General features: G+C 60.6%; 51 protein-coding genes and 5 pseudogenes (2 of these 56 running past the window's edge). 34 read left to right on the top strand and 22 right to left on the bottom strand.

What is annotated here, in order from left to right; all coding sequences use genetic code 11:
- On the bottom strand, positions 1 to 1,321 hold the 5' portion of the coding sequence (locus G8E10_RS18810; RefSeq protein WP_167130278.1) for a FlgO family outer membrane protein. It extends 455 nt beyond the left edge of the window; the window shows 1,321 of its 1,776 coding nt (coding positions 1–1,321); its start codon is at positions 1,319 to 1,321; its stop codon lies off the left edge, out of view.
- A gap of 152 nt (positions 1,322 to 1,473) precedes the next feature.
- Between G8E10_RS18810 and G8E10_RS18805 the strand changes: the two genes are divergently transcribed.
- The 5 genes from G8E10_RS18805 to G8E10_RS18785 are packed head-to-tail and all read left to right on the top strand — an operon-like array spanning position 1,474 to position 4,940.
- Positions 1,474 to 1,737 carry a hypothetical protein gene (locus G8E10_RS18805; RefSeq protein ID WP_167130277.1) on the top strand — a complete coding sequence of 88 codons (264 nt, stop codon included), beginning with the start codon at positions 1,474 to 1,476 and terminating at the stop codon, positions 1,735 to 1,737.
- A 58-nt stretch (positions 1,738 to 1,795) separates the two neighbouring features.
- Positions 1,796 to 2,317: a transporter suffix domain-containing protein gene (locus G8E10_RS18800; RefSeq protein WP_167130276.1), complete on the top strand. Its 522-nt coding sequence runs from the start codon at positions 1,796 to 1,798 to the stop codon at positions 2,315 to 2,317.
- Between the two features lie 10 nt (positions 2,318 to 2,327).
- Positions 2,328 to 3,434, top strand: coding sequence for an HlyD family secretion protein (locus G8E10_RS18795; RefSeq protein ID WP_167130275.1), 1,107 nt, complete (start codon positions 2,328 to 2,330; stop codon positions 3,432 to 3,434).
- Positions 3,424 to 4,443 (top strand): DUF2955 domain-containing protein, encoded by a 1,020-nt coding sequence (locus G8E10_RS18790; protein ID WP_167130274.1) that lies wholly within the window; start codon positions 3,424 to 3,426, stop codon positions 4,441 to 4,443. Before G8E10_RS18795 ends, G8E10_RS18790 begins: the two co-directional genes overlap by 11 nt.
- Positions 4,444 to 4,463: 20 nt before the next feature.
- Positions 4,464 to 4,940, top strand: coding sequence for a hypothetical protein (locus tag G8E10_RS18785; RefSeq protein ID WP_167130273.1), 477 nt, complete (start codon positions 4,464 to 4,466; stop codon positions 4,938 to 4,940).
- Positions 4,941 to 5,298: 358 nt separating this feature from the next.
- On the opposite strand, the gene G8E10_RS18780 is transcribed toward G8E10_RS18785, so the two are convergent.
- Positions 5,299 to 6,207, bottom strand: a complete 909-nt coding sequence (locus tag G8E10_RS18780) for a LysR family transcriptional regulator (protein WP_281517663.1) — start codon at positions 6,205 to 6,207, stop codon at positions 5,299 to 5,301.
- A gap of 124 nt (positions 6,208 to 6,331) precedes the next feature.
- Here G8E10_RS18780 and G8E10_RS18775 point away from each other — a divergent pair, with 124 nt between their 5' ends.
- Positions 6,332 to 6,946 (top strand): pyridoxamine 5'-phosphate oxidase family protein, encoded by a 615-nt coding sequence (locus G8E10_RS18775; protein WP_167130333.1) that lies wholly within the window; start codon positions 6,332 to 6,334, stop codon positions 6,944 to 6,946.
- Between the two features lie 167 nt (positions 6,947 to 7,113).
- Positions 7,114 to 7,398 (top strand): annotated as a pseudogene (locus tag G8E10_RS18770) (helix-turn-helix transcriptional regulator); the annotation flags it as partial.
- A gap of 43 nt (positions 7,399 to 7,441) precedes the next feature.
- Here the strand turns inward: G8E10_RS18770 and G8E10_RS18765 are convergent.
- A complete protein-coding gene (locus G8E10_RS18765; RefSeq protein ID WP_167130270.1) occupies positions 7,442 to 8,332 on the bottom strand; it encodes a LysR family transcriptional regulator in 891 nt (296 codons plus the stop codon).
- A 106-nt stretch (positions 8,333 to 8,438) separates the two neighbouring features.
- On the opposite strand from G8E10_RS18765, the gene G8E10_RS18760 reads away from it, so the two are divergent.
- From G8E10_RS18760 to G8E10_RS18730, 6 genes and pseudogenes are all read left to right on the top strand, one after another.
- Complete coding sequence (locus tag G8E10_RS18760) at positions 8,439 to 9,308, top strand: SDR family oxidoreductase (protein WP_167130269.1); 870 nt, start codon at positions 8,439 to 8,441, stop codon at positions 9,306 to 9,308.
- A 36-nt stretch (positions 9,309 to 9,344) separates the two neighbouring features.
- Positions 9,345 to 9,434 (top strand): annotated as a pseudogene (locus G8E10_RS18755) (AtaL-like protein); the annotation flags it as partial.
- A gap of 150 nt (positions 9,435 to 9,584) precedes the next feature.
- Positions 9,585 to 9,968 (top strand): annotated as a pseudogene (locus tag G8E10_RS18750) (AtaL-like protein); the annotation flags it as partial.
- Between the two features lie 69 nt (positions 9,969 to 10,037).
- Positions 10,038 to 10,617, top strand: a pseudogene (locus tag G8E10_RS18745) (NAD(P)-dependent oxidoreductase).
- A 1,450-nt stretch (positions 10,618 to 12,067) separates the two neighbouring features.
- Positions 12,068 to 12,586, top strand: coding sequence for a hypothetical protein (locus G8E10_RS18735; RefSeq protein WP_167130267.1), 519 nt, complete (start codon positions 12,068 to 12,070; stop codon positions 12,584 to 12,586).
- Entirely contained in the window at positions 12,580 to 13,176 is a 597-nt protein-coding gene (locus G8E10_RS18730; RefSeq protein ID WP_281517662.1) for an Nmad2 family putative nucleotide modification protein, read from the top strand. The genes G8E10_RS18735 and G8E10_RS18730 overlap by 7 nt, the downstream gene beginning before the upstream one ends.
- 15 nt (positions 13,177 to 13,191) lie before the next feature.
- Here G8E10_RS18730 and G8E10_RS18725 read toward each other — a convergent pair whose 3' ends face one another.
- The gene (locus G8E10_RS18725) at positions 13,192 to 15,381 is read right to left on the bottom strand and encodes a metallophosphoesterase (RefSeq protein ID WP_167130266.1); all 2,190 of its coding nucleotides are present in this window, start codon (positions 15,379 to 15,381) and stop codon (positions 13,192 to 13,194) included.
- 131 nt (positions 15,382 to 15,512) lie between these two features.
- Here G8E10_RS18725 and G8E10_RS18720 point away from each other — a divergent pair, with 131 nt between their 5' ends.
- Both G8E10_RS18720 and G8E10_RS18715 read left to right on the top strand, forming a co-directional pair.
- Positions 15,513 to 16,736, top strand: coding sequence for a nucleoside triphosphate pyrophosphohydrolase family protein (locus G8E10_RS18720; RefSeq protein WP_167130265.1), 1,224 nt, complete (start codon positions 15,513 to 15,515; stop codon positions 16,734 to 16,736).
- Complete coding sequence (locus G8E10_RS18715) at positions 16,733 to 17,413, top strand: uracil-DNA glycosylase (protein ID WP_167130264.1); 681 nt, start codon at positions 16,733 to 16,735, stop codon at positions 17,411 to 17,413. Before G8E10_RS18720 ends, G8E10_RS18715 begins: the two co-directional genes overlap by 4 nt.
- Positions 17,414 to 17,558: 145 nt before the next feature.
- On the opposite strand, the gene G8E10_RS18710 is transcribed toward G8E10_RS18715, so the two are convergent.
- From G8E10_RS18710 to G8E10_RS18685, 6 genes are all read right to left on the bottom strand, one after another.
- Complete coding sequence (locus G8E10_RS18710; protein ID WP_167130263.1) at positions 17,559 to 18,440, bottom strand: hypothetical protein; 882 nt, start codon at positions 18,438 to 18,440, stop codon at positions 17,559 to 17,561.
- A gap of 13 nt (positions 18,441 to 18,453) precedes the next feature.
- Positions 18,454 to 20,868, bottom strand: a complete 2,415-nt coding sequence (locus tag G8E10_RS18705) for a S8 family peptidase (protein WP_167130262.1) — start codon at positions 20,866 to 20,868, stop codon at positions 18,454 to 18,456.
- 28 nt (positions 20,869 to 20,896) lie between these two features.
- Positions 20,897 to 21,937 (bottom strand): AAA family ATPase, encoded by a 1,041-nt coding sequence (locus tag G8E10_RS18700; RefSeq protein ID WP_167130261.1) that lies wholly within the window; start codon positions 21,935 to 21,937, stop codon positions 20,897 to 20,899.
- 417 nt (positions 21,938 to 22,354) lie between these two features.
- Positions 22,355 to 22,843, bottom strand: coding sequence for a hypothetical protein (locus G8E10_RS18695; protein ID WP_167130260.1), 489 nt, complete (start codon positions 22,841 to 22,843; stop codon positions 22,355 to 22,357).
- A gap of 107 nt (positions 22,844 to 22,950) precedes the next feature.
- Positions 22,951 to 24,081, bottom strand: a complete 1,131-nt coding sequence (locus G8E10_RS18690) for an RHE_PE00001 family protein (protein WP_167130259.1) — start codon at positions 24,079 to 24,081, stop codon at positions 22,951 to 22,953.
- Positions 24,082 to 24,213: 132 nt separating this feature from the next.
- The gene (locus G8E10_RS18685; protein WP_167130258.1) at positions 24,214 to 25,179 is read right to left on the bottom strand and encodes an NAD-dependent epimerase/dehydratase family protein; all 966 of its coding nucleotides are present in this window, start codon (positions 25,177 to 25,179) and stop codon (positions 24,214 to 24,216) included.
- Between the two features lie 254 nt (positions 25,180 to 25,433).
- On the opposite strand from G8E10_RS18685, the gene G8E10_RS18680 reads away from it, so the two are divergent.
- Positions 25,434 to 27,830 (top strand): hypothetical protein, encoded by a 2,397-nt coding sequence (locus G8E10_RS18680; protein WP_167130257.1) that lies wholly within the window; start codon positions 25,434 to 25,436, stop codon positions 27,828 to 27,830.
- 143 nt (positions 27,831 to 27,973) lie between these two features.
- Here the strand turns inward: G8E10_RS18680 and G8E10_RS18675 are convergent, their stop codons facing one another.
- Positions 27,974 to 28,918, bottom strand: coding sequence for an alpha/beta hydrolase family protein (locus G8E10_RS18675; RefSeq protein WP_167130256.1), 945 nt, complete (start codon positions 28,916 to 28,918; stop codon positions 27,974 to 27,976).
- Positions 28,919 to 29,009: 91 nt separating this feature from the next.
- On the opposite strand from G8E10_RS18675, the gene G8E10_RS18670 reads away from it, so the two are divergent.
- Positions 29,010 to 29,903 carry a helix-turn-helix transcriptional regulator gene (locus G8E10_RS18670; protein ID WP_167130255.1) on the top strand — a complete coding sequence of 298 codons (894 nt, stop codon included), beginning with the start codon at positions 29,010 to 29,012 and terminating at the stop codon, positions 29,901 to 29,903.
- Between the two features lie 181 nt (positions 29,904 to 30,084).
- Here the strand turns inward: G8E10_RS18670 and G8E10_RS18665 are convergent.
- Together G8E10_RS18665 and G8E10_RS18660 are read right to left on the bottom strand one after the other, a co-directional pair.
- Positions 30,085 to 30,321 (bottom strand): annotated as a pseudogene (locus G8E10_RS18665) (SDR family oxidoreductase); the annotation flags it as partial.
- A gap of 80 nt (positions 30,322 to 30,401) precedes the next feature.
- Positions 30,402 to 31,289, bottom strand: coding sequence for a LysR family transcriptional regulator (locus G8E10_RS18660; protein WP_110808388.1), 888 nt, complete (start codon positions 31,287 to 31,289; stop codon positions 30,402 to 30,404).
- 98 nt (positions 31,290 to 31,387) lie between these two features.
- Between G8E10_RS18660 and G8E10_RS18655 the strand changes: the two genes are divergently transcribed.
- From G8E10_RS18655 to G8E10_RS18630, 6 genes are all read left to right on the top strand, one after another.
- Positions 31,388 to 32,632 (top strand): MFS transporter, encoded by a 1,245-nt coding sequence (locus G8E10_RS18655; protein ID WP_281517660.1) that lies wholly within the window; start codon positions 31,388 to 31,390, stop codon positions 32,630 to 32,632.
- Positions 32,633 to 32,687: 55 nt separating this feature from the next.
- Positions 32,688 to 33,797, top strand: a complete 1,110-nt coding sequence (locus tag G8E10_RS18650) for an alpha/beta hydrolase (protein WP_167130254.1) — start codon at positions 32,688 to 32,690, stop codon at positions 33,795 to 33,797.
- Between the two features lie 172 nt (positions 33,798 to 33,969).
- Positions 33,970 to 34,443 (top strand): hypothetical protein, encoded by a 474-nt coding sequence (locus G8E10_RS18645; RefSeq protein ID WP_167130253.1) that lies wholly within the window; start codon positions 33,970 to 33,972, stop codon positions 34,441 to 34,443.
- Positions 34,444 to 34,461: 18 nt separating this feature from the next.
- Positions 34,462 to 35,160, top strand: coding sequence for a hypothetical protein (locus G8E10_RS18640; RefSeq protein WP_110808366.1), 699 nt, complete (start codon positions 34,462 to 34,464; stop codon positions 35,158 to 35,160).
- A gap of 62 nt (positions 35,161 to 35,222) precedes the next feature.
- The gene (locus G8E10_RS18635; protein WP_281517659.1) at positions 35,223 to 35,576 is read left to right on the top strand and encodes a cyclophilin-like fold protein; all 354 of its coding nucleotides are present in this window, start codon (positions 35,223 to 35,225) and stop codon (positions 35,574 to 35,576) included.
- Between the two features lie 161 nt (positions 35,577 to 35,737).
- Positions 35,738 to 36,523, top strand: coding sequence for a carboxymuconolactone decarboxylase family protein (locus G8E10_RS18630; protein WP_110808367.1), 786 nt, complete (start codon positions 35,738 to 35,740; stop codon positions 36,521 to 36,523).
- Between the two features lie 57 nt (positions 36,524 to 36,580).
- On the opposite strand, the gene G8E10_RS18625 is transcribed toward G8E10_RS18630, so the two are convergent.
- Positions 36,581 to 37,474: a LysR family transcriptional regulator gene (locus tag G8E10_RS18625; protein WP_167130251.1), complete on the bottom strand. Its 894-nt coding sequence runs from the start codon at positions 37,472 to 37,474 to the stop codon at positions 36,581 to 36,583.
- Between the two features lie 226 nt (positions 37,475 to 37,700).
- Between G8E10_RS18625 and G8E10_RS18620 the strand changes: the two genes are divergently transcribed.
- On the top strand, positions 37,701 to 38,174 hold the full coding sequence (locus G8E10_RS18620) for a (R)-mandelonitrile lyase (protein ID WP_425530853.1): 474 nt from the start codon (positions 37,701 to 37,703) through the stop codon (positions 38,172 to 38,174).
- Positions 38,175 to 38,247: 73 nt separating this feature from the next.
- On the opposite strand, the gene G8E10_RS18615 is transcribed toward G8E10_RS18620, so the two are convergent.
- From G8E10_RS18615 to paoA, 4 genes are all read right to left on the bottom strand, one after another.
- Entirely contained in the window at positions 38,248 to 38,628 is a 381-nt protein-coding gene (locus tag G8E10_RS18615; protein ID WP_167130249.1) for a (R)-mandelonitrile lyase, read from the bottom strand.
- A 144-nt stretch (positions 38,629 to 38,772) separates the two neighbouring features.
- The gene (gene paoC / locus G8E10_RS18610) at positions 38,773 to 40,971 is read right to left on the bottom strand and encodes an aldehyde oxidoreductase molybdenum-binding subunit PaoC (protein WP_167130248.1); all 2,199 of its coding nucleotides are present in this window, start codon (positions 40,969 to 40,971) and stop codon (positions 38,773 to 38,775) included.
- Positions 40,972 to 40,974: 3 nt separating this feature from the next.
- On the bottom strand, positions 40,975 to 41,925 hold the full coding sequence (locus G8E10_RS18605; protein WP_167130247.1) for an FAD binding domain-containing protein: 951 nt from the start codon (positions 41,923 to 41,925) through the stop codon (positions 40,975 to 40,977).
- Entirely contained in the window at positions 41,922 to 42,560 is a 639-nt protein-coding gene (paoA, locus tag G8E10_RS18600; protein WP_167130246.1) for an aldehyde dehydrogenase iron-sulfur subunit PaoA, read from the bottom strand. The genes G8E10_RS18605 and paoA overlap by 4 nt, the downstream gene beginning before the upstream one ends.
- Before the next feature lie 439 nt (positions 42,561 to 42,999).
- Between paoA and G8E10_RS18595 the strand changes: the two genes are divergently transcribed.
- The 8 genes from G8E10_RS18595 (at position 43,000) to G8E10_RS18560 (ending at position 51,799) form a co-directional block, all read left to right on the top strand.
- Positions 43,000 to 43,434 carry a hypothetical protein gene (locus G8E10_RS18595; RefSeq protein ID WP_167130245.1) on the top strand — a complete coding sequence of 145 codons (435 nt, stop codon included), beginning with the start codon at positions 43,000 to 43,002 and terminating at the stop codon, positions 43,432 to 43,434.
- 433 nt (positions 43,435 to 43,867) lie between these two features.
- On the top strand, positions 43,868 to 44,611 hold the full coding sequence (locus G8E10_RS18590) for a FadR/GntR family transcriptional regulator (RefSeq protein ID WP_167130244.1): 744 nt from the start codon (positions 43,868 to 43,870) through the stop codon (positions 44,609 to 44,611).
- Positions 44,612 to 44,663: 52 nt separating this feature from the next.
- On the top strand, positions 44,664 to 45,569 hold the full coding sequence (gene kdgD / locus G8E10_RS18585; RefSeq protein ID WP_167130243.1) for a 5-dehydro-4-deoxyglucarate dehydratase: 906 nt from the start codon (positions 44,664 to 44,666) through the stop codon (positions 45,567 to 45,569).
- A 124-nt stretch (positions 45,570 to 45,693) separates the two neighbouring features.
- Positions 45,694 to 47,202, top strand: a complete 1,509-nt coding sequence (locus tag G8E10_RS18580) for an ABC transporter substrate-binding protein (RefSeq protein WP_167130242.1) — start codon at positions 45,694 to 45,696, stop codon at positions 47,200 to 47,202.
- Positions 47,203 to 47,289: 87 nt separating this feature from the next.
- Entirely contained in the window at positions 47,290 to 48,204 is a 915-nt protein-coding gene (locus tag G8E10_RS18575) for an ABC transporter permease (protein ID WP_110808377.1), read from the top strand.
- Between the two features lie 12 nt (positions 48,205 to 48,216).
- Complete coding sequence (locus tag G8E10_RS18570; protein WP_167130241.1) at positions 48,217 to 49,131, top strand: ABC transporter permease; 915 nt, start codon at positions 48,217 to 48,219, stop codon at positions 49,129 to 49,131.
- The gene (locus G8E10_RS18565; RefSeq protein WP_425530852.1) at positions 49,128 to 50,792 is read left to right on the top strand and encodes an ABC transporter ATP-binding protein; all 1,665 of its coding nucleotides are present in this window, start codon (positions 49,128 to 49,130) and stop codon (positions 50,790 to 50,792) included. The genes G8E10_RS18570 and G8E10_RS18565 overlap by 4 nt, the downstream gene beginning before the upstream one ends.
- Positions 50,793 to 51,217: 425 nt before the next feature.
- On the top strand, positions 51,218 to 51,799 hold the full coding sequence (locus G8E10_RS18560; RefSeq protein WP_281517657.1) for a DUF1349 domain-containing protein: 582 nt from the start codon (positions 51,218 to 51,220) through the stop codon (positions 51,797 to 51,799).
- 150 nt (positions 51,800 to 51,949) lie between these two features.
- Here the strand turns inward: G8E10_RS18560 and G8E10_RS18555 are convergent, their stop codons facing one another.
- On the bottom strand, positions 51,950 to 52,273 hold the full coding sequence (locus G8E10_RS18555; protein ID WP_167130240.1) for a DUF1294 domain-containing protein: 324 nt from the start codon (positions 52,271 to 52,273) through the stop codon (positions 51,950 to 51,952).
- A 290-nt stretch (positions 52,274 to 52,563) separates the two neighbouring features.
- Here G8E10_RS18555 and G8E10_RS18550 point away from each other — a divergent pair, with 290 nt between their 5' ends.
- Complete coding sequence (locus G8E10_RS18550) at positions 52,564 to 53,592, top strand: hypothetical protein (protein WP_167130239.1); 1,029 nt, start codon at positions 52,564 to 52,566, stop codon at positions 53,590 to 53,592.
- 72 nt (positions 53,593 to 53,664) lie between these two features.
- The gene (locus G8E10_RS18545) at positions 53,665 to 54,546 is read left to right on the top strand and encodes a hypothetical protein (protein ID WP_167130238.1); all 882 of its coding nucleotides are present in this window, start codon (positions 53,665 to 53,667) and stop codon (positions 54,544 to 54,546) included.
- Here the strand turns inward: G8E10_RS18545 and G8E10_RS18540 are convergent.
- The 3 genes from G8E10_RS18540 to scpB all read right to left on the bottom strand — a co-directional run.
- Positions 54,528 to 55,142, bottom strand: coding sequence for a hypothetical protein (locus G8E10_RS18540; RefSeq protein ID WP_167130237.1), 615 nt, complete (start codon positions 55,140 to 55,142; stop codon positions 54,528 to 54,530). The two genes, G8E10_RS18545 and G8E10_RS18540, sit on opposite strands and share 19 nt — an antisense overlap.
- Positions 55,139 to 55,651 (bottom strand): hypothetical protein, encoded by a 513-nt coding sequence (locus G8E10_RS18535; protein WP_167130236.1) that lies wholly within the window; start codon positions 55,649 to 55,651, stop codon positions 55,139 to 55,141. The genes G8E10_RS18540 and G8E10_RS18535 overlap by 4 nt, the downstream gene beginning before the upstream one ends.
- A 746-nt stretch (positions 55,652 to 56,397) precedes the next feature.
- Positions 56,398 to 56,463, bottom strand: partial view of an SMC-Scp complex subunit ScpB gene (gene scpB / locus G8E10_RS18530; protein ID WP_167130235.1) — the 3' portion only. Its footprint extends 624 nt past the window's final position; only the last 66 of its 690 coding nucleotides appear in the window; its start codon lies off the right edge, out of view; its stop codon occupies positions 56,398 to 56,400.

The raw sequence follows: 56,463 nt of genomic DNA, 5'->3' as shown, positions 1-56,463 counted from the left end.
CAAGGGCATTTTCGCCGACGCGCACAGCCTCCGCGACGTCACGGCTGAAGAACAGCGCCGTCATCAGCGCCTGCTGCCCACGCGTGTTGGCGCGTTCGAGCTGCGTCGCCCGTCTTGCCGCCTCCAGCGCACGCTCGACGGGAGGCTGTGCGCCAGCAAGCAGGTTGTACCGGTACCGCTCCTCGTCAAGATAGATCATCGATAGCATCGCCCAGGCCGTTGCAAAGGCCGGGTAACGCTCCACGGCTGCTTCCAGGCAGGTTCGCACCCCGGCATGGCCCCCGGGGCTGAGTTCGGTGCGGTAGGCGTAGAAGGACAGGGTGCACTCGTAGGCATCGATATCCTCCGGCGGCGCTCGCGTCCTGTCCGCCTGGGCGATGATGCCGTAGGGTTGAGCGATCGCCGCGGCCACCTGACTGGCGACGTCGGACTGGATGGTGAAAAGGTCGCCGGCCTTCATGTCATTGTCGTAGGTCTGCGACCAGAGGATAGCTCCGTCGCGTGTGTCGATCAGGCGGGCACTGATGCGCATGTGCTCGCCCGACGTCCGGACGCCACCTGTCAGGAGATAGCGTGCATCCAGCTGTTCGCGGACCTGCCGCACATCGACCTCGGACGTCAGAGCCCTGGACGTCTCCCGGCCGAAAACTCGGATCTCTTTGAAGCGCGGCAACGCGGTCAGCAGTTCCTCGGTGATCCCAGTCGCGTAAAGGCCCGCCCGTGCGCCGTCCCCAAGATTGGCGAAGGGGGCGATGACCAGCGAGGGCTCCGATGCCGCCGGCGTTTTTGCGATCGGTACCCCGGTAAGATGGAACACCAGCGCCGCACCCGCGACCAAGAGGATAATGACGCCGAGCGCCATCTTTGCTGGATGGAAGCGGGACCTAGCCTGCGCTGGTACGCCTTTGATCGGCTGGGACAGCAGCGGCTCCTCACCCGCGGACGGCTCAGGTTCCGCCTGCACGACGCTTTGGAACACGGGGATATAGCCGCCCTTGGGCACCGCGATGCGGACAGGATCGTCCTGGCCCGCGACGAGATAATAGCGTTCGAGTCCCCGACGAAGGCGCCCTGCCTCGATCCGAACGACGGGATCGTCCTGGCTGAAGTGCTCGTCCCGTTTGAAGACTTCGAGCGCGATGGAATAACCCTTGATGCGGTTTGCTCTGCCGGCCAGCACCTCTTCGACGATATAGGTCAGGAATGCGGCACCCCGGCCTGCGGCGGGAAATTCCGGGCTTGCGACAATTTTCGCAACCTGCGCGCGGATCGCCTCGGGACAGACGGTGCCCAGGCCTTCGATGGTGATAGAGTCACGCATGGCCTTGGTCTCCCCCCGGAGCAAGCGAGCGAGGGCCCGTATGTTACAGTAACATACTCCACAACGGGCCGTCGATCCGTCACCGTCAGGTTGCAGATAAAGATGTCTGCGTCGAAGCCTCAGGGAACACCGGTGACGGAAGCGGCAGACACATGAGCGAGAACGAGACTGCTGCCTGCCGCCGGTTTCCCGACCGTAGCACCGCGATCCGGGGGCTGTCGGCGCGCGACGACGGGTTCCGGGACATGTGCGCCGATCTCGCCACCGCCGAGGCCGAGCTGCAGCGATGGCAGGCGTCCGACGATCCGGGACGGAGCGGCCGCGTCCATGAATACCGCGTCCTCGTGGATGAGCTCACGCTCGAAATCGCGGCCGCGCTGGATGCATCCGCCATCGTGCCGTTCCATAGACGCTGACCTTGACGCCCCTTAAAGCCGCCACATCGACCGTGCCGGCCAACGAACCGGAGTGACCATGACCCTCAATGCCGAGACCACCATCGATCCTCCCGCCGCGACCTGGCGTTTCAAGGTCGGCATCGGCCTCGTCGCCCTCGCCATCGCGATGTGGCTCTGCGTCCCGATCGCGGCCTGGTCCGGGGTGCCGAGCACCCGCATTGCCGCCATCACGGGCGTGATCTTCATCGTCAACAAGGTGCTGCTCATTCTCGTGATCGCCATCATGGGCAAAGCCGGTTTCCAGCAGCTGAAAAGCAGGATCTTCGGTATCTTCCGTCTCTCGCCGGCCACCCATATCGGAGAAACACGCTACCGCATCGGGCTGGTGATGTTCTGCCTGCCGCTGATCTCGGCCCTGCTCGAACCCTATGTCGATGCCGTGGCACCGGGCCTGCGTCCGAACCTTTGGCAGCTCCAGCTGCTCGGCGACGTCATGTTCGTCGCCAGCTTCTTCGTCCTCGGCGGCAATTTCTGGGACAAGATCCGATCGCTGTTCATCCGCGACAGCCGCGCGGTCGCCGCCCTGTCGGCAGAATAGGGCCGCGCCGGTGATAAGCGACGATCCCATCATCAGCGAACCGGTTCCGCCACCGCCTCCTGCCAATCCCCTGCGCCGGGTCGCCTTCGTGATCCTGCTGCTTGCCCTCGTTCTCTTCGTTCTCTCGATCTTCATGGAACGACGCACGCCCTCCTCCTCGCAGGCGCAGGTTCAGGCCTATGTCGTCGGGATCGCGCCAGAGGTCGCCGGACGCGTCATCGAGGTGAACGTCACGGACAATACGGCGGTCGAGCCGGGACAGGTGCTCTTCCGCATCGACCCGGCGCGCTACGAAATTGCCGTGGCCGAGGCGGAAGCAGCGCTCGCCCGCGTGGGCCAGACGCTCGGGGCATCGACCGCGCAGGTGGACGCGGTGCAGGCAAGGCTCGTCCAGGCACAGGCCGGCCGGGACAGCGCCTCCGAACAGCTTGGCCGTGCGTCCGAACTGACCCGGAGAGGCGTCTACGCGAAAGCCAAGCTCGACGATGCGCAATTGGCCTTTGACCAGGCCGATGCTGCGGTGACGGCGGCGGAGGCGGACCTTGCTAGTGCCCAGGCGGACCTTGGGCCGGCAGGCAGCGACAATCCGGAGTTCAGGATCGCCCTTGCGGCATTGGAGCGCGCAAGGCTCGATCTGCTGAAAACTTCGGTGCTCGCACCGGCCGCAGGCGTCGTCACGAACCTTCAGCTCTCGATCGGCCAGGTGGTGGGTGTCGGACAGGCTTCCATGACGTTCATCGACGTCGGAACGGTGTGGATCAACGCGGCCTTCAAGGAGAACAGCCTGGAGAGGACGGCACCCGGTAACCGGGCCGAGGTTCTGTTCGATGCGCTTCCGGGCACGCTGTTTCCGGCACGGGTCGAGAGCGTCGGCCTCGGCGTCTCGCAGACCGATACGGATCCGGCCACGGGTCTTCCGAAAATGCGGAGCGATACGGGCTGGGTCCATGAGGCGCAGCGCTTTCCGGTGCGCCTGGTGCTAGAAGAGGAGCGACCGAAAGGCGTGCGGTACGGGTCGCAGGTCACCGTCGTGATCTACACCGGCGATCATCCGGTCACGAACGCATGGGGCGCCTTCTGGATCAGGATGATGTCGGTGCTGACCTATGTCAGCTAGGGATCCGGGCCGCGAACAGACGAGGAAGGGGTTGCGGGTCGCACTCGCAGCCGCCGTGCTGTTCACGATCTCCGTCGCATCGGGCGCGATCGTGCCGTTTCTCGGCCCACTGTTCGCCACGCAGTTCCTGCTGGCGAGCTCGCAGCCGATGTCCTTGGGCAAGGTCGCCGGGATGGCGGTGCTCATCCTTGTCGTCGGCGCCATTATGATGATGCTCACCACCTGGCTCGGCGCCCATCCGGGGCCGTTTCTCCTGCTGCTCGGCCTGCTATATCTCCTCTGCTTCATCGCACAGACCGCCGGCATCGGTGGCCCGGCCGTCTCTTTGATCTTGGTCGTCGCCGTGATCGTGCCCCTGCTTGGCATCCTCAACAGGGAACTGGCCGCCTCGATCCTGACGATCCTGGTCGGAGGCGTTCTAGGCGGCGCGATCATGATGTGGCTGGCGCACGCCTTGATCCCCGAGCCGGCGCCGGAGCCTGAGACCTCATCGGCACAGGAGCGGCGCACGCCCGATTATCCCCGCGCGCTGGCGAACACCGCCATCCTGCTCGCGTCCGTCGTCATCTGCCTGACGAGCGACAACCTGACGGCCGCCGCCGTCATTCCGATTACGGTCGCCTCGCTGCTCGGACAGATCGACATGGCCGCGGGTTCGAAGGCGTCCGTCGGCCTAATGGCGGTCAACCTGTCCGGGGGTCTCCTCGCCTCGGTCGGCTATGCCGTCCTCAGCCTGCAGCCGAGTCTCTCGACGATCTTCGTCATCGTGCTCGTCGTCGGCCTCTTTCTCGGCGGACGTGCGGCAGCGCTTACACCGGACGCCGCGATGTTCGCGGGAGCCCTGACGATCTTTCTGATCCTCTTCGGACTGGGCGTTTCGCCGCTGCCGGGCAGCGCGGCAGAGTCCTTTTCGACGCGCATCGCTTTCGTGGCGCTAGCGATCGGCTACACCCTTCTGGCGACAGCCGTCCTCTGGCGGCGGCCGCAGCCCGTCCTGCCGGCACTTTGACCGCCGAAAGGACCGTCCGTATGGTAGAAGGCAGGAGGTTTTCCGCGTCAGCCTATGGCGCGTTACTTTTTGGGCAGACCCTTTCGGCGGCGGCGATGTTCCAGATTGTCTTCCCGGTGTTCCATCAGATCATCACGCATCTGGGAGAGCGCCAAACCCTGGTCTACACCCAGCACATCGCGACCATCGGCTGCACCCTCCTGCTGCTCGCCTGCTACTGGTCACGGCTCAGATGGGTCCGGGTCGTGGTACCGTTCCAGAACATTCTGGTGTCGCACCTTTGTGCTTTTTTCAGCCGCGTCAGCTTTTTCTTCGGCGGCGCCCTCTTCTCGGCACTGTTCTTCCGGCACCTGCCCGAGCTCGAAGACGCCCCATCCATAATGCAAATCGTATCAGGTGCGGGCGAAGTTTTCATGATCCTGTTCGCGCTGTTCTGCTATTCCCTAGAGCTTGACAGACTTGCAAGAGCTCTGGAACCAAAGGGTTCAGAAGGATAGCAGGCATGAGCAGTGGCCGTACGCACTCCTTAAAACGTGTAGTCTGCATGTTTGCGTATCTAAGTTTTAGAAACCTACTCTGACCGCGCTCACAAACATGAGAACCGGGCTGGTAGCAAGCAGCTCTATGGATTTACAATCCTTGCGGGGTCCGTGCAGGATCTACATGCGTATACATATCTCGCCTTGATAGATTCGAACTCAGGCCAGCACGCTTTAAAAGCAGTATCAAAAAAATCCGAACATTCTCTCGCACAGTTTCAACGCGCAGATCTGTATAAAAAGAATAGATCGGCGCGAAATCGTTCAATAGAGCAGCGCTGCTCCATATAAAAACAATCAAGCGGCGCTGCAATGTTCACCTTTCAGTTTTCGCATCTAGGAATTCGAGCAGACCCTGTCTCAGCTTTGGTATAGAAAAATCCATGAAACGGCGCATTTTCAACGGCATCTGTCCCTGTGCCGCATGCACGACGCTCACGGGCGCAGGCACTGGCTCGAACGGTTCAAGGACAATCTTCAAGGCTCCCGCCTTTACAGCACCGGCAACCTGGTAATGCAGGAGCCGCGTTATACCGACATGCAGCAGTGCACCTCGAACGGCGGCCTCGACGGTCGTAACCGAAAGACGCGTGGTGACCGGCACGATAACCGGCGTCTTCGTTCTTGGATCTGTCAGGTTCCATCCGGATAAGGGGCCTGGGCCTTCAAACGTGACACACGGCATCCTCTGTAAATCTGCTATCGTCGTCGGCACACCGTGAACTGCGAGCAATCGCGGACTGGCGCAGATGACCGTGCGCATCGCGCCGATCGATGTCGAGATCAGTGCGCTATCGGCAAGCTTGCCGATCCGAACGGCCATGTCGACGTGGTCGTTCACCAGTTGAACGTTTTGATCCAGCAGCAACAAACGAATGTTGATTTCGGGAAAAAGGGCCAGAAAGTCGGTCACGATCGGCAGAACATGCAGCTGACCGAACTGTATCGGTGCGGTTATGACGAGATCGCCCCTGGGAACGGTAAACTCGCCGGCGACCTCGCGCTCGGCTTCGTTGACCTGATCGATGATCCGGCGCGCTGTCGCGACATACGTTATTCCTGCGTCGGTCAGGCTAAGCTTGCGCGTCGTGCGTATCATCAGCTTTGCGCCCAGGGCGGACTCGAGGTCGGAGATTTTCCGAGCTACCGTCGTCAGCGGAATGCGCAGCCGTCTTGCCGCCGCTGAAAAGCTACCGCTTTCCACAACCTCAATCAGCATCGACATTGCCCCAAGACGGTCCATCGGCTCTGCCATTTTTCGGTGAGGTTATATCCAAAATTACCCGATTATCCCGCCATAGGAAAGAACTAGATTGGCGGCATCGACAATCGGCGACCGGAGAACGGCCGTGGGCTATGGGTTTATGGACATTGCGACGACACCAAGCGTTCGCGCCGTACAGGCAGAAATGGGAGCCGATGGAATGTGGGCCGATTTCCGAGGGCATCGGGAATTCGACCGGTTCACGGATAACGAGAAGGCGTTCATCGGCGAGCGCGACAGCTTTTACATCGCCTCCGTATCGGAAACCGGCTGGCCCTATGTGCAGCATCGCGGCGGCGCACGCGGTTTCCTCAAGGTGATCGATGACCGGACGCTGGCTTTTGCTGACTATCGCGGAAATCGGCAATATATCAGCACCGGCAACTTTGCGGCCAACAGCCGCGCTTGTTTGTTCCTGATGGATTATCCCCGGCGGGCCCGCCTGAAGATTTACGCGCATGTCGAGAAGTTGACATTGGACGACGAACCCTCACTGACAGAAATGGTCACGGATGGTGCCTACGGGGCAAAGCTGGAGCGGATCTTCCGCCTGCGGCTCGAAGCCTTCGACTGGAACTGCCCACAGCACATCACTCCGCGCTATACGGAAGATGAGATCGCTGTGGCCGTCAGTCCATTGCGCGAGCGTCTTGCTCAATTGGAAGCGGAAAACGCCGATCTCCGCGCACGGCTCCGCTGACTCGCGCAAGGCTCGCCTACAACATTCGAAGGAAAGAATTAGGCAGGCTTGCGAATGGGTGAGGTCGGCGGCGGCAAAGCTCCCGCCGGAACAGAAGATCTGCGTATTGCTTGTGGCGTACGCACGGCCGCCGTTCTCCTCATGGTGCCTTTTACCGCTGTTGGGCAGCAGATCCAGGTCGCAGCGTGACGGTGGAAACACTCGCGCGGGATGCTGCCATGTCCCGTTCGACCTTCTTCGATCGTTTCCGGAGGGAGGCTGGCGTGGCCCCGATGGAATGCGCGACCGGCTGGCGCATGGCGCTGGCAAAGGAATTTCTTCGCAAGGATGCTGCCACGGCAGAGATTGCGCAGCGCGTCGGCTATGGCTCGGCAAGCGCCTTCAGCGTCGCGTTCAGTCGGCATGTGGAAATGCCGCCCGGCGCATACTCCCGGGAAAATACTGCGGTGTAATGATACCGCAATTGTAAAATGTGGGAGCTGGCGACGTGGTCCCTTACCTGCCGATGTAGGCCGCCAGTTCATCGGACGTTCCGTTGGGAAAAGCCTGTTTCAGAAAATCCAAGAAGGCAGATACACGCGCGCTGAGCAGTCGCCGCGACGGATAAAGCGCCCACAGCGCGATCTCGGAGCCATCGATATCGCCCCAGTGCAGCAAAGTGCCATCGGCCAGATCGTGGCTCACCAGCGAAATCGGCATACGAGCAGCGCCGACGCCCGTTCGCACGGCATCCCGGACCATGATAAGCGAGGATAGGGCGAGGACGGGCTCGATCCCGATCGTCGTAGGTCCATCTGACGTCACGACGTTCCACGTCTGCCGATCGCCGGCCCCGCGCACGACACCTGGCGCCGAGTGATCTGCCACTGGGCGGGGAAGATCGGGGCTTGCCACGACGACGAGGCGATCATGCAGAAAGGCTCGACCGACGAGACTCTCGTCCGGGTCCGGATTGACCCGGATGACCAGGTCATAGCCTTCCTCGATCATGTCTACGGCCCGGTCCTCTGTGGTGACTTCCAACCGCACGTCGGGATATTTCATTGCAAAGCCCGCCGCGATCCGACCCATGGCGGTCTGCGAAAATAGGAGCGGCGCGCTGATCCGTAACCTGCCGCGCGGCTTTTCCCCGCCCGCCGCGATGGTGGCCGCCGTTTCGTCGAGCTCCGTCAGCAAAGCGGCTGTACGCTCATGAAGGGCGCGACCTTCCTCGGTGAGTTTCAGGTTGCGCGCGCCACGTTCAAACAGCCGAAGCTCAAGGGATGCCTCCAATTCTGTCACCCGTCGGGACAAGGTCGCCTTTGGCCGGCCGGAGGCCCGCGCCGCTTTGCCGAAGCCTCCGTGACGCGCGACAAGGTTGAAATCGGCAAGGGCGACGAGATCCATAGTCGTTCCACCTGTGAGACGAACTGTCTAATTTAACAGTCTATTGGTTTAATATTGAACCAGCCATATTCCGGGTGTCAAGCAAACACAACACGGAGTAAAACTCATGACCATTCTCGTTACCGGCGCCACCGGCAATATCGGCGGCCAAGTCATCCAGCACCTTGTCGGCCGCGGCGCTGATGTCCGCGCTCTCGTCCGCGATCCCTCCAAGGCCAACTTCCCGGCAGGCGTAACCGTCGCAAAAGGTGACTTCCTCGACGTCGACGCCCTACGCACCGCCTTCGACGGTGTGTCGACGCTCTTCCTGCTGAACGCTGTCGCACCAGACGAGTTCACCCAGGCTCTGGTCGCCCTCAACGTCGCCCGCTCGGCTGGCATTGAACGGATCGTCTACCTGTCGGTCATTCACCCGGACATCTACGTGAACGTGCCGCACTTTGCCGGCAAGTTTGGCGTCGAACGGATGATCGAGCAGATGGGCATGAACGCCACGATCCTGCGCCCGGCCTATTTCATCCAGAACGATCTGACGATCAAAGACGTCATCACTGGCTATGGTGTCTATCCGATGCCAGTCGGGACCAAGGGCCTTGCCATGATCGACGTCCGCGATATCGCGGAGATCGCCGCCCTCGAGCTTCTGCGCCGTGAACAGGCCGCACAGCCGCTCCCGCTCACGCGCATCAACCTGGTCGGTCCCGACACCCTTACCGGTACTGACATTGCTGCCATCTGGACGGACGTTCTCGGTCGCCAGATCAACTATGGCGGCGGCGATACGGCAGCTTTCGAACAGAACCTCAAGCAGTTCATGCCGCCGTGGATGGCCTATGACATGCGCATGATGGGCGAGCGCTTTCTGACTGATGGCATGCTGCCCGAGGGCGGCGATGTCGAGCGCCTGACGACGCTTCTCGGCCGTCCGCTCCGCTCCTATCGAGACTTTGCCTCGCAAACCGCTGCTTCTGCCTGACGCAGGCGCCCACAATTTCAAACAAGGACGATCGTCATGATCTATTCGACCGCAACAGTCCCGGTGAATCCGGAAGGCGAAACAAAACTCACCCGGGAGCAGGTCTGGAACGGCCTGGAGCTGAAGGCGCGCGATGCGCGCCTCAGCTTGATGACAAACCCCCACTCCACCTTCTCAAGGCCCAAGATTCACCGAACGTCTCTGAATCAAAAAGAGAACGGATCGGAATCAAAGTGGCTTCAGCAAAGGCAAGAAGGACTTTGTCAGCAGTCTGAGGCGCGCGATGCGCGCCTCTTTCTCCCGCCCGGCCTCTGCACCCGCTGCGATGTCGTGGAAGAGAGCGCGACCCATTTCGTTCGCGAAGCCACCATCGCCGGTTCTGACATCAGGGAGATCATCACCCTTGAGCCACAGAGCAAAGTCACCTTCTTCCAGGGAACCGGGCCACGCGAAGGCGCCATAATCAACGAACTGTTCGAGGATGAAGCCGGAGCGCTGCAGCTGAAATTCTACTGCTACATCGGCCTGCGCGGCAAGGAGCATGGCGGCCCCGAGGAACAGGCCGAGCAGGCACAGTTCGACAGTGACAAGGGCTATAAATCGGCACTGCTGTCGACGCTGAAGCGGACCCGCGAACTGCTGGCAGCGGGCCGGCTCTGATCACCCATCGCAATAAACAAAACTGGGCTGCCTCTGGAGAGGCGCCATGCCTTTCAAGAGGACCAAATCATGACCACACCCGTCACCGACACATATTTCTCCGCCGCACCAAAGATTCTGGTTCTCGGCGCCACTGGGCCAACCGGCCGCCACATCGTCAGCCAGGCCGTCATCCGAGGTTATGATGTCACTGTCCTGGTGCGCTCGCCGGAAAAGGCCGCGGACATGAAGGGAGCGAAGATCGCCGTCGGAGATGCTCGCGATGAGACGGTGTTGCGCCAGGCCGTCAAGGGTCGGGATGCTGTGATCAGCGCGCTCGGCACGCCCGCGAGCCCCTTTCGTGACGTCACGCTTCTTTCGACCGCGACCCGAGCGCTTTTCAGCGCCATGAAGGCAGAGCGCGTCTCGCGTCTGGTCGCTATCACCGGTATGGGCGCAGGAAGCCATCATCAAAGACAGCGGCTTCGATTGGACCATCGTCAGGCCATCGATCCTCAACAATAAGGCCGGCCGCGGCGCGATCCAGACGCTGACGGACCTCAGCCGGTTTCAAGGCGGCGACATCTCGCGTGAGGACGTTGCCACGTTCATTCTGGATCAAGTCACGACCGACCAGTGGGTGCACAAATCACCATTAATTACGTGGTAAGTGGTTGATCCAACCTTCCGGGATCAAGAACACGATCATCAACGATATCGAGCGCTCGAGCGATTTCGAACCCCGCGTCCAAAGCGATCGTACAAATATACGATTTTAGACGCGATCGGCCGGCTGCTGCGGGCAACCCGCGTGCGGATGTCGAATTCACATAATTCCGAGTTATGTGAATTTCAATTCTTGCGATAGTTACGAGCTTCAGAGAAATTTGCAACCGAAAAGATGGTGATCCGGCTGCCGTCGCAGCAGCTGTTCCTTGCCAGACGGGACAGTCCTTTCCAGCCTGACCACTATTCGGGCGTGTTCAGATTCATGACCGCATTGCGCCGTCAAATCGGTCGTTCATGTGGTTCCCGAACCGTCCAGAAAGCTGTCGTTCGCACGCGCCGACGCGAAGGACCAAGAAGGGCGGGGAACTGTCGTTCGCGGCATCCCAGACAAACGGCAGCAATGCGCAGAGAGCTGCCGGTCGGTGTTCCGCCCTGATAGTGAAGGACAGCGCAGGGAGCAGGCTTTGCTCCTGAAACAGGCGGTAGCACCTCAATCAACTTGACCCGCCGAGGCTGACGCCAATCCTGGCCGACAGCAGGCGCTCAGAAACTTCGTCCATACGGAATAACCCGTACGCCCTCTCCCCGCCGCTGACAGCGGACAGTGAGGCAAAGTGCCTCCGGTCTAGCCTGTCGATTTTCGTGGGGTGTTGCTACTGTATGAATATCCACTGGGCCTTGACTTCAGCCAGAACTAGTGTGGACTGTTACATAGTATTGCTATGTACTAAGCCCCCGTCAGAAGGTACGCGCAGGCTTATTTTCTTAGATCAAAAAAGGAGAGCATTCATGGCACTTAAACCAGGACCTAAGCCGATAGCGAAATCCACAGGGAAACCGGATCAGCGCCGCCGTGATAACAAAAGCACACCAGGGAATACACCGTCCCTCAAACCTAGCAAGTCACCAAGTAAGGCACATAAAAGAGGGCTCTCACTGATTTGCACTTCTACCCCGGCATTCGATTGAACCTGCGCGAAATGCCAAGCGGACTGCGTGCCTGTCGGATGTTGGATGTCAGCTTTCTCGAATTCCACGCCGATACCGGTCAGTCCGATAACGGCCCCCAAACGGTCATTCATCGATGCCGCAGCAAGCAGCCGTTTCCCGCCGATATTTGCCGTCCCAGGTCTTGATGCGAATCGAACCATTGATCCCGCAGTTTACCGCGGTCGCACACGCATATTATTGAAATCAAGTTATTATTTGGCAATATCCGACACGGGCTATTTCCGAATTATGCATTCCGCTCGCTCCCTACCCTTTCCCGATTTACTTCGAGCTATTTCTTTCCGTGTGAAAGATCCTCTGTCGAAGTAAAACGAAATACTATGAACCGGCTGCGACTCGGCGTATAGATTGACATGAACATAAAAAGAACAGGAGTGGCCATGTTGAAAATTCGCGTGTTTCGGAAGGATGCAGTAGGCGTGGATGCGCTAGACCTTGCACGGCTTCTAGCTGATGCGGGCTGCGTGGAAGTCGACGAGAACGGATATCCGCTCGATAAGGACAATGAAGACCTGGACAAACCGGCAGACGAGCTCGACATGGCTGAGCTAGGCGATGACGAAAGTGTCGAGGGGGACGGCGACAAAGATGGCGAGCCACAGGATGTTGAAGAGGACGACGTCACTCTTATCGTAATTCTGACCCCCGAGTGCGTCGAAGACCCGACACTAGAGGAAGAAGTCGGGCGAGCGGTCGGAAGCGGCGGCCGCGCCGTGGGCATTTGGCCCCCGGAGTGCGAGGCAGGAGCACTACCGCCAATTCTAGGGAAGATCGGTTCCGGCGTAGTGACCTGGGATCCCGAAGCACTTGCTGACGTGCTGGCGGATGTCGAGACCGTGTGGGAGACGCCGGCCGGCGAACCGCGAACCGCGCCGAAGACGAAACGGAACAAATGCTGATGACGCTGCACTCCTATGTGATTGAGCATGACATGGGGTTTGCACCAAATCCATTCCATCGCCGCTGCTCGCTAGCGGCATGTAAGCCGCTGATCCGGGCTAGCGCGACCCTGGGCGACTATGTCATGGGAACGGGAACTGCACACAACGATATGAGGCAGCATCTGATCTATTGGATGCACATCGACGAGATCGTCGATTTCGATGCCTACTGGAACGACCCACGCTTCCGACGCAAGCGCCCCGTGATGCACGGCAGCATGGCGCAGCGCCATGGCGATAACATTTACCACTCCTTGCCGGGCGGCGGATTTTTCCAGGCCGACTCTTTCCACAGCCAAGATGACGGTCAGCCCGATCCGGCCAATCGCGACCGCGATACTGGCAGGACACAACGTGTCCTACTGGCGCGGAATTTCGCCTATTACGGTAAGCATGCCAGGTCGATCCCCGACGAATTCAGGGGCTTTATCAAAAAGGGTCCGGGTCACCGCAACAAATTTACGGCTGCCAATCTCGCATATTTCATGGAGTGGCTTCTCGCCGATCCGGCCCGCGGCTATATTGCGGAGCCTACCGACTGGCTATGACTGCGGTGGGCCGCCTCAGTCATAGGTACCCTTAGTAGACAGCTGACGCAGAGATTGAAGATTGGCTTTAGTGCCCGGTGCCCAGTTTTCGAAATCCGGCTCTTGTCTCTTTGATCTCGTCCAGTTCCTGTTCAGTGCGATCTGCCGCTCAAGCACGTCGCTCAGCGCCTTGCCCTTCTGAGTTTCGGGTTCGGAAGCGACGAGATAGCTGCGTAACGTCTCCAAACCCTCCAGCGCCACAGGCATTCCGTCCTCGTTCCATGCCTGCGTTGCGAGAAGCTGATTTTCCAAAGAAAGCAGCCATTCTTCGACGACCTCCTGCTGCCGGGCGGTAAATGGTAAGTCACTGACCAGAGCGTTGGCCAGGACGTGTAGAGTCTCTGGCGAATGGTCAGACCAACGATCAACGATCGGAACAATTGCTTGCATCGGAGCAGTGGTAATGTAGCGCGCATCGGCGGCAACCGTGGTAATGCGTCCAGGCAGGGCGCCAATTCCGGAACTAATCTGACGCTGGACTAGCCGCAACTCGGCCATATTAATGGGCCACCACTGCCGAAATTCCTGGGCGCGGTAGTAGGCGATGCAATCTAACCGGGGCTTGGCGGCATTTCCTTCGAGCCGCGGCCCTGTATCCGCCGGCTCGCGTCGGGTGAACTGCACCAGACAAAAAGAAGCGAACTCTTCCTTGCTATCACCAGATTCGAAGTCAACGAACGGGTCAAGGAGGACGGCGATGGCTCGCGTGGTGGTTTTCGTCTTCAAAAGGCGTTTGATTCGCTCGACCTGATCGAGCTTTCCGCCGAATCGGCGCATGCGGGCCCCGTGAGCCTGAGGCAGGCGTACTGCCAGTTTTGAATGCGGCTCCTGCCACCACCGCACCAACTCTCCGAGCCATTTCTGGCGGCCTGCGTCGTCTTTGATCCCTGGAACTTCGTAGGCACGCGGCAGAGGTAGGTCGTCCCCAGCCGTATCATCCGCGTCTAGGTGGACCACGAGCGCACCTCCCCCAAGTCCGTCACCCACGACCTTGATGGCGCGATCATAGAGTACGTCCATATCGGAGCCCTGGAGCACGACAGGACCACCTGGCAAAGCCTCCTCGGCCTGCCACAACCGGCGGACCTTCTGCGGCCTGATTTCCGTCAACGTGCCCCCTCGCGGGACTCCAAACTCTTCGACCGTTACCTCGGGCGTCGACGGCATGCCTTTAAAGGTCAGCAAGCGGACCGGATGGCCACCACCATCGCCGATGAGGCTTCCACCCGAGATAACCAACGTGCGATGGACGTCGCCGCCCGCATCATCGTCAATATAGTCGTAGCCGACCGTAGATTCGTGCTTGTGCCCGTGGATGACGACGTCGATTTTCTGCTGGCGGATGAATGTCCTAACCAACGAAAGATTGGTGAGGTCAGCGAAAGCCTTAACCTCTTCACGCAGCCCGGGCGAGTGCAGATGGTGGTGAAGGACGGCTATTTTCAACTGGCGGCGGCCATCCGGCGGCTGTGTCGCCGCCAGGAGCTTACGGGCATACTCCAGTTGCTCCTCAGATACACGGGCCATGTCTGCGTGCAGTAAATCGTCCAAACTCTCGCGCAGTGCGGCCCTTTCGGCCATCTTCAATCCAGGGACTTCGTGCAGCTTCTCCCAAACTGGGGCAATTGTGTCGTTCAGTCCGAGCTTGATCTGAGACCAGTTGCTGCTGTTGATCGGCAAAACCAACCAGTCGCGTTCGGGCGCGGCGAGCATGTGCCCTTCGACCGGCTCGGATGCTTTGTCGATCTCATCCAGCCAAGGCGTGACACAGCCAGGGACGCGCCATACGCTCTGGAAGTCTTGGTATCGCGCCGCCGATCCTGGGGCAGATCCGCGCAGGACGTCATGGTTTCCTGGCACGGCGACAATATTGGCGGCTTCGATACCGAAGTCGGAGAAGTGGTCGAGTATCAACTCGTAGAGATGTTTGTGACCGGCGAGCTTGGATTTATCGGTCGCGTCGCCGGAGAATATAACACCAGCCAACTGCATGTGTCGGGATGAAAGAACTTCTGCTACTCGCTGGAATGTTGACGCCAAGAGCCGGTTCCTGGTCGGATGGTCAATACCCGAAATCTTCTCCTTGTGGTCGTCGCGCTTAACCACCTGGATACCACCATCAAGATGAGCATCGGTCACATGTAGAAAGGCCGCTTCTTTTGTCATTTCCCCTCCCCGGAAGGATAATCCTGTTCTTATCCGCTAAAGTAGATCATGGCATCTGTATATATTATTTAATTCCTGATTATCATGCATCGGTCGTTCGACTAGAACGAATATGTTCGTAAGGATTCTCGATGTTCAGCGCGGTTGAAACGACTTTCTTGCGCAAGCAACACGCGCTGTTTGCGGATCTGGACGCCCCTCTTAGCCTTGACGAGTATCAGGCGTTCACGCGCGAAACCGACAAGAACGAGAAGTCGGACCTCGAAGGTCTCGGCTTCGTGCTGCTGGGTCTCTACGGTGAGGTCGGCAGCTTACTGAGCGAACTCAAAAAGAAGCAGCGGGACAAGGATGCCTACCACGCCTACCACGAGTCCACCGTCGAGGAACTGGGTGACACTCTTTGGTACTTCGCCAACGCCGCCATGCGAGCCGGTTTGCGGTTGAGCGAGCTCGCCCACCGTGCGGGTGCGGGTTATTCCAACTGGGATGACTCCGACGCCAACATCACCTTCGAGCAGTTGCAGAAGGCACTGTCGCCGGCCCAGTCACCACAGTCGGCCGCCGCTGTTGAGCGAGGATTTTTGGCCTTAGCCGGCAAAGTTGGGCTTCTGCTCGAGGACTATAACCAAGGGCGTGTCCAGCGAAACCGCGACGTGTTGTCTTCGCATTTGGTTGAGATATTCCGTCTGCTTCTGACGGCGGCGCGTGATGCAAACGTCAATCTTGATGAGGCCGCACGAAAGAATATCACGAAGGCGCTCAGCCGCTGGCCACTCGAGAAATTATGGGCACCGCTTTTCGACGAAGGCTTTCCTGCGGACGAGCGCCTGCCGAGGGTAATACCGATGCGGTTTCGGGAAAAGACTTCAGGATCGAAGGTTCAAGTCATACAGGAAATGAACGGTGTCCGGATCGGCGATCCAGTCACCGACAACCGGCATCCGCCTGACGACTACCGGTTCCACGACGTATTCCACTTGTCCTATGCAGCTTTGCTTGGCTGGTCGCCCACCCTGCGTGGTTTGCTGAAGGTGAAGCGCAAGAGCGATCCCATCGTCGATGATAACGAGGACGGCGCGCGCGCTTCCCTGATCGAAGAGGGTGTTTCGACGTGGATCTTCAACCACGGCCAGCGCCATCAGTTTTTTCGGAACGTAACGTCGGTCGACTACGGCCTATTGAAGGCGGTACAAGAACTGGTTAGCGGATACGAAGTGGAAAAGTTGCCGCTGTGGCAATGGGAGATGGCAATCTTGGAAGGTTTCAGGGTATTTCGCGAACTCAAGCATCATAGAGGCGGTACAGTGACGGCTGATCTCAACGAACATACCCTGACGTTCCGGGCTCCGGAATGATCGGCCTATCTGCGTCGTCGTTCGTCGACCGCATGACGGCGTTGACTTTCGACAACGCCTTCAATCCTTACAGCGATGAAGATGCTGACCACGACCTGCCCGGAGCAGCCGCCACCCGATGCGACAACCTGCGGAAAGTGATCGACGCGTCGCTGGACACCGGTGTCGACTCAATGTGGATAGCGCGCGACCTTGGCTATCGGGGTGGCCGTCGGACCGGTCTGGCACTGACCGACGAGGTGCATCTCAACGCCCATGCCGCCATGATGGGCATTGACGAGCTAGTGCGTTCGACCGGCGGACCAGCGGTTTCGGAGCGAACTGCAGGCGTGGTGTGGGATATGCTCGCTGCAGTGGACCGCAAGGTCTTCCTGTGGAACGTGTTTCCCCTGCATCCGCACGATGCCGGGGCTCCAATGTCAAACCGGAACCACAAGCGGTCGGAGCGGCATGCGACGCGGTTCCTTATGGAGTGGCTGGTCGATGCATTGCGCCCGCGCCAGCTGGTTGCCATTGGTCGCGACGCCCAGACGGCACTCGCGGATCTTGGATTCGACGCGGCGTGCGTGCGGCATCCCAGCTACGGCGGGCAGCCGGAATTTATCCAAGGCGTTTCCAGTCTATATTCTCTCCCGACGAGGTCGGCTGGAACTGCCCACCAGCTCCAGCTGATCTGATTTCGGCGGCAGTTACCAAGCCTCGCATGTGCCAGAGTTTGCGTGAGGCCTGCCTCGCGCAGCCGTACGAGCTCCCTTTGCGGGCGTCTTCGATCGTCTGCGGTCCTGCCCCAGCCAAGACCGCAGCCCTGAAAAGACGGTTTACCTACGCTCCTGCCCGTCCGACGCCGAAGACCATGTAGTTAAGCTTGAGCGGCTTCGCGCCGTCTGCTTTCGGAAGAACCAGTCCAGAGCCGGTGCTCCAAACGAAGCTACTCCAGTCCCAATCATGCTCGTCCGTCTGCACGACCACATAGGATCCAAGACGAAGCTTTGCCGACGTAGCACTCTTGGAAAAGTCCAAACCGAGGGCGAACTTGAACACCTCTCTGTTTTCGCTTCGCTTGGCGACCGAGGCTACGAGTCCTTCCGCGAGCTTCACGAACGGTTTCAGGACCGGCTGTGCCGTCGTCAGAAGTGAAAGCCCATCCTTGAAGGTCGAGTTTCCCAAGGCCTCGAGCATGAGGTCGTCATCCTCGCTCTTTACGTTAACCGTCCGGCCCTCGAATGACAGACCCTCCCGACCCACGTTGACACCGACAAATATGGGTTGGCCTATGTGGGCGGCGGCGCTTTGATCGTTAGCAGCGAGATCAACTGCGAAACGCATGGCCTCCGACTCTTTGTCCGTTTGGTTTTTTCCGCTGAACTCACAGAGGATTCGATGCTTACCCATGCCCGGATAGTTGTGGGCGTAAAAGGCGTCCAGGCTGATCTTAAGGGCGGCCTCTCGCAAGGATTCGTCCGGTTCCATTCCGATGGCGTCGACGATATAGCAGCTACCTGACTTCGTTCCCTCCGGAATGAAGCCGATCTTCGCTCCCGTCTGTCCCCACACGTACTTAACGAATGGGAGGACCATGCTCTGGCCGCCGCCGCCGGAGCGGTGAAATTCCGCAGCTGCCTCGGTGTCCCCGATCAGTTCCAAATATTCGGCAATCGCCTTTGGGCTGGCCGATCCTATCATTGTGCTCTTGTCGATTGTCATCGTGTATACTCCGTCAAACGCGGGCGCGGGGCCTGACAGCCTGAGCGATGGTTGCGTAGATATCTTCTTCGACTGTCGCGGCGATCTCTAGGGTGATCGCAAGTGCATAGGATATGTCGGCATCGCGAAAGCTGGCGTTAAGAGCCCTTGCCTGCACGCCCACAAAGAGCCCCTGGGCGTCAGTAAAGGCGCTACTGGTCTCGCCCTCAAGTACGAGATGCATGATAGTGCCCCGCCGCATGTCGTCGGGATGCGGCTGAAGGACGCTCTTTACTCCACGCCAGAATTTGCGCTTGCCCTGCTGGTCTACGATATCCAGCGTGGCGCCGCGATAGGCTATGGAAGTCGGATGGAACGGTGGCGACCATGCAAGCGTCATTACGATCCTGCGCAGCTCTCGGCTTTTGATCATGCTTGCCGGGATCGGGACGCGGTATTCGTGAAGCTGCTCATTGCTAATGACGTCATCGGCAAGCAGCGTGATGCGGTTCGATTCGCCGCTGATGACGCGCTCGAAATCAGGCCTTCCGAACCCAAGGAACTTGGTGATGCTCCCGCGCCGCTTCCGCCACTGGGCAGATCCGGGAGGCGGATAGATGCTTTCCAAGACGGCTCCGTGAGTACGCCACGCGGAGCTGTGTACGAGCAAGGCTCTGGTGGCGGTTGCTGCCCGATCGAAGGTCGCAAGAGAGGCGCCCTCCTCAGCTAGGGTTTCTTCCAAGGCATCGACGATCCTAATTCCTGCACGGGTCACAAGTGCCGCGGCGTTGCTCGTACCTGTCGACCTAAGTGTGCGCGACGAACTCCCTGCGAGCGGGTCGGGGGCGGCGGCCTTTTGACCGAGTGCCGCCACACTTGCCGGCCATAACACGTGTCCGGACGGCGTGTCGGACGTACGGGCGATCTGCCTCCCGCCGGCCTCGACGAGGTCGGGCTTTAAGGCTCGGTTGATACCTGGACCTATCGCGCTGCCGAGATTGGTGACGGCGATTTCAGGAAACGGATCTTCTACTCCAATCGGGCACATCCCGGCTGCATCTACATGCAGCGCACCAACCGTAATCGCACCCATCGCCTCCGCTGGACTGAGGAGGCCGCGAATGCCTTTCGTCGCTTCAACCGATAGCATCGTCGCCGCCTGCCGTTCGATCGGGGTTGCTGCGAGATAGGCAGCATCGTCAGGGAAGCTGGTAAGAAACTCACGCGGTATGTTGCCCGCGCTGACAACGAAGAGAACTCCGTATTCCGTGCTCATCCAGTCCAGCAGACGCGCCCATACACTCGGACGCGTGACAAAGGCGCCTTCTGCGTCGCATATCGAATGGTTGATAATAATCACTCCTGGACCTGTCGGCTCTCTGCCGTCGAGGCCTTCCTTGAGCGACTTGACGGCGCGATAGATCAGGCCGATCGGAAGGTAGTCCGAATCCAGTCTTTCGTCAGCGAGCCCTTGTGGGGCAGCAAGGATTGGAACTGCCTTTAGCTTTCTCGAAAGAGGCTCGTCTCCGGCAGCAAGGTCGCCGTGAAGTATCAGTGACGCGATCGCCGTGCCATGATAGCGCCGATCTACCGGAACGGTCGCAGCCGTTATGTCGACCTCCTCGACCTCAACCCGCCCAGCGAGGAGCTGATGGTTCGACATTGGATAGCCGTCGAGGATTGCCGCAACCGCAGGCCGAAGTTCTACCCCCTCCTCCAGTTCTTGCTCAGCTAAGAATTCGCCACGGTCCTCCGACGGCGCCGATCCGTAGAAGGACTGGGGCCGGATCGACATAATCTGATCCGCATTAGCGACGACGCCAGATCTGGACTCTACTTGTCCCGCTTCTTCGGCTGGCACTTCCACCAGCGCGACCTGGTATCGGATCGGATCGATGTTGACGAAGTCCACGATACGACCGCCAACTCCGTTGAGTACGGTTTGTAGGCCTTCACGTGCCCCGGCTCGGAGCAGAGGATCGCCGCGGAACCACAGGTCTACTTCCAGCCGTACCGGCTGAGCTGGGTTTCTCTCGAGTTGACGTCCGATGAAGGCTTGTGTCGCTGGGGCAACGCGGTCCGTCGCGTTCCATGGCCTAATCGCGGACAGATATCCGAAAACCTTCCACCATTCCCCTTCACCGTCCTTGGCAGCGCGGCCGCCTATGTATCTGTTCCACATCGCCAGAAGGCGATCAACGCCGGCAGCGGTGGGCATCGTGAGATACATCAGCGAGGTCACGACTTCTTCGTCGGCCTTCTCAGCCTCCGCAACGGCAGGTTCGGCGTTCGCATAATCTTCCGTCAGCCATTCGAAACCGATCCGCTCAACCGCTTCAACGAACTTTTCGATTGGACCGATGACTTCGAACACCAAGGCCCTGTCGGGCGAGGCGAAAGTGGGGTCCTGGACATTTCCGTTGGCAAAGGACTGCCGGAGCAGGTCCATGCTCGGACCAAGCCGCCGAGTCTGGCTCTCAGATGAGAGTGCCCGAGGCGGAATCATCCTTCTTCCGCCTTTGATTCTTTTTTGTACTCGCTGAATGCGACGAATTCGAACTATCGGACGGTTGGCGATTTTCCGCCTCCCCCAAATGCGATTTTCTATGCTCGAGCTTCACCAAAGCCGCCTGGATGGCCTGGTCAGGCGAAACACTTCCTCGGGACAAGACAATCTTTCGGCGGATGTCCAAAGTGAAAGACTCGATATCTGAAAAGTTCTTACCAATCAACGAGTCCACGAAGTTTTTCTCGCTTACGTTGCACTTGCTGCCGAAATCCTTAACCAAGCGTCGGAACCACTGCGCGATCTCGTCGCGACCCGGCAGCGGCACCTCGAGGCGGAGCTCGAAACGACGCCAGACGGCCCGGTCGAGAAGTTCCGGGTGGTTGGTTGCGCATACAATGACGCAATGGCTCGGTATAGAGTCCATCTGCAGAAGCAGCGAGCTCACCACCCGCTTGATTTCGCCAGTCTCCTGGGCGTCGCCCCGCTCCTTGCCGACCGTATCGAATTCGTCGAAGAACACTACGCACGGTCGTTGCGAGACATAGTCGGTAAGCTTGCGGAGCCTGGTCGCAGTCTCCCCCAGATAGCTTGCGATAAGGCCGTCATACCGTACGACCAGGAACGGCAACTCGAGCTCGCTGGCGAAAACTTCAGCGAGACTTGTCTTGCCTGTTCCGGGAGGACCGACGAGGAGAACCTTGTGGCGGGGCTCGAGCCCATGGGACCGGAGCAGCGTGATCTCCGCATATTCGTCGATGAATTCACGGATCTCCATCGTCGCGTGAGGTGGGAGAACTAGATCTTTCAGCTTCCGACGCGCATTGACTTGGACGAGCGAGCCTTCGACGCTCGCCGGAATGGTCGCGCTGCGGGCACGGGTATTGCCTTGCGGAGCCCGCGTACCGGACGCGGCCTTGTCAAGTCGGTCAGCCAGCCCGAGGTGCTGCTGCGCCCGAGCTTCGGTGGTCAGCGCCTGCAAGGCAGCGCGTGCAGGACCGGTGTCGATCATGGGCTCATCCCTTTTCCGCCCAGGCTCGTTGCGTGGCATCTGCTCGATAGTCCTCTGTGAAGCTTCCTTAATCATCATAGGTAAACCCGCAGCCATGACTAGAGTTCTAAATCAATTTTTGACGACAGTGTCCTTGTCGCCCAGTCTCACCGCGAGCGTCGGCCTCGACTGTATTCCACATCCAATCAGGGCCGCACCGATACGAGTCAGTGCAAGACTACACTTTCGAACCTTGCCTAACCGTGAACACCGCCAGGTGGAGAAGAACATCTCTATGCTCCGCTGGGGGACCAAGGTACCTTCCAACGCGGTAAGGTTAGGACAATTCTCTGGCGGCCACAACCGGCCCGCGTACGAAGCTGATTACGGCGCCTGTGTTGATCACAGCTTTTCTGATGATGCAGTTTGACGCGATCGTTATCGTCCGTCCCGTTCCGCCATGGCAAGCGCTTGTGATATGCTCTCGGTCAAGCTGCGGTAGGGCTCAGCCCTCTTGGCGATATCCTCTAGTTCCTTCTGGTCCCTGGAAGCCCGTGCCGGCCGTTCATCCCGGCGTTCGCGAATCCTGTCGAGGTCGTCGAACGACAACTCACCGCGGGGCTTCCTGTCCCATCGGTTCTTACCGTGATCGTCCACATAAGGCACGGCCACCCGCTTCCCCAGGCCATAGTGCCCGAACATGTCAGGTTCGACACTGCTCGTCCTGTTTTTAGCACGGCAGTTGTTGCGTATGAGAGCGCGCAGTCCGAGGTCGTTGAGGTGCATTCGAATATTGTCTAGTCGCTCCGGATATTCCGTGACCACTCTGAGCACGATCTTGTCGGCAGAGAACCTCCCCGTGCGGAAGGACTCGTCGATCAGATCTTCCAGAAAGGAGTGGAATTGACGCAGTTCCAAATCGCTCATCATGGCGCTCCGCAAGTTCGAGCATCTATTTAAGTCGCAATTCGAAACAAATCAAGAACGAGACACTGCGAACGCAACTGGGTTACGGAATGCTCTTTACCTGCTCTTTAGATAACGCCCCACGCCCGAAACCTCCCCCTCCCCGTCATCTCCCGGAGGCCGAGTTCCAAAACGATCCGCCTCGCCGCCTGCGGCGTCACATCCAGCGTCTTCGCCACCGTTTTTGCGGACACCAGGGGCCGCGCCATCACCAGCTCCACCAGCTCTGGCAATTTCGAGGAGGCTCGCCGTCCGTCCAGTTTTCGGTCCATCATTGTTTTCGTCAACGCCAGCCGGTCATGCTCTTTCAAGCCAATCTCGCCGGCTGCGATCAGGCCGTGAGCAATGGCGAGCAACCGGGTCACCCGATCACGATGCCGGCGCCGATCGACGGGAATAGTTTTCAGTCCGAGATTGATCGCCGCGAGATGGGCGCCGGAGGTGACGCCGGCCTGGCGCAGGATGGAGGCGGCAAATAGCCGGCCGAGCCAGGGCGCATGCTGAAGGACGGCCAGCTCGTTCCAGGCATCTAGGGCGACGATTGCCTGCAGCACCGCCGGCAAGTCTTCGGCCTGCCGCAACACGGCGCGCCATTCCTCGAGCCGCGCGTCCTCATCCCAGTCGAGATCATAGACCAGCGGATCGGCCGGAGCCCGGCCGGGTTTTTTGGCTTGTTCAATAGCGACGTCAGAGCGTGCGAGGATCGCATCGATCGCGGCATAGTCGATGCCGGGGAGATTTTCGATGGCATCACCATCTTCCCCCTCCCCTTCCGGATCACTTGCGACCGCGCGCCGCACGGTACCGGTCATCAGCACATCATCCGCATCGGCTGAAGGGATCTCCGCGGTTTTCCGTAAGGTACGAATTCCCTCGGCCGAAAGCGCCCAGCCCGGAAGTTGGCTGGCGATGCGTCGACGCGTGCGCAGGACGTCGCGGGCGATGGTCAGCTCATGGGTGGGTGTGCGAATATCGCGGGTGGCGTCGTGGAGGACGAGGTCTTCGAGATGGACGAGTTCGCCGTCGATCCACAGCGAGGCGCAGGCATCCGTGAAATGGCTGCGCTCGATAAAACCCTGCCCGACCGGCGAGCGGGCGATGCGCTCGTCCAAACGCGTCAGAGCAATACCGGCGTCGAAGACCGGCCGCATCAAGGTCGTCATGCTGATTTTCGTGAGATCGTAAGCCATTGAAATCACGATAAATGATTTCTTATACGAACTCTATTTAAATGTTGCGGCTCGCTACATCGTATGATTGCCGGTTGAGGTCATAACCATCGATAACCAACGTTTATCGATGGTATATAGCTAACACTGAAGCAAATATACTTAGTCGAGTGGTGCCTCTATCTTATCCTTTGCGATGAGCCACGTGACCGCTTCCTGTACGGCTTGCAGCGATGTGTGCCGGGGGACGAAACCTAGGAGACGCCGCGCTTTTTCCACCGAGCAGTTTGGGCTGCGCGCAATATGCTCCCATGTGGCTTTCGCGTCTTCGGCATTCTGGCCAGCCGCCCATTGGTCATAGGGAAGGAATTCCAGCTCCGGTTCGTGACCGAACCAGCGCGACATGCTCTCCGCATATCCGCGCAGCGTCAGAGCCTTATCGGAAACCGCGTGGAAGGCCTCGCCGATTGCCGTTGCACGAGAGGCGATGGCCGCCATGAACAAGCGGGCGACATCTTCCGCATGGACATGATGAACCGTCTCCAGGCCGAAGTTCGGCAGGACGAGCATTTCACTCCGCGCCAGCGTCGAAAACACCTGCGGATTGAAGTTGCCCTGCGGGTTGAGCGGGACCCAGCCCGGTCCGACGATGTGGCCAGGATGAACAATGGTCACGGGAAACCCGTCCTGATGCGCCTTCTTCAACAGGTAGGTCTCGATCTCGGCTTTCTTCACCCCATAGTCGCCGAAGGGATATTTTGCTGCGTCTTCAACTGTCGGTACAGCAACAGACGTGCCGTGGGTCCAGATCGTGCCTGTGTGAAGGAAATGACCGACGTGACCAGCCAGTGCTTCAACAAGCATTTCAGCGCTGGGTTTTGTGAAGCAGATCCTGTCGATGACGATGTCGGGCTTCAGAGACAGGATATCCTTGCCGAAAGTACCGGCGCGCTCCAGCGCCTCCCGATCCATTTGCAGACGTTCGACGTGACGCCAGGCCGTGTGCGGCTGGTAGGGTTCGGCCACGCCACGACTGATGGCGACAACCTCATACCCTGCTTCAACGAGGGTGGGAACAAGGTAGGTCCCGACATGCCCCGTTGCTCCAATCACGATCACACGGGTCATAACGTCACCTGACTGCCTGGTTGATGGAGGCTCGTGTTCGGTAACGTGCACCTGTCACTCGAGTTCCGAACGTGTGGAAACCTTCAGCTACATGGCGTTGTGCAAGGTGCACGACAGGACCGCCGGTCGTCCAATGGGATCACAACCGCCGAGGCTATATATGCATTGTCTTGTACACGTTCTGTTAACATCATCGCATTAGCAGGCTGGCCCCGGCCTCGGGCCGATCGAGTTCGACCAATTGTGGATGCCGTATGCGAAAGCACATTGCCTCACCCCAAACCCTCCAGCGCATGATCACCCAGTTCTGCCAGGTCAGGATTGCTCCTGTTGCGACACAACGCGACTGCCAGAACATTCGGGGCTACCTGCTGTCCCTTATTGCCAGACACATGCGGCCACCGATAAACGCCGGGCGCACGGATTGGCGGCAGATCGCCGATGATTGTGATCTTCGGCAGGAGATGTCGCAAGCATTGAAGCGAGCGATGCAGCCGGGACTTGACGCAATCGAACGCTGGATGCGTGATATCGGCGAGGCGGAGCCGGATCCAGCGCCATCCCGGCGAACTCAACGAACACAACAGCAGCCGAGAACACCGGTTGCGGACAGGACAGCGAGGGCCAAACGAGCTGTCAAAGACGTGCCATCATCCAGATCGCCAAGGACACTGCGCAATACGGTATCCACAGCGGCGCCGTCCCTGTCCAAGCCTGGACCAGATCCGCAACCGATCGACCCCTTCCCCGAGCCACTCTTCAGCCAAGGGCAGGATCCTGCTTCGTTTCAAGAGGCACTGAGCTACCAGATCCGCCGTTTTGGCGAGACCTACTATCGCCTGCATAAGGCCGTCGTCCATCCGGGCGAGGCCTTTGACAAGACTACGCTGCTGAGCTGGATCACCGGCATGAAGACGCCGAGGACTTTGGAAAGCCTCGCCATCCTCAACCGTATTGAAGCCCGCTATCGCCTTCCCCAAGGATACTTCAAAGCCAAACTGCCGCATGCCGCGCGCGCAGCATCGGGCCATGACGTCGGCAGCGACATCGGTCCAGCGGAACGCCGTCGATTGGCCTGGCATCTTCCGGACGACTTCAACAGTCTGCCCCATGCCAAGCGCGAGGAGATCCTTGAATGGGTCCGCCGCGTCATTATTACCGGCGCCACCGACTACAGGCGATATCAGGCAGCAGCCGTGCGTCAGCGATACGCCATACGCTTTCCCGGAATAGCCTATGGCGGCGGCCCATCGACCAGTTGCAACCTCCTCACAAGTGTGGACGATACAGATGAAGACGATGTCACGTCGATCGAGGATCCGGACCTCCTGTCCGGCGTGATCGATGCGCCACCAGCCCTTGCGATGGAAATGGCCGATCTCGTTAGCTTCAAGATATCGACGCTCACGGCACTCGGGTTTCAACGCCACGGGGTTTGGGGTGAAGAGACGGCGTCCCAAAAGATCGAGCATCTCGGACTGATGTTTGGGGCCCTTGCCGCCGCCCCCAGCAGTGCCGTGCGTGGGCGTGGCGTGCCGTTGTCGCACCTGACCTTCGGCATGCTGGTCTTCCCCGGCATCTGGGACTGGTATGTACAATGGCGTGAACGCCGCCGCGGCTTTTACACCGCCTGGGAAGTCGACATGCTGAGCGTTGCGCTGTCTTTGACCCGCGAGGGAACCGGCTGGCTGCGGCAGCATCCCGAACTCCTGCAGCGCGTCCGTGCCGTGCCCGGCCTGATCTCTCAGGCCGAGATCGATGACGCTCGCAATGATTGGCATGCTGCCTGCGAGCGTTTCTTCCAGTATGCCCGTCATCGCTCGAAAGAGATCCAGCGGGTCATGCGCGTCCATCGAGATCCGTTCGAGCCGATCATGCCGGTTCTGGAGGCGGCAAGCCCTCTTGCCGAGTATCGCAAGATCACAGAGGAGATCGTTCAGCGGATGCCGGACGAGCGCCGGTATCCGCGGGCCGCAGCCGAAGCCGTGCGTGCTTTCCTGATGTTGCGTCTCGGCCTGCATCTGGGGCTTCGCCAGAAGAACCTGCGCCAGCTCCTGCTCTGCCCGCGCGGTCATTTTCCGCGCTCCGAGCGGCGGCTGCAGGAACTGAAGCGAGGCGAACTGCGCTGGAACGACCGCGAGCGGGGCTGGGAAGTGCTTATCCCGGCCAACGCGTTCAAGAATGCCCACTCGTCGTTCTTCGGCTCAAAACCTTTCCGGCTGATCCTGCCCGATCTTTTGGGGCTCTACACCCATCTCGACGCCTATGTCGCGCGCCACCGCAGTGTCCTTCTTGGAAACGCGCGCGATCCCGAAACCTTCTTCGTCAAGACGGTGAAGACCACCAGCAAGGATGCGGCCTACGACCAGACGACTTTCTACGAGGCGTGGCGGCTGACCATCCAGCGGTACGGGATCTACAATCCCTATACCGGCCGCGGTGCGATCGAAGGCCTTCTGCCCCACGGGCCGCACAACGTGCGTGATGTGCTTGCAACCCACATCCTGAAACAGACCGGCTCCTACGAGCAGGCAAGCTATGCCATCCAGGACACACCCGACATGGTCGCCAGGCACTACGGCCGCTTCCTGCCGCAGGATAAGGCGGCGCTGGCGGCGAAGATCCTCAATCAGGTTTGGCAGGCGGCGTGAGGACCATGTGCCCCTCGCGCGCAGGCTCAGGTCTAACATGCAAAGGGAGCGGCTGATAACCGCTCCCTTTGCAGCTTCGTCACGACGGAAACAGGTAATGCTTCCACTCCACCTGCAGGCTCCCGACGTCCGGCTATATCCGATTACTTCTCGACGACGGTTCCAAGGCTGCTCGCCGGACCCTTCAACGCCGTACATGCTGAGGACCAGGCATTGGCGTCATCGCCGAGGGCAGTTCTCAACCAGGCCAGCGTCATGCGCTTCGTTGCCTCGAGCGCATCCGGCACCTCGACCTCTGTCTCCTTGGCGTCGAGCCCTGCAATGCCACCGAGGCCGTGGCCTACTCCGTGAAGGGTAAGAAGCGCATGCGCACCAACAGCGTCATGGTAGGCATCGGCGTGCCAATCTGGGCCACGGGGCGTAAAATGTGGATTGTCGTCTGCCCCGCAAACGACCAGGCTCGGCGTCGTCAGGTGTGAGAAGTCGAGGTCAAAGAATGGAAAGCGCGCAGCGTTCTCTTCTGTCAGATCTTTTCCACCACGTCCGGGAGCGGTGAGAAGGATCCCAGCCTTGATGCGTGGATCCCTAAAAGTCTCTCCATGGAGTTGCGCGCCCAGGAGCAGGCTCACCGTGTGGCCACCGAGGGAATGTCCTGCCGCCGCGATGCGGTCATGGTCAAGCCGGCCAGAGACGGCCGGCGCACGCTCCTCGATCTCTGACAAACGGTCGACGACTGTCCGTATCTCAGCGACGCGCTCGCGCCAGAAGAACGGCGCTCCTTCGGCGTCGTCAGGACGGCCGCCGACGCGGGAGCTCGCGTGGGTGGGCTGGATGACAGCAAAGCCGCGCTCCGCCCAGAACTGCGCCAAATGCGCGTAGCCGTCCTTCGACGGAACGTAGAATGACGGTCCGAATCCATGCGACAGAATGACGATGGGGAGGCGATCGCCTTTTGCCGGTGCAGTCAAACGCAGTTCCAGAGGCGGCCGTCCGTCGATATCGAGGCGGATCGGCGAGTAAGCTATCGTGAGGGCCCCGACAGACGTTGGGATACGGCGCGCGATATCGATCAGATTGTTCGTTGTCATTTGTAGGTCTCCTTGTGCGCTGCCAAGATGGACGCACAGGACGGGACGATCTATATTTAAACGCCCGTACCTATTTCGTGAAAGTCCAAATATGTCCGATCCACTCGCCCAGATCGTCTCGCTGCTCAAGCCCGTACCATCAATCGCCAAGCTGGTTATGGCCGGTGGGGCATGGTCGGTCGAGCGTCGCGAGCTTGGTAGTCCGTTCTATTGCGCGATTGTAGAGGGACGCTGCCTGCTCACGATCGCCGGCAGATCGCCGATCATCCTCGAGTCCGGTGATTTCGTTCTCGTGCCGCAAATCCACGCATTTACCATGAGCAGCCTTGAACCGCCTCCGTCAGGCACGTTACCGCGACGGCTGGAGACCGGTCCGGGCGTCTTCCGCCTCGGCGATCCTGACACACCGTCCGACGTCACGGCCCTGGTGGGTCACTGTTCCTTCTTGGCGAACGACAAGCAGTTGCTGAGCTCGCTGCTGCCGGACATCGTTCATGCTCGAGGCGAGCGGCGGCTCATGGATCTCGTCGGGATGATTCACGCCGAGATGGTCGGCGGACTTGCAGCGCGGGACATGATCCTGAGCCGGTTGCTGGAGGTTCTCTTCATCGACGCTCTGCGGAGTACAGGAGGGGCTGAGACATCTCCGGGATTGTTGCGCGGGCTTTCCGACATGCGCCTGGCTCCAGCACTACGACGCATCCATCAGGACCCGAGTGGAGGCTTGTCCGTCGAGGAACTAGCAGAGACCTCCGCTATGTCTCGGTCGGCATTCTTCGACCGCTTCCGAAGGCAGGTGGGCGTCCCTCCGATGGAATACGTGACGGGCTGGCGCATGGTGCTTGCAAAGGACCTGTTGGTCCGGCGAGAGGCGCCGCTGGTCGAGATCGCAACACGGATCGGTTATGCCTCCGCCAGCGCGTTCAGCGTCGCATTCACACGGCATGTCGGTGTCACGCCAGGGGTGTTCGCCCGAACAGACTGACCTCGACAGCCCTGTCTCGCCGCCTATTTTGTGCTCGTTCTGCCCTGCAATGCCCACTTCGAAAGCGCACAGCCGACACGAAATCGCTGTAAGGCATGTCCGCTTTCAAGTCGGTCTCTTATCGAGTGCGTTTTGCTGTACCCGACCAACTCCAGAGCGGGTACAGCGTTTCGGCGGCTCCCTAGACTTGCCGCAAGCCGCCTTCTACGCATAGTTCAGCCTCGGCGATGTAGCTTGCATCATCACTCAACAGGAACAAGGAGGCCGCAGCCACTTCTGACGGCTTTGCCATACGACCCATCGGAATCGGAGCAACAATTGCCGCGCGAGTGTCTTCCGCGACAGCAGCCATCATGGCCGTATCCGTAGGGCCGGGTGCAACGACGTTAACGCGAATACCTTTGGGTTCGAGTTCTGCTTGCATGAGCATCTAGTCTAACGAATGGATGTTAAGTCGAACTCGTGACGTGTTCCGGTGCTCCGCAGTGCAACCAGCAATCAGGCCCTCAACGCATCGACGACGATCTTGAACGCCGGCGAGTTCTGGCGGCGGCTCGGGTAGTAGAGGTAGTAGCCGGGAAACATCGGGCACCAGTCGTCGAGGATCTGGATGAGTCTGCCAGCGGCGACCTCGGCGGTGACGAGGCTTTCCGGCACATAGGCAATACCATAGCCTGCGATGGCCGCATCGATCATGGCGTAGGACGTGTTGAACGTAAGCTGACCTTCCACACGGACCCTGACCTCACGGCCGTCCTTTTCGAACTCCCAGGCGTAGAGACCGCCGGCTCGCGCCTGCCGGTGGTTAATGCAAGGGTGGCCGACCAGTTCCTGAGGCGCCTTTGGTGTCGAACACGTCCCCAAGTAATCCGGCGATGCGACCGCGACCAGCCGCCAGTCAGGGCCGATGCGGACCGCGATCATGTCCTTGTCCACGCTTTCGCCCAGCCGCACGCCCGCATCGAACTTCTCCTCGACGATATCGCGGAACCCGTTATCGCTATTCAACTCGACCTTGATATCGGGATACTGACGTAGCAGCGGGCGAAGTTTCGGCCAGACGATACTTTCCTGGGCATAGTCCGACAACGTGATCCGCACCGAGCCGACAGGTTTGTCGCGGCTCTCCATCAACTCGTCGATCTCGGTTTCGAGTTCCTCGATGCGCGGCGCAAGCGAGCGGATCAGGCGCTCTCCCGCCTCCGTCGGAACAACGCTTCGCGTCGTGCGGCTCAAGAGACGCAGCCCTATGCGAGCCTCAAGCTTCTTGATCGTATGGCTGATGGTTGATTGCGACGTACCAAGTTTTGCCGCCGCTTTGGTAAAGCTGCGCTCTTCCGCAACGGCGAGAAACCAGAGCATGTCGTTCAAATCTTCGCGCTTCATGACCGGCCGCACCACCCCTGCATTGATGTCGATCATCGATAAGTTCAAGCGAATTGCAATGGGTAATTTTCGGTCCCCATTAAGCTTATGTTGCGGTCATGACATCGAAAGCTGTGAAACACACTCATCTCGCCAGTGATCCAGACCTTGAACAACAGGTCGTTCCCGCTTCGCCCCTGCCGAAGGCCGCCTGGGGCGCGATTGTCTCGATGGCGCTCTGTGTTGCCGTCCTCATCGCCTCGGAATTCATGCCGGTCAGCCTCCTCTCCCCTATCGCAACCGAACTGGGGGTGACGGAAGGCCGGGCTGGACAGGCGATCTCGATCTCCGGCGTCTTTGCCGTTCTCACAAGCCTCTTTGTGTCCGGCCTGACGCGCAGGCTGGACAGGCGGCTGGTGCTTGCCTCGTTTTCGCTGATGCTGGTGATTTCAGGAACCATCGTCACGTTCTCTCCGAGTTATCTCGTCCTAATGATCGGACGCGCCCTGCTGGGCGTGGCGATCGGCGGCTTCTGGTCGATGTCCACCTCGATCGTCATGCGCCTCGTTCCCGAAGATTCCGTTCCCAAGGGTTTGGCCATGCTGAACGCCGGAAACGCCATCGCCGCCACGATTTCCGCACCGCTCGGCAGCCTGCTCGGGAGTTATATCGGCTGGCGTGGCGCCTTTTTCGCCGTCGTTCCGCTGGCGCTTGTGGCTCTCGTCTGGCAGTGGGTCAGCATGCCTTCGGTACCGCCGCGCTCCGCCGATACGACGTCCGGCATAAGGTCTTCCAACGTGTTCCGGCTTCTTCTTCGGCCGGAAGTCGCCATCGGCATGGCGTCGATCCTGTTGCTCTTCATGGGGCAGTTCGCATTGTTCACCTATCTTCGCCCTTTCCTTGAGACGGTCACCTCCGTTTCGATCTCGACCCTGTCGCTCCTCCTCCTCCTGATGGGAATAGCAGGTGTCGTGGGCACCTACGTCGTCAGCCAAATGCTGGGCACCCGGCTCTTTCCCGTCCTGATCACGATACCGTTGCTCATGGCCGTGATCGCGCTGGGCCTGATCGCCTCGGGATCGTCCGCCACGTCGACCGCCTTCCTGCTCATCGGCTGGGGCCTGCTCGGCACGGCGGCACCGGTGGGCTGGGGCACGTGGCTGAGCCGAACCATGCCCGACGACGCCGAAGCCGGCGGCGGGCTGCAGGTCGCAACCATCCAGCTCGCCATCACGCTCGGGGCCTCGACAGGCGGCGTGCTGTTCGATGCGACGGGCTGGTGGACGACTTTCCTGTTCGCAGCCGTCCTTCTGGCCGGCTCTTCCCTTCTCGCCGCAGTGGCTTGGCGTTCTAAATGTCGCTGACATCCCGCGACACCCGATCATCTTCCGTCGCCCCCTGAACCAAGGACCCATCGATATGACTGATGAAACTTACCTCGACGACCTGAAAACTCCGACGACCGGCATCGATCGTCGCAACCTGCTCAAGATGACGGGTGCCGGCGTCGCCGCTCTCGGCACGATCTCCATTTTCGATACGATGACTGCAAAGGCTCAAGACATGTCCAACGGCGCTTCCAACTTCTACACCAGCGATCGGGTGACATCGCAGAAGGTCACCTTCAAGACCCAGTACCAGACCGCTGTTGCCGGCAACCTGTTCCTTCCCAAGGATATGGACCAGGCCGCCAAGAATCCGGCCATCATCGTCGGCCACCCGATGGGCGCCGTGAAAGAGCAGAGCGCCAATCTCTACGCCACTAAGATGGCCGAGCAGGGCTTCGTCGCCATGTCGATCGACCTGCCCTTCTGGGGCGAGAGCGAAGGCCAGCCGCGCAATGTGGTGTCGCCGGAAGCCTACGCGGAAGCTTTCAGCGCAGGCGTGGACTTCCTCGGCTCGCAGCCTTTCGTGGATCGCCAGAATATCGGCGCCATCGGCGTTTGCGGTAGCGGCAGCTTCGTCATCAGCGCCGCCAAGATCGATCCGCGCATCAAGGCCGTCGCCACGGTCAGCATGTACGACATGGGCGCCGCGTTCCGCGATGCGCTGAACAAGTCCCAGACGGTCGAGCAGCGCAAGGCCTTCATCGCCACGGCAGCCGAACAGCGCTGGGCAGAAGCAGATGGCGCCGGCATCCAGCACATTGGCGGCACCACGCTGGAACTGACGGCCGAAACCGATCCGATCCAGCGCGAATTCTACGACTTCTACCGCACGCCGCGCGGTGAATTCACGCCGGCGGGCGTGACCCGGGAGACGACGACGAAGCCGAGCCTCAGCAGCAGCGTGAAGTTCATGAACTTCTACCCGTTCAACGATATCGAGACCATCTCCCCCCGCCCGATGCTGTTCATCTCGGGCGACCAGGCCCACTCGAAGGAGTTCAGCCAGGAGGCCTACAACAGGGCGTCGGAGCCGAAGGAACTCGTCTGGGTAAAGGGCGCCGGCCATGTCGATCTCTACGACCGTGTGGATTTGATCCCCTTCGACAAGCTGAAAGGCTTCTTCGACCAGCACCTCGCATAAGCCTGTAAACCGCCGACGATCTCGGCCCCGTTTTCATGCTTCTCTTCCCGGCCGGTGTCCGCGCGACATCCGGCCGGAATACCGGCTCGTCGTCCGACAGGCAGGTTTCCGTACGGCCTGCATCGGCCACCGGCCAAAGGCCTTTGCCGTCCAGCTTTGAAGGATGATCGCAATGCATGTTTCCCGTTGGTCCGGCTTGCTCTCCGTGCCGTTCGCGATCGTCCTGACGGGCACCTTTTTCGCAGAAGCCGAAGTGTCGCCGACACCGGCGCTTGCGGCTCCGAACGCGGTTACGTTTCCGCCGCTCGATGAGCTTAAGCATTACACGACCGTTCGACGGGGTGTCACCCGCGAGCACATGCTGACGAGCGCTGCGGCGCTTGCAGCCCTCAAGGCGGGCGAACCGGTTCCAACGGGGACGCACATGGTTCTTGTCGATTATCAGAGTGACGTTCTCACGCGCTACCTCGTCGCGCAGAAGATCGGCGCTGGCGCAGATCAATGGGAATATCAGTGGTTCTGGCCTGACCGAACCGTGAAAGCGGACGAGAATGTGGCTCAATGCTATGCCTGTCACCGTTCGCGCCGAGCCGAGCAGTTCCTGTTCACCCTCAGCGGCGCTCTTGCCGATGATGACACGCTCTGACGCCTGCAGGCTGCCGTCATGTTTCGATTGTGGACCCGCCGCATTCTTCTTCCAGCGAGCATGGCCGCGTTGCTCATGCTCTCGCTCGCCTACTGGTGGCTCGACAACGGACCGCATGAGCTTTTCGGGGCTGCGATGTTCACTCTTCTGGCCTGGCACCTGACCGTGAACCGGCGGTGGTTCATGAGGCTCGGGACGGGGCGTTACGACCTGCATCGCTGGGCGGTGACGCTCGTACACGCATGGCTCGCCATCCTCATGACGGTGCTGGTCTGTACCAGCCTGCTGATCTCACGGTCCTTGCCCGGCATGCCGCCTCTGACGGACCAGGTGGGCATTGTCGAGCTTCACTGGTTCTCGGCCTATTGGGTGGTGTTGATCGTGGCCGTTCATGCCGGCAGTCACTGGACACGCGTGATGACCACGGCGCGAACGGCTCTTGGGGTTTCACCGTCCCGCATCAGGACAGGCATGGGGCGTCTTGCAGCTCTGCTCCTTCTCGGCTTCGGCGCATGGAGCTTCGCCGTGCTCGGCGTATCGACCAAGCTGACACTTGGCTACAGCATCGCCTTCTGGGACTTCACCAGCTCCGTGACGCCGTTTTTCGCCCACTGGACGGCCGTCATGGCAGGGGCGGCCGTTCTTTCGCATTACGCCATGGTATCGATCAGGGCACACCGCCAGACTTCACGTCCAGCAACGAGAGACCAGATATGAAACAGCTCGCACGAACGACATATTCCGCAGTTTTACTCACGCTTTTCATGGGAGGGACCGCCTTGGCCCAAGATCGTATCCGCATTTCGTCCGAATGGGGCGATGTTACCGCTGAACTCGCCGACAACGCGGCCGCCCGCGCCCTCGCCGGCATGTTGCCGCTGACGATCGAGATGGACGACCATCTTCGTCAGGAAAAGACCGGCAACCTGCCCTCCGCCCTGCCCTCCGCGCCGAGCCAGCGTGCGTTCTCCGCGGGCACGCTCGGCCTGTGGAGCTCCGGCGATTTCGTCATCTACTATCGCGACGGAGAGGTTCCAGCGCCCGGCATTGTCATTCTCGGTCAGGTCAAGGGCGACGTCTCCATCTTCGACCGGCCCGGCAAGGTCACCGTCAAGGTCGATAGCGCGCGCTGAGGGTCTCCCGGGGGGAGAGCGGGAGGCAGATCCGCTGCACCCGGCTTTCATGGGCTCGGCTCATAAGTCCTATCAGGTGCCGGTGTCTAATCCGGAAGGATACCGTCGCCATATCGTTGAGGGGACGCGCTCGTGCCCGCCGTAAACGAAAGGATTTTCTCATGAAGCAGCACCTCGCCGCTACGGCACTCTCCCTCTCCCTGACCGCCGCGCCGGCCCTTGCTGACGATCGGAAACACCCGCTCGCGACGCCGCCGGTGACGCTGGAGGACATGAAAGCGGTATCGCCGGCTTTGGCGGACTATACCGCGACCTCAGCCATCGGCGATGTATGGAAGCGCCCGGGACTGGCGCCGCGCGATCGAAGCGTGATTACGGTCGCCGCCCTGATCGCCAGAAACCAGCCTGCCGAATTCGCGTACCATTTCAGTCTCGCGCTCGACAACGGGGTCAAGCCGGCAGAACTCTCGGAGATCATCACGCATCTGGCGTTCTATTCCGGTTGGGCAAATGCAACGGCAGCCGTGGGCGTGGCAAAGGATGTGTTTGCCGCACGGGGCATCGGCCCGGATCAGCTTCCCCCGGCAAAGCCGGCCCTGATGCCTCTCGATGCAGAGAAGGATGCATCCCGGCGAGCGACCGTCGAACAAACCGTCGGTCCGACGTCTCCCGGCCTGGCCGAGTACACCAATGATCTTCTGTTCAAGGACGTGTGGCTTCGGCCCGGTCTGAGCCCGCGCGACCGAAGCCTGATCACGGTAACATCGTTGATCGCCAATGGGCAGGTCGCTCAGGTCCCCTACCACCTCAATCGCGCGATGGATAACGGCCTGAAAACGGAAGAGGCATCCGAACTTCTGACGCAACTCGCCTTCTATGCGGGTTGGCCGAACGTCTTCTCCGCGGTCCCCGTGGTGAAAGACGTCATTGCAAAGCGTGCCTCCTGATCGGCAAAAACGAAAGACCGGGGCATTTCCGGTGAGCCCGTGTTCGCCGGAAATGCCCTAGCCGCGTTCGCGCAATGCGTCGAGGACAATCGAGAAGGCGGCCGAGGGCTGCCGTCTCGACGGGTAGTAGAGATGATAGCCCGGATAGTACGGGCAAAAGTCGCCCAGCACCTGCACGAGCCGGCCCGCTTGAAGATCGGGAAGGGCGAGGCCCTCGGGAATGAACGCGATCCCGTAGCCATCGCATGCCATCTGCAGGATCTGCCTGACCCCGTTCGACGTCAGCTGACCGTTCACGCGCACCTTGAAGTCCTGACCGTCCTTTTCGAACTCCCAGGCGTAGAGGCCTCCCTTCGTCGGAAGCCGGAGGTTGATGCAGTTGTGGCCGGTCAGATCCTGCGGCACAATCGGTTCGGACCTATCCGCAAAGTAGGCGGGCGCGCCGACCGCCACCATCCGCTGGTTGCCGCTTATCCTTGCCGCGATCATTCCCTGAGAGATGATCTCGCCGAGCCGAACGCCGGCGTCGAAACGCTCGGCGACGATGTCGGTCAGGCCATAATCGACGACGAGCTCGACCTTGATTTCCGGATAGTTGCACAGAACCTTTTGCAGCTTCGGCCACAAGACAGTGTCGATCGCAAAGTCATCTGCCGTGATGCGGATCATTCCCGCCGGCTTCTCCCTGAGATCGCTCAACGCGAAGAGCTCCTGCTCGATCTCCAGAAAGCGCGGCGCCATCGTTGCCAGAAGCCGCTCGCCTTCGGGCGTGGGCGAGACGCTTCGCGTGGTTCTCGTGAGAAGACGAACGCCGAGACGCTCCTCGAGCCCGCGGATCGAGTGGCTGATTCCGGACTGCGAAAGGCCGAGCTGGGCCGCAGCCCGCGTAAAGCTGCGTTCGCGCGCAACGACCACGAATGCCATGAGGTCCGTCACGTTTTCCCTCAGCATGCCCGCACCTCCTTCATCAAATCCTTGCAGGCGACCCGCCGACATGGGCGCAGTTCGCTTATGAATGACACCCATATCTCTCTTCACGTTCTGCCCGCTAATCCCGAGGGCCGCACATCACCATCTCCCGCACAGGCGCAACGCCGGCACCGGCCGGCAAGCGCCTGGAACGAACCCGCGAAACCGACAGAAGGACGATATGATGAAACTCTTCGCCACGACTGCCATGATAGCCTGCACCTCATTTGCAGGAGCGTTCGCTCAATCCCCCGAAATCTCTCAGGCCACCGCGACCTCTCAGGCCACCGAGATCTTTCCGGCTGGCTCACGCGCGAGCGCCCGGGGTCCTAAGGCCAACTTTACCGGTTCGGTCGTCGTCGATATGCTTTACCGGAACAACGCGCATACGGCCAATTCAGGGGCGCTCGTGACATTCGAGCCGGAGGCGCGATCGGCGTGGCACACGCATCCCGCAGGACAGATTCTGATCGTGACATCCGGCGCCGGCTGGGTACAGGAAGAAGGCGGCGAAAAGCGCCGGATCCGCCCGGGCGACGTGATCTGGACGCCACCGGGCACGAAGCATTGGCACGGGGCAACCGACAAGAATGGCATGAGCCATATCGCTGTCTCCAACGTGAAAGACGGCAAAGCCGTCGACTGGATGGAGAAGGTCACCGACGAGCAGTATCTCGACTGATCCGCCATCCCGGTTCATCCGCTGGCCGGGCGATGGAACGTGTCGCCCGGCACCGCGATGCCGGCTTACGCGGTCACGGCTTGTATTGCGCGTCGGTCACGTGTTCGAGCCAGTCGACGACCTTGCCGTCGAGGTGCTCCTGGATCGCAATATGCGTCATGGCTGTCGTTGGAGATGCGCCATACCAGTGCTTTTCGCCCGGTTCGAACCAGACGACATCACCCGGACGAATGGCCTCGATCGGACCTCCTTCGCGCTGAACGAGCCCGGAACCCGCAGTGACGATCAGCGTCTGGCCGAGAGGGTGCGTATGCCATGCCGTGCGTGCGCCGGGTTCGAACGTGACGAGGGCGGAGGCTCCCCGACGGGCGTCGTTGGCAGCGAAAAGCGCATCGATCCGGACTGTTCCGGTGAACCAGTCTTCCGGGCCCTTTGCGGACGGCTGAGATCCCATTCCTGTCGATTTTCATGGAATTCTTCCTGTGTTGGTGGCGCTGGGCATGGATGCGCCCCGCCGACGTCCATCACCCCGCCCTTGACCGGGCAACGGAAATGACCTGTTGGACGGCGGCTGAACACCAGCCGCCGTCCCTTGCGATCATGCGACGTCGGGAAGCTTACCGATCAGTTTGTCGAGCGTCAGCGGGTAGTGTCGGACGCGAACCCCTGATGCATTATAGATGGCATTGGCGATCGCCGCCGAGACGCCGCAGAGACCGAGTTCGCCAACGCCCTTGGCCTTCATCGGCGACGACATCGGGTCCGTTTCGTCCATGAAGATGACATCCTGGTGCGGGATGTCGGCATGGACCGCCACCTCATAGCCCGCAAGGTCGTGATTGACGAAGAAGCCGCGACGCGTATCGACCGCGAGTTCCTCCGAAAGCGCCCCGCCGACCCCCATTGTCATGGCGCCGATGACCTGGCTGCGCGCGGTGATCGGGTTCAGGATTCGACCGGCGGCGCAGACGGCCAGCATGCGGCGGACACGGCTTTCTCCCGTTGCGACATCCACGCCGACCTCGACGAAGTGAGCGCCGAACGTCGATTGCTGATGTGTCTGGGTCAGATCGCCCCATGTCATCGTGTCTTCTCCGACGAGGCCCTCGTCTCCCACAGCCTCGGTCAGGGGAACCGAGCGATTGCCGGAGCGGACCTCGCCATTCTCGAAGACGACGTCGTCGGAGTTGAAGCCGAGCTTTGCCGCAACGGCTTCCCGCAACTTCACGCAGGCGGCATAAACGCCCGACGTGGAGGAGTTCGCGCCGAACTGCCCGCCCGAGCCGGCCGAAACCGGGAAGCGGGAATCGCCCAGCTGCACCGCGACCCTGTCCATCGGCAGACCCAGCATCTCGGCGGCCGTCTGTGCGATGATCGTGTAGCTGCCGGTGCCGATGTCGGTCATATCCGTCTCGACGGTGGCAATCCCTTGCCTGTCCAGCCGCACACGCGCGCCGGATGGCAGCATCATGTTGTTTCTGAAGGCGACCGCGACACCTTGGCCGATCAGCCAGTTTCCTTCGCGACGCGCGCCAGGCTTGCCCCGGTTGCTCCAGCCGAACGTCTCGGCACCCAGCTTGAGACAACCGATGAGGTTGCGGTGCGAGAACGGCCGCTCCGGCTTCTCGGGATCCACCTGCGTATCGTTGAGGATCCTGAACTCGATCGGATCGAGGCCCAGCTTCTCAGCCATCTCGTCCATGGCGATTTCGAGGGCCATCAGACCGGGCGCCTCTCCCGGCGCGCGCATCGCATTGCCTTCCGGCAGATTCAGCGTCGCCAGCCGCATGGCCGTCATGCGGTTTGCACCGGCATAGAGCAGACGGGTCTGCGCGACAGCCGCCTCCAACTGGCCACCCGGCTGGTCGCCGGACCAGCTTTCATGGGCAATCGCCGTGATTTTCCCGTCACGCTCCGCTCCGATCCGGATGCGCTGGATGGTTGCCGGGCGGTGGGTGGTGTTATTGATCATGAAGGGCCGCGGCAGGGCAACCTTGACCGGCCGCTTGGCCGCCTGTGCTCCGAGAACCGCAAGAACCGCATCCGAGCGCAGGAAAAGCTTGCCGCCGAAGCCGCCGCCGATGAAAGGCGACATCAGGTGGATCTTCTCCTTATCAATGTCGAGCGTCGTCGCCAGATCGGCCCGCCACCAGTCGATCATCTGGCTCGATGTCCATACCGTCACCTCGTCGCCGTTCCACGCAGCGATGGAGGCGTGGGGCTCCATCATCGCGTGGGACTGGTCGGGCGTCGAGTAAGCTTCGTCCAGGGTGATGGCGGCACTGCCGATGGCGGCGTCGAAATCGCCGACGGAGGTGTCGGGCTGCTGCGAATCCGCCGGCTTGTCCGCCGTCTTCATCGCCTCCTTCAGGTCGAAGGCCCCCTTTTCTTCCGCATAATCGACCTTCACCAGCGCAGCCGCCGCCCGCGCTTGCTCGAAGGTCTCGGCCACAACGACGGCAATCGCCTGGTGGTAGTGCTGCACCTCGTCGCCGCCGAAGAGCTTTGCCGTATTGAACTTGCCCTTCTTGCGCTCACCGACGGCCAGCGTCGTCACGACGGCCAGAACACCGGGCGCTTTTTCGGCGGCGGCAATGTCCATCGACGTAATCCGGCCGCGTGCGATCGAGGCGCCGACCGGATAGCCGTACGCGTAGGGCGTGGAAGCGTCATGCCACTCATAGGCGTATTTTGCCTGGCCGGTGACCTTGAGGTAGCCGTCGATACGCGGGATCGGCTTGCCCACGACTTTCATCTGGTCGATCGGATTGGTTGTGGCTGGTGTGTCGAACTTCATGGCTCAACCCTTTGCTTCTGCAATGACCGCCCCGAGCGTGCGCTCGACCAGATCGATCTTAAACCTGTTGTGTTCCGTCGGCCGCGCATCGGCAAGAAGAGCAGCCGTTGCGGGCCTTGCCCCTTGCGGCAGCGCAACGTCTGCCGCCTCGACCCGCCATGGCCTGTGAGCGACGCCGCCGGCCGCGACGCGGCCGGTCCCGTCGGGCTGGATCACCGCACCCACGGAAATGAGCGCGAACGCATAGGACGCGCGGTCACGGACCTTGCGGTAGATGTGGCGGCCGCCGAGCGGCGCGGGCAGGACGACACCTGTAATGAATTCGCCCTGCTCCAGAACGGTTTCGATATGCGGGGTATTGCCCGGCAGGCGGTGGAACTCGGCGATCGGCACCGCGTGACGCCGGCCATCTGGCTTGACGGTTTCCACCACGGCATCCAGAGCCCGCAAGGCAATGGCCATGTCGCTCGGATGTGTGGCGATACAGGAATCGCTGACGCCGACGATGCCGAGCTGGCGGCTGAAGCCCTCGATGGCGGAACAGCCGCTGCCCGGCTGGCGCTTGTTACAGGGCTGGTTGGTATCGTAGAAATAAGGACAGCGCGTCCGCTGCAGAAGATTTCCGGCCGTCGTCGCCTTGTTGCGAAGCTGACCGGAGGCTCCGGCGAGAAGTGCCCGCGAGAGCAGGCCATAGTCTCGGCGCACGGTCTTGTCTGCCGCCAGATCGGTGTTGCGAACCAGCGCACCGATGCGAAGGCCACCCTCCGGCGTCTTCTCGATCGTATCGAGGCCGAGACCGTTGACGTCGATCAGATGTGTCGGCACCTCGATCTCGAGCTTCATCAGATCCAGGAGGTTGGTGCCGCCGGCAATGAACCGGGTGGATGGATGGGAAGCAGCCGATGCGGCTGCGGCCTCGATCGTCGAGGCGCGTTCATATGTAAAGGCTCTCATGCGCGTGTCCCCGCGACGTCAGTAATGGCATCCACGATGTTGGAATAGGCGCCGCACCGACAGATATTTCCGCTCATGCGTTCGCGGATTTCCTCTGCACTCGCCGAGGCCGGTGCGGTGAGATCGGTCGTCACGTGGCTCGGAATGTTCGCCTTGATCTCTTCGAGCACGGCGACGGAGGAACAGATCTGTCCCGGCGTACAGTAGCCGCACTGAAAGCCGTCATGCTTGACGAAGGCCGCCTGCATGGGATGGAGGTTGCCGGGTTGTCCCAGGCCCTCGATCGTGGTGATCTCGTCGCCCTCATGCATGATGGCGAGCGTCAGACAGGCGTTCACGCGGCGTCCGCCCACCATGACGGTGCACGCTCCGCACTGCCCGTGGTCACAGCCCTTTTTCGTGCCTGTCAGATGCAGGTGCTCGCGAAGCGCGTCGAGAAGCGTCGTGCGGTTATCGATGTTCAGCTCTCGCCTTTCACCGTTGACGGCAAATGCGACCGTACTTGTGAGTTCGGTTTCCGTCTGCGATGTCTGTGCTGCCGCCGACAGCGGCAAGGCACTCGTTGCCGCAGCCGCTGCGGCCGAGGTTATCAGCAGATTTCGTCGGGATATTTCCAGTTGCGTCGGGTTTAGCATGGCCAGCTCCAATCCAAAGAAGGACGTCAGGCGCTACGACCGGCAGCGCAACACTAAGTTAGTGAAACCGCCGTCAATGGATTACCCCCCTATTTCCGAAAGGGCTTATCGACCCTGAACATGGATCATCGCAATCTTTTCATTCGTTATTTTTAATGTAAAATGTTTCCGAGAACACGGTTGCCATCATCTCGGTAGAGCAGACAAATGGAAAAGCCGACTGCCATTCGTACGGCGAAAGCAGAGGGCCTTCAATGTCCAGATCATCTTGAACAACCGTAACAGCACGCCTTCTTGGCCACTAGGATTTGCAGTGTCGGAGAGCGTTTGAGTACGGTTGCGCTCCCCGTGTATTTTCTACACGGTGGTGGCACGTCGGCAACGTCGTCCAAGTTCCTGACGACGAAACCTACCCGGCGGGCAGGTCTGCAGCGTATCCTTGGTAATCGAGACGCTGTCATATCTGATGACCTGGGCTTTCTGCGCCTTCGGGCCGGTTGCCCCTCAGACAATACCTGAACATCGGGCAACCGAGAAGCGCCGGGCATGTGAAGACGGAGCCATCGAACTTCCCTTTGGCGACGGCGGCATTGCCTGCAGCCGATCCACCGCCAGTGGACATCAATTTCACCTTCGAGCCGGACGCCTGTATCAAGCCGGCACAGCCGAGCGCCATGTCATCGGCCTAGCTGAAGATAAGATAGAGATTGGGCACCTAGCGACCATCTCCTTGCAGAGCTCCACGCAGGACACCGGTGTCCAGTCGACGGCAATGCCTCGACAATTTCATCTTTGCCAGGCGCGGCGCGTGATTGCCCAACACGTCGAAGGAGCCGGCCTGCATATTATCGAGCAGATGCGTTTTATCGCCTGACCCGCCCACGCGGAACGCTGGAAAACAAGATGAGAGGATTTTCCAAGAGATTGCATCCATTCTCGCAACAAGGATGTGCCATTGGCGATGATCATCTACTTTCAGTGTCGCTAGGCCGATGAGGCACTCTTGTATCACGGTTAAGCGCTAGTAGCGGAAGTAAGCCGCGATCAAACATTGGGAGGTGTCTCCAAGACGTCTTGTTCAAGTAGGTGGTTAATGCCACTGGAACGACATCGCCGGATCGCTTGCCTGCCAGCTAATTCCACCGAAGACAACCAGATCTCGATCAAAATCCGTTCAATCGGATTGACTTGATTTCCTGACAGGAAGAACGTCACCTCGCAACGAGGAACGGACCGGCGCATGCTCCCATGAAACCATATCGTCATACGAATTCTGGAATGTCATCTGATATCGTAAGGCCTCTTCTATGAGTGCAGCACCACAAAGGGGGCGCCGCTATTCGAGTGACGTCATCGACATCATCAGGGCTCAGATCAAGGAGGGCGTCTATGCGGTTGGCGACAAACTTCCAACGGAACCGGCGCTGGTCAGCCGCTTTGGCTTCAGTCGGACCGTCATTCGCGAGGCGATCGCAGCGTTGCGGGCCGATGGGATGGTCGAGTCGCGCCAGGGCGCCGGGGTTTTCGTCGTCGCGTCGCGACCCGGTGATCCGCTGCAGGATCTGTTCAGCCGGGAAACGGATAGAATCTCCGACATCATCGAAGAACTGGAGCTTCGCATCGGCGTCGAAGTCGAGGCCGCAGGCCTTGCCGCCTTGCGTCGATCGCCTGCACAGGAGGCGGAAATCCAGGCGCAGGTCCAGCGTTTCGGAGATCTGATCGACATGGGAAAGCCGACGGACGAGGTCGATTTCCAGTTCCACATGGCGGTGGCCACCGCCACCAACAATGCGCGCTTTAGGTTGTTCCTCGATCATATCGGCCGCCGGATGATCCCGCGCGTGAAGTTTAAAAGCGTCATGGGCGGCGTCGATCCGCTGCCAAGCCGCGATCATCCGATCTTGGATGAGCATCGCGCCATTGCCGATGCCATCTCCGCCCAAGAGCCTGAGCGTGCCCGCGAAGCTATGCGCGTGCATCTTCTGACCGGCATGGAGCGATACCGATCTCTGGTATCACGACCAAAGCATAAGCTGCCGGTTACTGATTGACTCATTCCAAAAGTCATAATACGACTTAGGCTTCAACGAATGGGAGGTTCTGTTGTCGCCTGAAGAAATCAAATCTGCCATCGCATCGGGTCTCTTGTCGTTTCCGGTCACCCATTTCCAGACGGACCTGAGCCTTCATCTGGAGAGTTACAGCCGACATGTGGCGTGGCTTTCCGGCTTCGAGGCGGCGGCGCTCTTTGCGGCCGGTGGCACGGGCGAGTTCTTTTCTCTGTCGCCCGAAGAAGTCGGTCTGGTCACCAAGGCGGCGAAAGAGGCCTCCGGCAGTGTGCCGATCATCACGGGCTGCGGCTACGGCACCTCGCTTGCCATAGACACCGCGCGCCAGGCGGAGCGGGCCGGCGCAGACGGTCTGCTGCTGCTGCCGCATTATCTGATGGAAGCGTCGCAGGAGGGGATCTACCGGCACGTCAAATCGGTCTGCCAGTCCACGCCGCTCGGGGTCATTCTTTACAACAGAGCCAATTCGGTTGCGACCGCCGATACAGTCGCGCGGCTTGCCGAGGCCTGCCCGAACCTGATTGGCTTCAAGGACGGCACCGGACGGGTCGATCTGGTCCGTCACGTCACCGCCAAGCTTGGGGATAGGCTCTGCTATATCGGCGGCATGCCGACGCATGAGTTGTTTGCCGAAGGCTTCAACGGCGTCGGCGTCACGACCTATTCTTCCGCCGTGTTCAATTTCGTGCCGGCGCTGGCGCAGCGCTTCTACAAGGCGATGCGAGCGGGCGACCGGGCGACGATGGAGGATATCCTCAACCGCTTCTTCTTCCCGTTCGCCGCTCTGCGCGACCGGGAAGCCGGCTACGCCGTTTCCATCATCAAGGCCGGCGTCGAACTGGTTGGCCAGACCCCGGGGCCGGTTCGTCCGCCCCTGACGGACCTGACCCCTGACGAAAAACAGATGCTGGCGAGCCTCATCGAGACTGCCGGCGCCTGACGACGGTGCCTTCGCCTCGCATGGAGGGGCAAGGGCCGCATCTATCGGACGAAAGCGCCGAGACTATTGCGCGCAGCGGTCCGTACGACTTCAGACGACATCGTGTTCAATCGGGAGGAGCAACATGACTGGCATCACACTACGTCTTATCACAGCAGGCCTGCTGGCGGCAGCGTCGGCATCCTATGCCATGGCGCAGGACGCAACGGCGATCCGCATCGTGCTGCCGGAGCAGCCGGCGAATCTCGAGCCCTGCGGCACCATCATCACCAATGTCGGGCAGATCCTCGCCCAGAACGTGGTGGAGCCGCTGACGGTCATCGATGCGGCGACCGGGCAGCCTCGCCCGAAGCTCGCGACCGAATGGAGCCAGGTCGATCCGCAGACATGGCGGCTGAAGCTCAGGGATGGCGTGACCTTCCAGGATGGCGAGCCCTTCAACGCGGCGGCGGTCGCCTTTTCCATCGAGCGCATGACGGGCGGCAAGCTGAACTGCAACAATATGGCGAAGTTCGGCGATGCCAAGCTGACGGTGACGGCCCTTGACGACCTGACTGTCGAGATCAAGTCCGATCGCCCGGAGCCGATCCTTCCCACCTTGCTCAGCGTGGTCATGGTGGTGTCGCCGAAGACGCCGGCCGACAAGGCCGTCAACGATCCGGTCGGCACGGGACCGTTTCGCCTGAAGACCTTCAATACGCAGACCGTCGAACTTGTCAGTTTCGACAAATACTGGGGCGACAAACCGAAAGTGACGGCCGCGACCTATGTCTGGCGCGCGGAATCCTCGATCAGGGCCGCCATGATCGAGACCGGCGAGGCCGACCTGACCCCGTCGATCGCGATCCAGGATGCCTCCAATCCGGAAACGGATTTTTCCTATCTCAACTCCGAGACGACGGCGATCCGCATCGATGCGGCGCAGCCGCCTCTTGACGATCTGCGCATCCGCAAGGCTCTGAACCTCGCCATCGACTGGGACGGGCTTGCCCAATTGTTCGGAGACGACATCAAGCGCGCGTCGCAGATGGTCGTGCCCGGCATCAACGGGCATGACGATGCCCTCTCGCCATGGACATATGATGCCGCTGAGGCCAAGAAGCTGGTGGAAGAGGCAAAGGCTGCGGGCGTCCCGGTCGAGACTGAGATCACTCTCATCGGCCGCAACGGCATCTATCCCAACGGCTCGGAAGCCATGGAGGCCATGGTCGCCATGTGGCAGGACGCCGGGCTGAACGTGAAGCTGACCATGCTCGACGTCGCCGACTGGCTGCGGTACCTGCAGAAGCCATACCCTGAAAACCGGGGCGCCAACATGCTGCAGATGATGCACGACAACAACAAGGGCGATGCGGCATTTACCATTCCGATCTTCTACCGCTCGACCGGCAACTATGCGACCGTGAACGACCCGGCGCTCGACAAGCAGGTGGACGAGGCCCTGGCGGCAACCGGCGATGACCGCACGGCGAAGTTCAAGGCCCTTTTTGCCAAGGTCCGCACCGATGTCGTGTCCGATATCCCGATGTTCCACATGATCGGCTACACGCGCGTCGGCAAGCGCCTCGACTGGAAGCCGGATATCACCACCAACAGCGAAATCCCGCTGGCCAATATCGGCATCAAGTCCTGAGGACGGAAAGACGCGCGGCGCCTTGCCGCGCGTCTTTCCCCATGCCGGCTCTTTGCCGGCTGATACAGTCTCAAACGAGGGCCTGCCATGCTCCGCTATCTCGGACGTCGTGCGTCGTACAGCCTGATCTCGATCATCGGCCTCGTCACGCTCGTCTTCTTTCTGACACGCCTGACAGGTGATCCCTCCGCGCTCTACCTGCCCCTGGACGCGAGCGCCGATGCGCGCGCCCAGTTTGCACGGCTGAACGGGCTCGATCAGCCGGCGATCGTCCAGTTCTTCACCTATCTCGGCAATCTCGCACAACTCGATTTCGGCCAATCCCTTCGGCAGAACCGCTCGGCCATGGAGGTCGCGCTGGAGGCGTTTCCCGAAACGCTGAAGCTTGCCTTTTTGGCCATCGCGCTTGCGACGTCGCTGGCTATCGTTGTCGGATCGCTCGCTGCGGCGCGTCCGGGCAGCTTGTTCGACCGCATCGCCAGCCTCGTGTCGCTGGCCGGCGCCAGCGCGCCCGATTTCTGGATCGCCATCGTCGGCATCCTTCTCTTCGCCGTCGGGTTCGGGTTGCTGCCGACCTCCGGCACGGGAAGTGCGGCGCACTGGGTGCTCCCGATTTTCGTGCTGACGCTGCGGCCGTTCGGGCTGCTGGTGCAGGTGGTTCGCGGCACGATGCTATCGGCCCTGTCCGCCGCCTATATCAAGACGGCCCGGGCCAAGGGCATGCCGCGCCGCGAGATCATCTTCGGCCATGCGCTGCGCAATTCGCTGCTGCCGATCGTCACGGTGGCGGGGGATCTTGCGACAGGGCTCGTCAACGGCGCGGTCGTGGTCGAATCCATCTTCGGCTGGCCGGGCATCGGCAAGCTGATGATCGACTCGATCATCCAGCGCGATTTCGCGGTCGTCCAGTCGACGATCCTCGTGACGGCCGTCGCGATCTTCCTTCTCAACATCGCAATCGATCTTCTCTACGCATTCCTCGACCCCCGCATCCGTTACTAGAAGGCACGCCCGATGACGCTTCTTTCGGCTCCCGTCGCGGCGATCTCTCCGCGCATGCCGCTCCTCTCCTACCTTTGGCGCGACAAGATGGCGTTTGCTTCCGCCCTCTTTCTCGTGCTGCTTCTGCTCCTGGTCCTGTTCGGCCCCTTGCTCGTCGGCGACGCCGCCGCACGGCTCGGCCTGCGCCAGCGTAACCTTGCGCCTTTCACCTTTAATGGCGGCTTTCTCTACGTGCTCGGGGCAGACACGCTCGGGCGCCCCATCCTTGCGCGACTGATCGTCGGCGCGCAGAACACGATCCTGATCGCTGCGGCCGCCGTGTTCAGCTCCATGCTGGTCGGCGGCGCGCTCGGCCTGATCGCCGGCTATTCCGAGCGCTGGTACAGCCATGTCATACAGCGTTTCGCCGATGTGATCATGAGCTTTCCCTCGCTTCTCCTCGCCCTGATCGTCCTCTATACGCTCGGGCCGAGCATGACGAACCTCGTCATCGTGCTGGCGATCACGCGCCTGCCGATCTACCTGCGAACCGCCCGCGCAGAGGTGCTGGAGCTTCGCGAGCGGATGTTCGTGAGCGCGGCCCGTTCGATGGGCGCTTCGCCGGTGCGCATCGTCTTCCACCATATCGCGCCGCTCGTTCTGCCGACGCTGGTCACGATCTCGGCCATCGATTTTGCGACCGTGATCCTTGCCGAGTCCGCGCTAAGCTTCCTCGGCCTCGGCATACAGCCACCCGATTTCACCTGGGGTGCCATGGTGGCGAACGGGCGCGGCTATCTGCAGACGGCGTGGTGGATCGCCTTCTGGCCGGGCCTTGCGATCATGATGACGACCTTGTCGCTCAACATTCTCTCCAACTGGGCGCGCACCGTCGCCGACCCGCAACAGCGCTGGCGGTTGCAGGCGCTGAGAAAGACTGCCCGATGAGCAAGATCGACGACGCGAGAATGCCCGCACCCATCCTTCAGGTTGAGGGACTGACGGTCGACTTCCTGTCCGATGGCGATCCCGTCCGCGCGGTCGATGATGTCTCCTTCCATGTCGCGCGCGGCGAGACGCTGGTCATTCTCGGCGAGAGCGGCTCGGGCAAAAGCGTCAGCACCAGCACGCTGATGGGGCTGGTCGATTGCCCGCCCGGCCACATCGTCTCCGGTCGCTGCCTGTTCGATGGCCAGGAGCTTGCGCGCCTCGACGAGGACAAGCGGCGCGCCCTCAACGGACGGCGCATCGCGATGATTTTCCAGGATCCCCTCGCCTCGCTGAACCCGGTCTACACAGTCGGCCGACAGATAGAGGAAGTCTATCGCAGCCATGGCGAAGGCCGCGGCGACCTGCGCTCCCGGATCCTCGACCTCATGCGCCGCGTCGGCATTCCCGAGCCCGAGCAGCGCGTCGATCATTATCCGCACCAGTTCTCCGGCGGCCAGCGCCAGCGCATCATGATCGCCATCGCCATCGCGCTGAAACCCGATATCCTGATTGCCGACGAACCGACCACGGCGCTCGACGTCAGCGTTCAGGCACAGATCCTGGACCTGCTGCGCGATCTGCAGCGCGAGACCGGCATGGCGCTGATCATGATTACCCACGATCTCGAGGTGGCGGCGTCCATGGCGGACCGGATCATCGTGATGAATAGCGGCAAGGTGGTAGAGGCCGGACCGGCCAGAGACGTGTTCGAGACGCCGCAACACGCCTATACCCGGAAACTGATCGCCGCGCTGCCGCATGGCGAGGCTGCCGATGCCGGTCACAAGCGCTCCAGAGAACGCGCCGAAGAGGTGCTGCTGAAGGTGGAAGGGCTCGGCAAAGACTACGTCCTGTCATCCGGCGCGTTTGCCGGAAAATCGGTGTTCAAGGCGGTGGAGGATGTCGGCTTTCATCTTTGCAAAGGCGAAACGCTGGGTATCGTCGGCGAGAGCGGCTCCGGCAAATCGAGCGTCGCGCGCATGCTGATGCGCCTGAACGAGCCGACATCGGGCAAGGCTATCTTTGCCGGGCAGAACATCTTCGATCTCACGGGGAAAGACCTGATGGCATTTCGTCGCCGGGTCCAGATGGTGTTTCAGGACCCCTACGGCTCGATGAACCCGCGCATGAGCGTCCGGTCGATCATCTCGGAACCGTGGCAGATCCACGGCGACATCCTGCCACGCGCGCGCTGGAGAGACCGTGTCGTCGAGCTTCTGGAACTCGTCGGACTGAAGGCCGAACACGAAGGACGCTACATCCACCAGTTTTCCGGCGGACAGCGCCAGCGGATCGCCATCGCCCGCGCGCTTGCCAGCGAGCCGGAACTCATCATTTGCGACGAGGCGGTTTCGGCCCTCGATGTGTCGATCCAGGCGCAGGTCATCGATCTGCTGGCGGATCTGCGCAACCGGCTTGGCCTGTCCTATATCTTCATCACGCATGACCTGCCGATCGTGCGCCACTTCGCCGATCGCATCCTCGTCATGAAGCAAGGTCGTATTGTCGAGGAGAACGAAACCACTGCACTCTTCGCCACGCCCCTCCACGATTACACAAGAACGTTGCTCAACGCAGTTCCGTTGCCGAAATGGCAGACTCGGAGAGAAACTGCTTAGCTCTATGGTGGACAGGTTGCCGGGGTTTGATCTAGGTAACGATGAAGATCTAGCGTAAGCATTCGGCGGAGGCGGTGAAGTGCCGCGATGGCATGATATGATTGCACCCATCCAGATCAGTGGATGCCTTAATCCAGCAAGCGTCTCGATCCAGTCAACGAAACCACCTCATCATCACTGAGCTTGCAATTCCGACACTTAGGCTTAGATGCGCTCGTCGTTACCTCCACTGCCGCGTTTTAGGCCTAGCAGGCAGCATCCCTTTCTGGTGTCAGACGTCTACTTTGGGCGGCATGCTGCTGTCGGCGCAGAGCGGAGGACGCATCTCAGATCTTGCCTGTTGGCGGCAATTGGGCTCTCTGGAAACGACTGTTATACAAGAGGTGCGGCCGAGCAAGTCCGCTCGTTGTCATAGGAGACGTCCGTTGCAGAGTCTTAAAAGTGGACTGTGGCTCAATGAGCCCACAAAATCACATGCGTCGGATACCGAGCTTTCCGTGACGACCGACGCCAACACGGATTTTTGGCGAGAAACGCACTATGGCTTTGTGCGCGACAACGGCCACTTCTATGCATTCCAGACCGAAGGCGATTTCACCGCCCAGGTTCGGGTTCAGGCAAATTTCACGCATCTCTACGATCAGGCCGGCCTGATGGTCAGGCTCGACGAAAGACGGTGGGTCAAGACCGGGATCGAGTTCTCAGACGGATATGGCTTGCTCGGCAGTGTGCTGACGAATGAAGCCTCCGACTGGGCAACGGGGCGTTATGGCGGCGACCCATCAGATTTCTGGATAAGGGTGACCGTCCAGAGCGGCGTTCTGAGAATACAAGCTTCACACGATAGGCAGACCTGGCCACTGGTGCGCCTCTGCCCATTCCCGAAAGCGGACCATTATCTCATTGGACCCATGTGCTGTACCCCCGAACGTTCAGGTTTGGAGGTAAAATTTAGTGAGTGGCAATTGAGACCGGCCTTGGGCAAAGACCTTCACGACCTGACGTAGCCGCCAGAGCTTTGTTTAGCAGCCGCAGCATCTGCTTCTCGCGCAATTCAAGCATATTTGCCGAGGCGCATTCCTGACAGGCAATCATCCTCACCAAAGTCGAAAGCACAGGTGGTCGCCGCCTGGGAACCTATATCATAAATCTCTGAATCACAGTGACGACCTCATATGCGATAACGCCTCGACCACAAGATTTGGTGCAGCAATCCATACGACGCCCAGTCCTACATGCAGCGCTCCAATTGTCATCAGAATGCTGCGGAACGGCTCTTTGCGCGTTTTGTGCCCAAGTACTTGCTGGGCGGCAAGGGCACCAAGGCTTCCACCGACAATAGCCAGCCAGAGCAGCGTGCTCTCGCGAACGCGCCACGCTCCCTCTACCGCAGCTTTCTTATCCCACCAGTAGACGCAGTAGACCACGACGTTGATCACAAGATAAATTAGAAGGTGTGTCAGCGGTGTCGAAAGGTACATAGTCGAATATATGCATATGGGTGTTAACCGCCGCCTATTCATCGGCTCGACGATTGACACAATGTTCTTCGCGACGCAGCCTGCCGCGCGTCACTTGAACGACATGGGATGGCATAGTGCCAGGATCGGATCCTGAGCGCTCTGATCTGCTCCGCAAACTTACTCCATTGTAACCAAAAAAAGTTTCAGGTCCACGTGCGGGCACACGTGGACATGGGCAGCGCCTATCTTGTATTCTACCGGTACACGTTGCCGAGCGGCGAACTTGAACGGAGGCCGCGATACGATTTTTGGACCGCCTTTTCCGCCGCACGCAGGTCGCGCTGGTGCCGCTGACGTCCTGGCCCGACGGCCCCGCGCCGGCTGAGGTTCCAATCCTTCCCGATGGCATGAACCCGATCCTCCGCCTTGCGGACGACTGGCGCTTACCCCGTCACGAAACGCGCAAGGAAGTCTTGGCGCGCTGCGGCTGTCTGCCCGATCCGATCTACGAATGGCCAGCGCTCGTCCTTACCGATGCCGAACCCCTACCAGGCGCACTTGCGCCTTGGACGGCGAGCGCCTTCGAGCGCATCCCACCCCAGTTTCCGATCATCCGTTTTACCGCCCTTGCGTGGTTTAAGGACGACGCGCACGCCAATCTTCGGCGCGTCGCGGACCATCTAACGGCATCGCTCGGACCCGCGCCGGTCGGTCAGCGGTGGAACACCGTCGCCGCCGCGTGGCGGTCGGGGCTGGCTGAGGTCTCGCTGACAGCCTGGCCACCGGATTGGCAGTCGCACGGCTTGCAAAACCCGTCCGAGGATCGCGACCCGCGCCTTAGAACCGCCTGCCACGTGACGCTGATAACGGGCTTTCGCCTGGCTCTCAGCGCGAGAGAACGAGAATGGGTGACAGGCTTCCTGCCTCTCGCGTTCGACGGGGATGTCGGGACAGCGCGCATGGCACAGGCTGGCCGCCTTGCGCCGGGCGAGACGGAGCTCGAATACGTGCGCGACCCAGAAGACCTGGTCAAGGACCGGCAGCGGATGCTTGGGCTGTCAGCAGACGGCGAGGCGCTGATCGTGGTTTCGGATCAGCTCTTCGTCATGCCCCGCACCGACATTCTGCACCTTGAGGTCATCCGTATGACGCCGGCCAAGGGCGGGGGCGGCTCGTCGCTTCATGCCCATTGTTATACGCACGCACCCGGCGCGGACAGCCAGTCTGTGTTTCTAGCGCAGCACGGCGATCCCGACGGCATGACGGCGCTTGGGCAAGAACTGGGCGAGCGGCTCGATTGTTTGGTCGAGGTCAGCCCCTACTACCCGGATTGCTGACCACGTGGGGATGACGGCTTGGACCAGCGTCGATAGGATGCCGGAGCGAAACGAACAGAAGCGGGCTCGCTAATGGAAGGCAGGAGGACGGGCGCATGGCGGACAGAGACCGGAACCAAGTGGCGCGGAGGAGTGCTTGACCGTTTACGACGGCGCGGCATCTCCAAGCTTCTCGTCCTCCTTCTCGTCCTGCCGGTCGCAGCGGAGCCGCAAGAGCCCGGCTACGCGGACGCAAAGATCGCCTCGCCCGCACGCACTGGCCGCGCGGGCGTCCGCCTCGCCTTTCCTGCCGATCAACTGCCGCGTCGCGGGATGCTGGTCGCGACCGGCAACGTCCTGTCGCCGCTGGCGCGCTGGATCGTCATCGATCTCGACCTCATGACGATCCGGCAGGCAACGACCCGTCTGGCCGACGCAGGAGGGCTGGTGGAGATTGAAAGCGAACGCACCGATGCCATTTCGGATGATGAGCGGCGCAACGTGATCGCGTCGGGCAACGAGGTCTGGATCACGCCGCCTCCCGATACGCCAGTGCTCGGTGAGCCGACAGACCGCCTGTGCAGCGTCGCCCTGTTCGACGGCGACGACGTCCTGCAGGAGGTCGGGTCCGATTGTCCGAGACCACGCCTTGTCGGAGTGCTGGAAGCGTTGGCGGCGTCCGCCAACGGGCGAGCGAGGTCGCAGGGGCATGCGCCGGAGCCTCCTTCCGCAAAGGCGTCGATCGGCTCAGCGCATCGCGAGCCCGATGGCACGCTGGTCCTATGGCTGCGAGCCGAAAGCGAAGCCGGGTCCGTTGTCGGACATGGTGAGGTGCGCTACCCGCCGAGCAACCAGCACTATGACCGTGTCCTGCGCCATTTGGGTCCGATCCCGCCGGGCGGTGAGGTTCTCGTGTGGCCATTTCCACCACACTGGCCGGACGAACCTGCGTTGCCTCAGCGACCAAGGTCGTAGGTCACGGTCGCGATCACCTGGGGGCGGTCGCGTCGTGCACCCGGTGCGTCGGCACGGCTGAGGACCAGCGCCAGCTTTGGCTCCTTGCGCAGTCGGAAAAAGGTCGAGACCATGCCATCTCGGCGCTCCTCGCCGATGCGCTCCCAGCGATCGGAGACGTCCGGTGAGGCGGCCACCGCTTCGGCCGCCGGCTGGAAGTCGACCCCGCCGCCGCCCGTGATGTGGCACATCGGAATGTCGCGCGAGACCACCAGCGCGTAACCCTCGTTGGGTCCGGCATTGATCCGCCAGTAGCGGTTGCCGCGCCGGAAGGGCTCGGGAGGGAGGAGCGGCTCGGGCAGGCTCTCGGTCTCGAACACCGCGCCGCCAAGATCGATGGCCGCAAGGAAGCGCGCCGGATCGTTCAGCCAGCTTGACGGGTCGAGGACCCAAATCTCGCAGCCGCGCAATGCGCCTTCCAGACCACTGCGCAACGGATCCGCGACAGGCCCATCCTGCGCCGATGCGGATCCTGAGATGGCGAGCAGCATCGTGGATGCGAGCAGCAGGCGGGGCAAGCGTTTTATGTCAGTCCAGCACCGGAATCGCAGCATCATCGGTTCTCCAAACCCTGTGAGGCGCGCTCGGCTCTGATCATGCCCGCTTCTCGGCCGATCTGGTCGCGAAGAGCCGTCAGTCCTGCCCGCATTCTTTCGTGTACGGCCGGATCCAGCGAAGGATCGGGATAACGGACGTCCCAAAGGAGCACGGCGTCGATCGTCCGCTGGAGCTTGGGGATGTCGCCGAAGGCCCAGCCATTAACGGGCGGCCCGAGTGTCTCGAAGAGCGACGAGAACAGAGCGGGTTCGCCGGTCTGGTCCTGAGCGGGGCTCGCATTCAGGCGTGAGCGCCAGCGAAGTTGCCCAGCATAAAACCAGAACGTCGCCTCGTCGCGCCTGCCCGCCTGCATCAGGGGTGCCGCACGCAGCATGATGTCGCTGGGCAGCGCGTGACCCGCGGTCTCGGCACCTGGCGGCAAGGCTGGTTGCTCTGCGAAGGCCGGTGGCGGACCAAGAAGAAGGAGGGCTGCCGCTATAAGGTGCGGGAAGATGGTGCGATAGGGCATGTGGCGCGGCGGCTCCCTGCGACTTCTGCCGATACACAAGGCTTATGCAGTGAAATGGAAAATGTGAACGGTAGCTTACCGGGATTGGACGAGCAATCGTGGAAAGGCTCAGAAGGGTTACTTCCGGTCATCCAATCCCTTCGCAAAAGTCGGTCGCGAATGCTAGCTTTTTGCGACCGGTTTTTGCGACAGAAGTTTTCCGAGAAATACATTGTCGCTGATTTTGTCGTGAATATCAGGATACCTGCGACGGCCGCCAGGGTATGAGTTGCTTACAACTTGGTTCGGTCCCTGCCTTGCCTCCATTGGACGAGGTAGCCAAAACCTGGACCGATCAGCGCTCCGCCAATAATCCAATGGATCAATGTTAGCGGCTTTTCGTCAGGATCATGCCCTGTCACATAAAGGAAGAGAAAAAACGCGACGACACCAGCGAACATGAGAGTGATCGGGAATAGTATGCTTTTACGGAAGCCTTGCGTCATAGGTCTCTCCTATCAGTTCATAGTCACGGAGTAGCTGCCCCTAACCCTTTAAGAGGTTGGCTGCCACCACGAACGTAGACCACAGCCCGTCGCAAAAATCCCGATTTGAAAGACACTTTCTGGTTTTTGCGACGTCGCAAAATACAGAGTTCTGCGATAGCCGCAATGTCCGGAGATGGCGTGCATGGGATTTCGCCGCGCGGCTTAAATGTCTGGGCAGAATTCAGATCAAACCGCATAACGCGATTGCAAGCATTCCCATCACGCCTCGTCCACGTCAGCCTCCTCAACGCCATCGAACGACAGCACCACATCATTCTCCCGGCC

Source organism: Ferranicluibacter rubi (genome assembly GCF_011603255.1).
Lineage (GTDB): Bacteria > Pseudomonadota > Alphaproteobacteria > Rhizobiales > Rhizobiaceae > Ferranicluibacter > Ferranicluibacter rubi.
Note: the sequence above shows the minus strand (reverse complement) of the source record. Positions and strands in the feature narration are given on the sequence as shown.

Bases quoted from the DNA above. Each gene is read 5' to 3' on its own strand.
- G8E10_RS18805 (WP_167130277.1), top strand. From the start codon at position 1,474: ATGAGCGAGAACGAGACTGCTGCCTGCCGCCGGTTTCCCGACCGTAGC.
- G8E10_RS18800 (WP_167130276.1), top strand. From the start codon at position 1,796: ATGACCCTCAATGCCGAGACCACCATCGATCCTCCCGCCGCGACCTGG.
- G8E10_RS18790 (WP_167130274.1), top strand. From the start codon at position 3,424: ATGTCAGCTAGGGATCCGGGCCGCGAACAGACGAGGAAGGGGTTGCGG.
- G8E10_RS18785 (WP_167130273.1), top strand. From the start codon at position 4,464: ATGGTAGAAGGCAGGAGGTTTTCCGCGTCAGCCTATGGCGCGTTACTT.
- G8E10_RS18780 (WP_281517663.1), bottom strand. From the start codon at position 6,207: ATGTCGATGCTGATTGAGGTTGTGGAAAGCGGTAGCTTTTCAGCGGCG.
- G8E10_RS18765 (WP_167130270.1), bottom strand. From the start codon at position 8,332: ATGGATCTCGTCGCCCTTGCCGATTTCAACCTTGTCGCGCGTCACGGA.
- G8E10_RS18760 (WP_167130269.1), top strand. From the start codon at position 8,439: ATGACCATTCTCGTTACCGGCGCCACCGGCAATATCGGCGGCCAAGTC.
- G8E10_RS18735 (WP_167130267.1), top strand. From the start codon at position 12,068: ATGTTGAAAATTCGCGTGTTTCGGAAGGATGCAGTAGGCGTGGATGCG.
- G8E10_RS18730 (WP_281517662.1), top strand. From the start codon at position 12,580: ATGCTGATGACGCTGCACTCCTATGTGATTGAGCATGACATGGGGTTT.
- G8E10_RS18725 (WP_167130266.1), bottom strand. From the start codon at position 15,381: ATGACAAAAGAAGCGGCCTTTCTACATGTGACCGATGCTCATCTTGAT.
- G8E10_RS18720 (WP_167130265.1), top strand. From the start codon at position 15,513: ATGTTCAGCGCGGTTGAAACGACTTTCTTGCGCAAGCAACACGCGCTG.
- G8E10_RS18715 (WP_167130264.1), top strand. From the start codon at position 16,733: ATGATCGGCCTATCTGCGTCGTCGTTCGTCGACCGCATGACGGCGTTG.
- G8E10_RS18710 (WP_167130263.1), bottom strand. From the start codon at position 18,440: ATGACAATCGACAAGAGCACAATGATAGGATCGGCCAGCCCAAAGGCG.
- G8E10_RS18705 (WP_167130262.1), bottom strand. From the start codon at position 20,868: ATGGACCTGCTCCGGCAGTCCTTTGCCAACGGAAATGTCCAGGACCCC.
- G8E10_RS18700 (WP_167130261.1), bottom strand. From the start codon at position 21,937: ATGATCGACACCGGTCCTGCACGCGCTGCCTTGCAGGCGCTGACCACC.
- G8E10_RS18695 (WP_167130260.1), bottom strand. From the start codon at position 22,843: ATGAGCGATTTGGAACTGCGTCAATTCCACTCCTTTCTGGAAGATCTG.
- G8E10_RS18685 (WP_167130258.1), bottom strand. From the start codon at position 25,179: ATGACCCGTGTGATCGTGATTGGAGCAACGGGGCATGTCGGGACCTAC.
- G8E10_RS18680 (WP_167130257.1), top strand. From the start codon at position 25,434: ATGCGAAAGCACATTGCCTCACCCCAAACCCTCCAGCGCATGATCACC.
- G8E10_RS18675 (WP_167130256.1), bottom strand. From the start codon at position 28,918: ATGACAACGAACAATCTGATCGATATCGCGCGCCGTATCCCAACGTCT.
- G8E10_RS18670 (WP_167130255.1), top strand. From the start codon at position 29,010: ATGTCCGATCCACTCGCCCAGATCGTCTCGCTGCTCAAGCCCGTACCA.
- G8E10_RS18660 (WP_110808388.1), bottom strand. From the start codon at position 31,289: ATGAAGCGCGAAGATTTGAACGACATGCTCTGGTTTCTCGCCGTTGCG.
- G8E10_RS18655 (WP_281517660.1), top strand. From the start codon at position 31,388: ATGACATCGAAAGCTGTGAAACACACTCATCTCGCCAGTGATCCAGAC.
- G8E10_RS18650 (WP_167130254.1), top strand. From the start codon at position 32,688: ATGACTGATGAAACTTACCTCGACGACCTGAAAACTCCGACGACCGGC.
- G8E10_RS18645 (WP_167130253.1), top strand. From the start codon at position 33,970: ATGCATGTTTCCCGTTGGTCCGGCTTGCTCTCCGTGCCGTTCGCGATC.
- G8E10_RS18640 (WP_110808366.1), top strand. From the start codon at position 34,462: ATGTTTCGATTGTGGACCCGCCGCATTCTTCTTCCAGCGAGCATGGCC.
- G8E10_RS18630 (WP_110808367.1), top strand. From the start codon at position 35,738: ATGAAGCAGCACCTCGCCGCTACGGCACTCTCCCTCTCCCTGACCGCC.
- G8E10_RS18625 (WP_167130251.1), bottom strand. From the start codon at position 37,474: ATGCTGAGGGAAAACGTGACGGACCTCATGGCATTCGTGGTCGTTGCG.
- G8E10_RS18620 (WP_425530853.1), top strand. From the start codon at position 37,701: ATGATAGCCTGCACCTCATTTGCAGGAGCGTTCGCTCAATCCCCCGAA.
- G8E10_RS18615 (WP_167130249.1), bottom strand. From the start codon at position 38,628: ATGGGATCTCAGCCGTCCGCAAAGGGCCCGGAAGACTGGTTCACCGGA.
- paoC (WP_167130248.1), bottom strand. From the start codon at position 40,971: ATGAAGTTCGACACACCAGCCACAACCAATCCGATCGACCAGATGAAA.
- G8E10_RS18605 (WP_167130247.1), bottom strand. From the start codon at position 41,925: ATGAGAGCCTTTACATATGAACGCGCCTCGACGATCGAGGCCGCAGCC.
- paoA (WP_167130246.1), bottom strand. From the start codon at position 42,560: ATGCTAAACCCGACGCAACTGGAAATATCCCGACGAAATCTGCTGATA.
- G8E10_RS18590 (WP_167130244.1), top strand. From the start codon at position 43,868: ATGAGTGCAGCACCACAAAGGGGGCGCCGCTATTCGAGTGACGTCATC.
- G8E10_RS18580 (WP_167130242.1), top strand. From the start codon at position 45,694: ATGACTGGCATCACACTACGTCTTATCACAGCAGGCCTGCTGGCGGCA.
- G8E10_RS18575 (WP_110808377.1), top strand. From the start codon at position 47,290: ATGCTCCGCTATCTCGGACGTCGTGCGTCGTACAGCCTGATCTCGATC.
- G8E10_RS18570 (WP_167130241.1), top strand. From the start codon at position 48,217: ATGACGCTTCTTTCGGCTCCCGTCGCGGCGATCTCTCCGCGCATGCCG.
- G8E10_RS18565 (WP_425530852.1), top strand. From the start codon at position 49,128: ATGAGCAAGATCGACGACGCGAGAATGCCCGCACCCATCCTTCAGGTT.
- G8E10_RS18555 (WP_167130240.1), bottom strand. From the start codon at position 52,273: ATGTACCTTTCGACACCGCTGACACACCTTCTAATTTATCTTGTGATC.
- G8E10_RS18545 (WP_167130238.1), top strand. From the start codon at position 53,665: ATGGAAGGCAGGAGGACGGGCGCATGGCGGACAGAGACCGGAACCAAG.
- G8E10_RS18540 (WP_167130237.1), bottom strand. From the start codon at position 55,142: ATGATGCTGCGATTCCGGTGCTGGACTGACATAAAACGCTTGCCCCGC.
- G8E10_RS18535 (WP_167130236.1), bottom strand. From the start codon at position 55,651: ATGCCCTATCGCACCATCTTCCCGCACCTTATAGCGGCAGCCCTCCTT.